The organism is Reyranella sp., assembly GCF_004296935.1.
In the GTDB taxonomy this organism is placed as follows: domain Bacteria; phylum Pseudomonadota; class Alphaproteobacteria; order Reyranellales; family Reyranellaceae; genus Reyranella.
The window spans coordinates 1-55,760 of record NZ_SCVH01000097.1; the positions used below are offsets into that span (position 1 = coordinate 1).

The 55,760-nt window shown below is 66.6% G+C and carries 56 protein-coding genes (1 of these 56 running past the window's edge); 33 read left to right on the top strand and 23 right to left on the bottom strand.

Annotation, left to right across the window (positions count from 1 at the left end):
- Nucleotides 1–70 precede the first annotated feature (70 nt).
- From EPO55_RS13280 to rpiB, 8 genes are all read left to right on the top strand, one after another.
- Entirely contained in the window at nt 71–1,147 is a 1,077-nt protein-coding gene (locus tag EPO55_RS13280) for an ABC transporter substrate-binding protein (RefSeq protein ID WP_296337354.1), read from the top strand.
- A gap of 7 nt (nt 1,148–1,154) precedes the next feature.
- Nucleotides 1,155–2,207: an ABC transporter ATP-binding protein gene (locus EPO55_RS13285; RefSeq protein ID WP_296337355.1), complete on the top strand. Its 1,053-nt coding sequence runs from the start codon at nt 1,155–1,157 to the stop codon at nt 2,205–2,207.
- Nucleotides 2,208–2,309: 102 nt separating this feature from the next.
- Complete coding sequence (locus EPO55_RS13290) at nt 2,310–3,116, top strand: ABC transporter permease (RefSeq protein WP_296337356.1); 807 nt, start codon at nt 2,310–2,312, stop codon at nt 3,114–3,116.
- Nucleotides 3,113–3,892, top strand: a complete 780-nt coding sequence (locus tag EPO55_RS13295; protein ID WP_296337357.1) for an ABC transporter permease — start codon at nt 3,113–3,115, stop codon at nt 3,890–3,892. The genes EPO55_RS13290 and EPO55_RS13295 overlap by 4 nt, the downstream gene beginning before the upstream one ends.
- Nucleotides 3,893–3,902: 10 nt before the next feature.
- Nucleotides 3,903–5,231: an FAD-dependent oxidoreductase gene (locus EPO55_RS13300; protein WP_296337358.1), complete on the top strand. Its 1,329-nt coding sequence runs from the start codon at nt 3,903–3,905 to the stop codon at nt 5,229–5,231.
- 63 nt (nt 5,232–5,294) lie between these two features.
- Entirely contained in the window at nt 5,295–5,870 is a 576-nt protein-coding gene (locus tag EPO55_RS13305; protein ID WP_296337359.1) for a cytochrome b, read from the top strand.
- Between the two features lie 38 nt (nt 5,871–5,908).
- On the top strand, nt 5,909–7,225 hold the full coding sequence (locus EPO55_RS13310) for a histidine-type phosphatase (RefSeq protein ID WP_296337360.1): 1,317 nt from the start codon (nt 5,909–5,911) through the stop codon (nt 7,223–7,225).
- A gap of 10 nt (nt 7,226–7,235) precedes the next feature.
- A complete protein-coding gene (gene rpiB / locus EPO55_RS13315) occupies nt 7,236–7,682 on the top strand; it encodes a ribose 5-phosphate isomerase B (protein WP_296337361.1) in 447 nt (148 codons plus the stop codon).
- Nucleotides 7,683–7,695: 13 nt separating this feature from the next.
- Here the strand turns inward: rpiB and EPO55_RS13320 are convergent, their stop codons facing one another.
- Nucleotides 7,696–8,421 carry a transporter substrate-binding domain-containing protein gene (locus EPO55_RS13320; RefSeq protein ID WP_296337362.1) on the bottom strand — a complete coding sequence of 242 codons (726 nt, stop codon included), beginning with the start codon at nt 8,419–8,421 and terminating at the stop codon, nt 7,696–7,698.
- 41 nt (nt 8,422–8,462) lie between these two features.
- On the opposite strand from EPO55_RS13320, the gene EPO55_RS13325 reads away from it, so the two are divergent.
- From EPO55_RS13325 to EPO55_RS13335, 3 genes are read left to right on the top strand one after another with little or no spacing between them, the layout of a single operon-like run.
- Nucleotides 8,463–9,998 carry a carboxylesterase/lipase family protein gene (locus EPO55_RS13325; RefSeq protein ID WP_296337363.1) on the top strand — a complete coding sequence of 512 codons (1,536 nt, stop codon included), beginning with the start codon at nt 8,463–8,465 and terminating at the stop codon, nt 9,996–9,998.
- A gap of 13 nt (nt 9,999–10,011) precedes the next feature.
- Complete coding sequence (locus EPO55_RS13330; protein ID WP_296337364.1) at nt 10,012–11,115, top strand: enolase C-terminal domain-like protein; 1,104 nt, start codon at nt 10,012–10,014, stop codon at nt 11,113–11,115.
- 12 nt (nt 11,116–11,127) lie between these two features.
- Nucleotides 11,128–12,231, top strand: a complete 1,104-nt coding sequence (locus EPO55_RS13335) for an amidohydrolase family protein (protein ID WP_296337365.1) — start codon at nt 11,128–11,130, stop codon at nt 12,229–12,231.
- Nucleotides 12,232–12,240: 9 nt separating this feature from the next.
- Here the strand turns inward: EPO55_RS13335 and EPO55_RS13340 are convergent, their stop codons facing one another.
- From EPO55_RS13340 to EPO55_RS13355, 4 genes are all read right to left on the bottom strand, one after another.
- Nucleotides 12,241–13,110 carry a sugar phosphate isomerase/epimerase family protein gene (locus tag EPO55_RS13340; protein WP_296337366.1) on the bottom strand — a complete coding sequence of 290 codons (870 nt, stop codon included), beginning with the start codon at nt 13,108–13,110 and terminating at the stop codon, nt 12,241–12,243.
- A 4-nt stretch (nt 13,111–13,114) separates the two neighbouring features.
- Entirely contained in the window at nt 13,115–14,284 is a 1,170-nt protein-coding gene (locus EPO55_RS13345) for a dihydrodipicolinate synthase family protein (RefSeq protein WP_296337367.1), read from the bottom strand.
- 10 nt (nt 14,285–14,294) lie between these two features.
- Complete coding sequence (locus EPO55_RS13350; RefSeq protein ID WP_296337368.1) at nt 14,295–15,446, bottom strand: Gfo/Idh/MocA family oxidoreductase; 1,152 nt, start codon at nt 15,444–15,446, stop codon at nt 14,295–14,297.
- Nucleotides 15,447–15,533: 87 nt separating this feature from the next.
- Nucleotides 15,534–16,205, bottom strand: coding sequence for a TetR family transcriptional regulator (locus EPO55_RS13355; protein WP_296337369.1), 672 nt, complete (start codon nt 16,203–16,205; stop codon nt 15,534–15,536).
- 36 nt (nt 16,206–16,241) lie between these two features.
- On the opposite strand from EPO55_RS13355, the gene EPO55_RS13360 reads away from it, so the two are divergent.
- Nucleotides 16,242–16,706, top strand: coding sequence for a YaiI/YqxD family protein (locus EPO55_RS13360; RefSeq protein WP_296337370.1), 465 nt, complete (start codon nt 16,242–16,244; stop codon nt 16,704–16,706).
- Nucleotides 16,707–16,716: 10 nt separating this feature from the next.
- On the opposite strand, the gene EPO55_RS13365 is transcribed toward EPO55_RS13360, so the two are convergent.
- Nucleotides 16,717–18,309 carry an ABC transporter substrate-binding protein gene (locus EPO55_RS13365; protein ID WP_296337371.1) on the bottom strand — a complete coding sequence of 531 codons (1,593 nt, stop codon included), beginning with the start codon at nt 18,307–18,309 and terminating at the stop codon, nt 16,717–16,719.
- Nucleotides 18,310–18,486: 177 nt separating this feature from the next.
- Nucleotides 18,487–19,566, bottom strand: coding sequence for an LLM class flavin-dependent oxidoreductase (locus EPO55_RS13370; RefSeq protein WP_296337372.1), 1,080 nt, complete (start codon nt 19,564–19,566; stop codon nt 18,487–18,489).
- A 147-nt stretch (nt 19,567–19,713) separates the two neighbouring features.
- Between EPO55_RS13370 and EPO55_RS13375 the strand changes: the two genes are divergently transcribed.
- Nucleotides 19,714–22,935 carry an AsmA family protein gene (locus EPO55_RS13375; RefSeq protein WP_296337373.1) on the top strand — a complete coding sequence of 1,074 codons (3,222 nt, stop codon included), beginning with the start codon at nt 19,714–19,716 and terminating at the stop codon, nt 22,933–22,935.
- A 65-nt stretch (nt 22,936–23,000) separates the two neighbouring features.
- Here EPO55_RS13375 and EPO55_RS13380 read toward each other — a convergent pair whose 3' ends face one another.
- The gene (locus tag EPO55_RS13380; protein WP_296337374.1) at nt 23,001–23,672 is read right to left on the bottom strand and encodes a DsbA family oxidoreductase; all 672 of its coding nucleotides are present in this window, start codon (nt 23,670–23,672) and stop codon (nt 23,001–23,003) included.
- A 69-nt stretch (nt 23,673–23,741) separates the two neighbouring features.
- On the opposite strand from EPO55_RS13380, the gene EPO55_RS13385 reads away from it, so the two are divergent.
- A complete protein-coding gene (locus tag EPO55_RS13385) occupies nt 23,742–24,443 on the top strand; it encodes an SDR family NAD(P)-dependent oxidoreductase (protein WP_296337375.1) in 702 nt (233 codons plus the stop codon).
- A gap of 44 nt (nt 24,444–24,487) precedes the next feature.
- On the opposite strand, the gene EPO55_RS13390 is transcribed toward EPO55_RS13385, so the two are convergent.
- A complete protein-coding gene (locus tag EPO55_RS13390; protein ID WP_296337376.1) occupies nt 24,488–25,150 on the bottom strand; it encodes an HAD family phosphatase in 663 nt (220 codons plus the stop codon).
- Nucleotides 25,151–25,199: 49 nt separating this feature from the next.
- Here EPO55_RS13390 and EPO55_RS13395 point away from each other — a divergent pair, with 49 nt between their 5' ends.
- From EPO55_RS13395 to EPO55_RS13405, 3 genes are all read left to right on the top strand, one after another.
- Nucleotides 25,200–25,550 (top strand): hypothetical protein, encoded by a 351-nt coding sequence (locus tag EPO55_RS13395; RefSeq protein WP_296337377.1) that lies wholly within the window; start codon nt 25,200–25,202, stop codon nt 25,548–25,550.
- A gap of 88 nt (nt 25,551–25,638) precedes the next feature.
- A complete protein-coding gene (locus EPO55_RS13400) occupies nt 25,639–26,931 on the top strand; it encodes an aminotransferase class III-fold pyridoxal phosphate-dependent enzyme (protein WP_296337378.1) in 1,293 nt (430 codons plus the stop codon).
- 30 nt (nt 26,932–26,961) lie between these two features.
- Nucleotides 26,962–27,465 (top strand): GFA family protein, encoded by a 504-nt coding sequence (locus EPO55_RS13405; RefSeq protein ID WP_296337379.1) that lies wholly within the window; start codon nt 26,962–26,964, stop codon nt 27,463–27,465.
- A gap of 291 nt (nt 27,466–27,756) precedes the next feature.
- Here EPO55_RS13405 and EPO55_RS13410 read toward each other — a convergent pair whose 3' ends face one another.
- Genes EPO55_RS13410 through EPO55_RS13445 form a run of 8 tightly spaced genes read right to left on the bottom strand, consistent with a single transcriptional unit; the run spans nt 27,757 to nt 36,928 of the window.
- Entirely contained in the window at nt 27,757–28,248 is a 492-nt protein-coding gene (locus EPO55_RS13410; protein ID WP_296337380.1) for a redoxin family protein, read from the bottom strand.
- A gap of 3 nt (nt 28,249–28,251) precedes the next feature.
- A complete protein-coding gene (locus EPO55_RS13415) occupies nt 28,252–28,998 on the bottom strand; it encodes a substrate-binding domain-containing protein (protein ID WP_296337381.1) in 747 nt (248 codons plus the stop codon).
- Between the two features lie 10 nt (nt 28,999–29,008).
- Nucleotides 29,009–29,932: a 2-dehydropantoate 2-reductase gene (locus tag EPO55_RS13420; protein WP_296337382.1), complete on the bottom strand. Its 924-nt coding sequence runs from the start codon at nt 29,930–29,932 to the stop codon at nt 29,009–29,011.
- A 21-nt stretch (nt 29,933–29,953) separates the two neighbouring features.
- Nucleotides 29,954–30,508 carry a HutD family protein gene (locus tag EPO55_RS13425; protein ID WP_296337383.1) on the bottom strand — a complete coding sequence of 185 codons (555 nt, stop codon included), beginning with the start codon at nt 30,506–30,508 and terminating at the stop codon, nt 29,954–29,956.
- Nucleotides 30,505–31,692 (bottom strand): CoA transferase, encoded by a 1,188-nt coding sequence (locus tag EPO55_RS13430; protein ID WP_296337384.1) that lies wholly within the window; start codon nt 31,690–31,692, stop codon nt 30,505–30,507. Before EPO55_RS13430 ends, EPO55_RS13425 begins: the two co-directional genes overlap by 4 nt.
- 45 nt (nt 31,693–31,737) lie before the next feature.
- Complete coding sequence (locus EPO55_RS13435) at nt 31,738–34,779, bottom strand: efflux RND transporter permease subunit (protein WP_296337385.1); 3,042 nt, start codon at nt 34,777–34,779, stop codon at nt 31,738–31,740.
- Entirely contained in the window at nt 34,776–35,876 is a 1,101-nt protein-coding gene (locus EPO55_RS13440; RefSeq protein ID WP_296337386.1) for an efflux RND transporter periplasmic adaptor subunit, read from the bottom strand. Before EPO55_RS13440 ends, EPO55_RS13435 begins: the two co-directional genes overlap by 4 nt.
- Nucleotides 35,873–36,928, bottom strand: a complete 1,056-nt coding sequence (locus EPO55_RS13445) for an efflux RND transporter periplasmic adaptor subunit (RefSeq protein ID WP_296337387.1) — start codon at nt 36,926–36,928, stop codon at nt 35,873–35,875. The genes EPO55_RS13440 and EPO55_RS13445 overlap by 4 nt, the downstream gene beginning before the upstream one ends.
- Nucleotides 36,929–37,054: 126 nt before the next feature.
- Here EPO55_RS13445 and EPO55_RS13450 point away from each other — a divergent pair, with 126 nt between their 5' ends.
- The 6 genes from EPO55_RS13450 to EPO55_RS13475 all read left to right on the top strand — a co-directional run bounded on the left by EPO55_RS13450 (nt 37,055) and on the right by EPO55_RS13475 (nt 42,497).
- Nucleotides 37,055–37,219, top strand: coding sequence for a hypothetical protein (locus EPO55_RS13450; RefSeq protein WP_296337388.1), 165 nt, complete (start codon nt 37,055–37,057; stop codon nt 37,217–37,219).
- A complete protein-coding gene (locus tag EPO55_RS13455) occupies nt 37,219–37,815 on the top strand; it encodes a YdeI/OmpD-associated family protein (protein WP_296337389.1) in 597 nt (198 codons plus the stop codon). The genes EPO55_RS13450 and EPO55_RS13455 overlap by 1 nt, the downstream gene beginning before the upstream one ends.
- 121 nt (nt 37,816–37,936) lie before the next feature.
- Complete coding sequence (gene aqpZ / locus EPO55_RS13460) at nt 37,937–38,623, top strand: aquaporin Z (protein WP_296337436.1); 687 nt, start codon at nt 37,937–37,939, stop codon at nt 38,621–38,623.
- Nucleotides 38,624–38,699: 76 nt separating this feature from the next.
- Nucleotides 38,700–39,065 (top strand): hypothetical protein, encoded by a 366-nt coding sequence (locus EPO55_RS13465; RefSeq protein ID WP_296337390.1) that lies wholly within the window; start codon nt 38,700–38,702, stop codon nt 39,063–39,065.
- 35 nt (nt 39,066–39,100) lie between these two features.
- Entirely contained in the window at nt 39,101–40,360 is a 1,260-nt protein-coding gene (locus tag EPO55_RS13470; RefSeq protein WP_296337391.1) for a patatin-like phospholipase family protein, read from the top strand.
- Nucleotides 40,361–40,397: 37 nt separating this feature from the next.
- The gene (locus EPO55_RS13475; protein WP_296337392.1) at nt 40,398–42,497 is read left to right on the top strand and encodes an adenylate/guanylate cyclase domain-containing protein; all 2,100 of its coding nucleotides are present in this window, start codon (nt 40,398–40,400) and stop codon (nt 42,495–42,497) included.
- 19 nt (nt 42,498–42,516) lie between these two features.
- On the opposite strand, the gene EPO55_RS13480 is transcribed toward EPO55_RS13475, so the two are convergent.
- A complete protein-coding gene (locus EPO55_RS13480; RefSeq protein WP_296337393.1) occupies nt 42,517–43,452 on the bottom strand; it encodes a histone deacetylase family protein in 936 nt (311 codons plus the stop codon).
- Between the two features lie 110 nt (nt 43,453–43,562).
- Between EPO55_RS13480 and EPO55_RS13485 the strand changes: the two genes are divergently transcribed.
- Nucleotides 43,563–43,922 carry a hypothetical protein gene (locus EPO55_RS13485; protein WP_296337394.1) on the top strand — a complete coding sequence of 120 codons (360 nt, stop codon included), beginning with the start codon at nt 43,563–43,565 and terminating at the stop codon, nt 43,920–43,922.
- Nucleotides 43,923–43,936: 14 nt separating this feature from the next.
- Here the strand turns inward: EPO55_RS13485 and EPO55_RS13490 are convergent, their stop codons facing one another.
- From EPO55_RS13490 to EPO55_RS13500, 3 genes are all read right to left on the bottom strand, one after another.
- Nucleotides 43,937–44,722: a response regulator gene (locus EPO55_RS13490; protein ID WP_296337395.1), complete on the bottom strand. Its 786-nt coding sequence runs from the start codon at nt 44,720–44,722 to the stop codon at nt 43,937–43,939.
- Nucleotides 44,723–44,771: 49 nt separating this feature from the next.
- The gene (locus tag EPO55_RS13495; protein ID WP_296337396.1) at nt 44,772–44,936 is read right to left on the bottom strand and encodes a DUF1328 domain-containing protein; all 165 of its coding nucleotides are present in this window, start codon (nt 44,934–44,936) and stop codon (nt 44,772–44,774) included.
- Between the two features lie 120 nt (nt 44,937–45,056).
- A complete protein-coding gene (locus tag EPO55_RS13500; RefSeq protein ID WP_296337397.1) occupies nt 45,057–45,686 on the bottom strand; it encodes a hypothetical protein in 630 nt (209 codons plus the stop codon).
- 144 nt (nt 45,687–45,830) lie between these two features.
- Between EPO55_RS13500 and EPO55_RS13505 the strand changes: the two genes are divergently transcribed.
- The 5 genes from EPO55_RS13505 to EPO55_RS13525 all read left to right on the top strand — a co-directional run bounded on the left by EPO55_RS13505 (nt 45,831) and on the right by EPO55_RS13525 (nt 49,014).
- Nucleotides 45,831–46,385 (top strand): sigma-70 family RNA polymerase sigma factor, encoded by a 555-nt coding sequence (locus EPO55_RS13505; protein WP_296337399.1) that lies wholly within the window; start codon nt 45,831–45,833, stop codon nt 46,383–46,385.
- A gap of 97 nt (nt 46,386–46,482) precedes the next feature.
- The gene (locus tag EPO55_RS13510) at nt 46,483–47,052 is read left to right on the top strand and encodes a sigma-70 family RNA polymerase sigma factor (RefSeq protein ID WP_296337401.1); all 570 of its coding nucleotides are present in this window, start codon (nt 46,483–46,485) and stop codon (nt 47,050–47,052) included.
- Between the two features lie 288 nt (nt 47,053–47,340).
- Nucleotides 47,341–47,556, top strand: coding sequence for a bacteriocin (locus EPO55_RS13515; protein ID WP_363719064.1), 216 nt, complete (start codon nt 47,341–47,343; stop codon nt 47,554–47,556).
- Nucleotides 47,557–47,794: 238 nt separating this feature from the next.
- Nucleotides 47,795–48,784 carry a histidine kinase dimerization/phosphoacceptor domain -containing protein gene (locus EPO55_RS13520; protein WP_296337402.1) on the top strand — a complete coding sequence of 330 codons (990 nt, stop codon included), beginning with the start codon at nt 47,795–47,797 and terminating at the stop codon, nt 48,782–48,784.
- 14 nt (nt 48,785–48,798) lie between these two features.
- Entirely contained in the window at nt 48,799–49,014 is a 216-nt protein-coding gene (locus EPO55_RS13525; RefSeq protein WP_296337403.1) for a DUF1488 domain-containing protein, read from the top strand.
- Nucleotides 49,015–49,075: 61 nt separating this feature from the next.
- On the opposite strand, the gene EPO55_RS13530 is transcribed toward EPO55_RS13525, so the two are convergent.
- Both EPO55_RS13530 and EPO55_RS13535 read right to left on the bottom strand, forming a co-directional pair.
- Nucleotides 49,076–50,167: a phospholipase gene (locus EPO55_RS13530; RefSeq protein WP_296337404.1), complete on the bottom strand. Its 1,092-nt coding sequence runs from the start codon at nt 50,165–50,167 to the stop codon at nt 49,076–49,078.
- Nucleotides 50,168–50,180: 13 nt separating this feature from the next.
- The gene (locus EPO55_RS13535; RefSeq protein ID WP_296337406.1) at nt 50,181–51,830 is read right to left on the bottom strand and encodes a GMC family oxidoreductase N-terminal domain-containing protein; all 1,650 of its coding nucleotides are present in this window, start codon (nt 51,828–51,830) and stop codon (nt 50,181–50,183) included.
- Between the two features lie 60 nt (nt 51,831–51,890).
- Here EPO55_RS13535 and EPO55_RS13540 point away from each other — a divergent pair, with 60 nt between their 5' ends.
- The 4 genes from EPO55_RS13540 to EPO55_RS13555 all read left to right on the top strand — a co-directional run.
- A complete protein-coding gene (locus EPO55_RS13540; protein WP_296337407.1) occupies nt 51,891–52,940 on the top strand; it encodes a D-2-hydroxyacid dehydrogenase in 1,050 nt (349 codons plus the stop codon).
- 131 nt (nt 52,941–53,071) lie between these two features.
- Complete coding sequence (gene gnd / locus EPO55_RS13545) at nt 53,072–54,055, top strand: phosphogluconate dehydrogenase (NAD(+)-dependent, decarboxylating) (RefSeq protein ID WP_296337408.1); 984 nt, start codon at nt 53,072–53,074, stop codon at nt 54,053–54,055.
- A gap of 8 nt (nt 54,056–54,063) precedes the next feature.
- Complete coding sequence (locus tag EPO55_RS13550; protein ID WP_296337409.1) at nt 54,064–54,909, top strand: LLM class F420-dependent oxidoreductase; 846 nt, start codon at nt 54,064–54,066, stop codon at nt 54,907–54,909.
- Nucleotides 54,906–55,760, top strand: partial view of an LLM class flavin-dependent oxidoreductase gene (locus tag EPO55_RS13555; protein WP_296337410.1) — the 5' portion only. The gene runs 78 nt beyond the window's last position; 855 of the gene's 933 nt are visible here — the first part of the coding sequence; it begins with the start codon at nt 54,906–54,908; its stop codon lies off the right edge, out of view. Before EPO55_RS13550 ends, EPO55_RS13555 begins: the two co-directional genes overlap by 4 nt.

The window sequence follows — 55,760 nt, forward strand, 5'->3', positions numbered from 1 at the left end:
AGGCCATCGTTGTTGCCCGCGTCAGGCGTCGCTCCTACAGTCAGTCGGGGATTCAAGAGGGGACCACGTCATGGACATGAAGAAATTGAACCGCCGCCAGGCGGTATCGCTGCTGGGCGGTGCTGCCGCCGTCGGCGCCGGCACCTCGTTGGCTGGGCCGGCTTTCGGCCAGGCCGAGCCGCCCAAGCCCGCCCAGATCGTGGTCAACCACTCCGGCGGCTCGATGGGCACGGCCATGCGCAAGGCCTTCTTCAACGGCTTCGAGAAGAAGTACGGCATCAAGGTCGTCGAGACGAGCCCGGTCGACATGGGCAAGCTCCGCGCCACCGTCCAGTCGGGCAACGTCGAATGGGACGTCACCGAGATCGGCGGTCAGGACGCCATCCGCGCCCAGAAGCTCGGGTTGCTGGAGAAGATCGACGACAAGATCGTCGACCGCTCGAAGTATCCGCCGACGGCGCAGAATCCCTACGTCTTCGCCTCGTCGGTCTACACCACCATCATCGGCTACCGCACCGACGTCTTCAAAGGCGGCACCCATCCCAAGAGCTGGGCCGACTGGTGGGACGTGAAGAAGTTCCCGGGCGCGCGCTCTATGCGCAACCATCCGACCGACAATCTCGAGTTCGCCCTGATCGCCGACGGCGTGCCGAAGGACAAGCTCTATCCCATCGATTTCGATCGCGCCTTCAAGAAGCTCGACCAGATCAAGCCGCACGTCACGGTGTGGTGGTCGACCGGCCAGCAGCCGGCGCAGCTCCTGCTCGACAAGGAGGTCGTGCTGGCCACGGGGTGGAACGGCCGCTTCTACGACATCATCAAGAAGGGCGCGCCGATCGAGATCGAATGGAACGAGGGCGCGCTGAAACAGGGCAGCTTCATCATCCCCAAGGGCGCCAAGAATTTGTACTGGGCGCAGAAGATGCTGGTCGAGCTCGCGATTCCGCAGCAGCAGGCGGTCTATGCCTCGGAGCTGGGCTATCCCGGCCTCAACCTCGAATCGCTGAACTACGTCGATGCCAAGGTGAAGCCCTACCTGCCGACCCAGTATCTCGACAAGCAGTTCTGGATCAGCGACGCGTGGTACGCCGACAACGGCGCCAAGGCGCAGGAACTGTGGAACGCCTGGATGCTGAAGAAGGCCTAAGCAGAGCGTGGCGTCGGGCGGCGTTGAAGGATCGGCCGAGCTCCGGATCGACGGGGCGGCCAAGCGGTTTGGCGAGGTGGCGGCGCTCGACGGCGTGTCATTGCAGGTGGCGCGCGGCGAGCTGCTGACCATTCTCGGCCCCAGCGGTTCGGGCAAGACGACGCTCCTGAAGGTCGTGGCCGGTTTCGAGAAGCCCGACGCCGGATCGGTGAAAATCGACGGCGTCGAGATCACCGCCCTGCCGCCGGCCCGGCGCGACATCGGCATGGTGTTCCAGAACTACGCGCTGTTCCCGCATCTCACGGTGGAGCGCAACGTGGCGTTTCCGCTGGAGATGAGGAACGTTACCAAGGCGGAGATCGCCCGCCGCGTCGCTGAGGCGCTGGCCCTGGTCGAACTGGCGGGCTACGAGCAGCGCCTGCCGCGCCAGCTCTCGGGCGGCCAGCAGCAGCGCGTTGCACTGGCCCGCGCCATCGTCTTCAACCCGCGGCTGCTACTGCTCGACGAGCCGTTCGGCGCGCTCGATCGCAAGCTGCGTGAGACCATGCAGCTCGAAGTCCGCCGCCTGCAGCGGCGGCTTGGCCTTACCACCATCTTCATCACCCACGACCAGGAGGAGGCGCTGGTGCTCTCCGACCGCATCGCGGTGATGAACAAGGGCACCATCCAGCAGATCGCCACGACGACGGAGATCTACGAGCGTCCGGCCAACGATTTCGTCGCCGACTTCGTGGGAGAGAGCAACATCTTCCACGGCACGATGAGTGGCACAGGCGTGGTCACGCTGGAGGGCGGGCGGCAGCTCAGGGTGAGCACCAGCGCGGTGCCGGGCAAGCGCGTCGGCGTGCTGATGCGGCCGGAGCGTTTTGCTTCCGGCGGCATCAATGCCTTCGCGGGCGAGGTCGTGGAATCGGTCTATCTCGGCACGTCGTTCAAGCTCCGCCTCGCCTGCGAAGACGGACTGGAACTGCTGGTGCGCCAGCCCGCCCGTGGCGAGCTGCCCGCGCCCGGCGCGCGCGCGACGTTCGGCATCGATCCGGACGCGATCCATGTGTTCTAGAACGCACGACCACCGCCATGAACCCCGGTGTCATTCTGAGCGAAGCGAAGGATCCTTCGCTTCGCTCAGAATGACACCGGGTGTGGGGTGGCAACTACTGTCATGAATAGATCCTTCTTCCCCGCGCTGCCGGCACTCGTGCTGCTGTTCTTCTTCTTCCTGTTCCCCGTCGTGCGCATGCTGGGTTTCAGCCTCGAAGGCGGCAGCCTCGACTGGTACGCCAAGGCGCTGGGCGAGGGGCTCTATCTCCGCGTCTTCTGGAACACCTTCGAGATCGCCCTGCTGGTCACGCTGTTTTGCCTGCTGCTGGGCTATCCGCTGGGCTTCCTGATGGCGACCACGACGCCCTTGTGGGCCACGGTCGGCTTCATCTTCGTGCTGCTGCCGCTGTGGACCTCGGTGCTGGTGCGCACCTATGCCTGGATGGTGCTGCTGGGGCGGAACGGTGTCTTCAACCGGACGCTGATCGACGCCGGCATCATCACCGACCCGATCCCGCTCCTGCACAATTTCACCGGCGTGCTGATTGGCATGGTGCACGTGCTGCTGCCCTACATGGTGCTGCCGGTCTATGGCGCCGTGCGCCGGCTCGATCCCGCCATCGTGGCGGCGGCCGAGGGGTTGGGCGCCTCGAACTGGCGGATCTTCTGGCGCATCTACCTGCCGCTGACGCTGAACGGTATCTTCGCCGGCGCCGTCATCGTCTTCGTGCTGTCGCTGGGCTTTTTCATCACGCCGGCGCTGCTGGGCGGCGGCCGGGTCATCATGATCGCGGTGCTGATCGAGCAGCAGGTGCGCGAGACGCTGAACTGGCCGTTTGCCGCCGCTCTCTCGGCCGTGCTGCTGGTCGCCACCTTCGCCGTCTATGCGCTGGCCCAGCGTTTCACGCGCACGGAGCCCGCGACATGAGCCGGCGTCTCCTCGTGCTCGCCTGCGCGCTGATCTACCTCTTCCTGATGTTGCCGCTGCTGGTGGTGTTCCCGATCTCGCTCAGCTCCGCGCCCTACATGCAGTTTCCGCCGCCGGGCTTTTCCTGGCAGTGGTACGAGCGCTACCTCGACGATCCGCAATGGATCGATGCCACCTGGCGCTCTCTATATATAGGTGTGTCGACCGCGATCCTGGCGTTGGCGCTGGGCGTGCCGCTGGCTTTCAGCCTGGTGCGGGCAAAATTCCTCGGCCGCGCCTTCGTCGAGCGCCTGGCGCTGGCGCCCATCATCGTGCCCACCATCATCCTGTCGGTCGCGATCTACGGCATCTTCGCCAAGCTGAAGCTGATCGGCGCCTGGTACGGGCTGGTGCTCGCCCACACCGTGCTGGCGCTGCCCTTCGTGGTGCTGGTGATGGTGGCGGGCCTGCGCGATTTCGACCGGGCGCTGGAGCAGGCGGCCGAGGGGCTGGGCGCCGGCCGCTGGCAGACGCTGCGGCGGATCACGCTACCGCTCTTGCGGCCAAGCCTGGTCTCGGCCGGCCTGCTCGCCTTCATCTCGTCGTTCGACGAGGTGGTGGTCGCGCTGTTCCTGGCTGGCGCCAACATGACTCTCCCCAAGAAGATGTTCGACAATATCCTGATGGAGATCGATCCGACGATTGCTGCGGTGTCGGTGATCCAGATCCTGCTGGTATCGGTGGTGCTGGTGCTGATCGGCCGCTTCGGCCGCGGCCTCAGCGGCAGCGCGCGTTAAGGAGGGCATCATGGCCGACAGCGTGTTCCACAAGGACTTCAAGTCGATGCCGTGGTGGTGGGAGTGGTGGCATCCCACGAACGAGCTGAGCCAGGACCCACCGCTCAAGACCGACGTGCTGGTGGTGGGCGCGGGCTACGGCGGCCTCTCGACCGGGCTCGAGCTGGCGCGCTCCGGGGTCGACGTCACCGTGCTGGAGCGCGGCGACTTCGGCGTCGGCGCCTCGACGCGGAACGGCGGTGGCGTGAGCGGCGGCACGACCATGGGCAAGGGCTTCTCGGGCAAGGGCGTCGGTGGCGATGCCGAGGCCTGGAAGAAGGTGATGGCGCGCATGCTGAGCGATGCCGCGGATTCTCTTGCGCAGGTCGAGACGGTGATCCAGCGCGAGGGCATCGAGTGCCACTGGCGCATGAACGGCCGCTTCTCCGGCGCCTACACGCCGCGCCACTACAGGGAGCAGGAAGCCAAGGTCGGCACCTACAACGAGAAGGCGCTCGGCACCTACATGATCCCGCGCGATCGTCAACGCGAGGAGATCGCCTCGGACTATTACTACGGCGGCATGGTGGTCGAGCGCACCGGCCAGCTTCATCCGGCGCTCTACTACGGCGGGCTGCTGAAGGCCGCGCACCGCGCCGGCGCGACGCTTTGCGCCAATTGCGACGCCGAGAAGATCGAGCGCAAGACCGGCGGATTTCGCGTCCTCACCAGCAAGGGGCCGATCGAGGCACGCGAGGTCGTGATCGCGACCAACGGCTACACCACCGATCTCACGCCGACCTTGAAGCGCAAGCTGGTGCCGGTGGCGAGCCACATCATTGCGACGGAAGAGCTGCCCGAGGACCTGGTGCAAAGCCTCATCCCCAAGAACCGCGTCGTCTCCGACACCAAGCGCGTGCTCTGCTACTACCGCCAATCGCCCGACAACAAGCGCGTGATCTTCGGTGGCCGCGCCCGCTTCACCCAGGTGGCGCCCGAGGTGAGCGCGCCGGTGCTGCACGGCTACATGCTGGAGCGCTGGCCGCAGCTCAAGGGCGTGAAGGTGACTCACGCCTGGACCGGCAATGTGGCCTTCGCCTTCGACTTCCTGCCACACATGGGCATGGAGCAGGGCATGCACTATCTGATGGCGTGCAACGGCTCGGGCGTGGCGATGATGAGCTATCTCGGCTACCAGACCGCACGCAAGATCGCCGGCGGCTCGAACGCAGCCGTCAACGCCTTCGACGGCCAGCCGTTTCCAACTGTGCCGTTCTACAACGGCAACCCCGAATGGGTGCTGCCCCTGGTCGGGGCCTGGTACCGCACCCGCGACTGGTGGGACCGCGCGACGGCTTGATCGAAGTCAACGACGGGTAGCCTGCCTGCGGTGTTGATAGCCCATTCACGTCGGGAGATCGGGATGGGTTGGCGCAACGATGCGCAGGGCTTCGGTTCGGTCGCCAAGGGGCTGCATTGGCTGGCGGCGGCCTCGGTACTGGCGGCGTGGCTGATCGGCATCGTGGGCGACGATCCGTTTCCCAAGTCGTGGAAGGGTGCGGTCCTGTTCACCCACATTTCCTTCGGCCTGGTCGTGCTGGCATTGCTGTTCGGCCGGCTGGGCTGGCGGCTGACCAGCCCTGCGCCGCCCGCGATCGCGACGCCGTTCGATCCCTGGGGGGCGTGGACGGCACTCGCCGCCCACGTCCTGCTCTACGGGCTGCTGCTGATAGTGCCGGTTACCGGCATCGTGCTGCAGTTCGCGCGTGGACAGTCGGTGCCGCTGTTTGGCCTCTACGAGATCGCCTCGCCCTGGGTGCGCGACCGCACCTTCGCGCGGTCGGTCAAGGAGGTGCACGAACTGCTGGCGCACCTGCTTGTGTTCCTGGCGATGCTTCATGCCGCCGCGGCGCTGGTCCATCACCATCTGCTGAAGGACGATACGCTCCGCCGGATGTTGCCGGGTGGCGGCCGGCGCTACCGTGGGCGCAATCCATGAGGTAGGCTGGCGGCGTGATCCTGTTCCGGAATGTTGCAATGAAATTTCGCCTGGCCGCCGCTGTCCTCCTCTCCACCCTGATGGCGGGTTTCGCGCCGGCCGGCGCCCAGGTCCCGCCGATCCCGCCGGGCTGGCAGACGGAACGGGTCGTGATGCTCTCCCGGCACAGCGTGCTGGCGCCGGTCGAGACGCCGGAGCAGCTCGCCAGGTTCGCCGCCTCGCCCTGGCCCGCCTGGCCGGTGGCGCCGGGCAACCTGACGCCGCGCGGCGCCGACCTCGGCCACCAGATGGGCCAGTTCTACCGGATCATCTACGGCGGCCGCGGGCTGATCGAGGAGAGCATCTGTCCCGCGCCGGGCACCGTCGTGCTGTGGGTCGACCTCGACAATCGCGCCGAATACGCCGCGCTCTCGACCCTGGGCGGCCTCTATATGCGCTGCATCACCCCGATCCTGAAACACCAGGCCGACCTCTCGAAACCTGATCCGCTGTTCCATCCGTCACCGTCGCCGTCCTGCCCGATGGACGCGGCGAGCAACCGCGCCGCGATCCTGGCGCGCATCGGCGGCGACTTCACTTCGGTGTTGCGGGAGTACGCGCCGCAGCTCTCCCTCCTGCAATCGACGCTCTGCCCGCCGGGCTCGGCCGCCGGCTGCGGTCTGGCGGCCGAGGCGCCGGCGATCGTGCCGGATCCGAAGGGCGGCGTGGCGATGAAGGGGCCGATCGCCATCGGCTCGATGGCAGGGGAAATCTTCCTGCAGGAAAGCGCCGAGGGCATGCCGGCCGACCAGGTCGCCTGGGGACGCCTGGGGGGCGGCCCGGCGGGCGACGACAAGCTCCGCGACGTGCTGAAGGTGCATCGTCTCCATCTCGACCTGATGGAGAAGACCAGGCCGATCGCCCAGCAGAAGGGATCGAACATGCTGGCGCTGGTCACGACGGCGCTGCAGAACGGTCACAAGTTTCCCGGCGCGCCGAACCTGGCCGAGCCGGTGCGCTTCGGCATGTTGATCGGCCACGACACCAACATCCTGAACGTCGCCGGGCTGCTCAACCTCGGCTGGCAGATCAAGGGCTACCAGGACAACGAAGTCCCGCCGGGCAGTGCGCTCGCCTTCGAGCTGCTGCGCGAGAGCCGGAGCGGCCAGCGCTACGTGCGGATGGCCTTCTACGCCCAGACGCCCGAACAGCTGCGCAACATGACGCCGCTCACGCTCGACAATCCGCCCGGCATGGTGGCGGTCGACCTGCCGGCCTGCAGCGCCTATGCCCGCGACAAGGCCTGCCCGCTGGAGCGCTTCGTCGAGATCGCCAACGCCGCGATCGACCCGGGCTGCGTAACGATAAAGCAGTAGAGACACCATCATGAAACTCGTCATCGGCTCCGATCACGCCGGCTTTCCGATGAAGGCCGAGCTGGTTGCCTTCGTGCGTGGGCTCGGCCATGAGGTCGAGGATGTCGGCTCCTACGATCCCGCGCCGGTCGACTTTCCCGACATCGCGCGCAAGGTCGCGGCCGCCATCACCTCGGGGCACGCCGAGCGCGGCCTGATGGTGTGCGGCACAGGGGTCGGCGCCTCGATCGGCGCCAACAAGATGAAGGGCATCCGCGCCGCGGTCTGCCACGACGTGCATTCCGCACACCAGTGTGTCGAGCACGACGACGTCAACGTGATGTGCATCGGCGCGCAGATCGTCGGGCCCTGGCTCGCCAAGGATCTGATCGCCGCCTACCTCGCTGCTAAATTCTCGACGGCCGAGGAGTTTCGCCGCCGCGTGGCAAAGCTCGCCGACATGGATGCGGGGCGCTAGCGCGAGGGACGATCTACGCCGCCGGAGCGACCGACAGGCCCTTGACCTTGTGGCGCTCGATCAGTTCGGCCACCAGGCCCGACTTCTTGGCCTTCTCGACGAAGGCGGCGAGGAAGGCCGCGCCCGCGAGGTTGGGCCTGGCCGTGCCTACCGCCTGCTGCACGGCGGTGAACTTGCCGTCGAGAATTTTCAGGCCTGGCGCCTTGGCCACGTCCTTCAGCAGCCCGGGACGGAGGCCCGCCAACACCTCGAGCTTGTCGGACATGAACTTCTCGTAGGCGGCATCGAGGCCGCTGACCTGCACTAGGGTGGCATTCTTGATGTTGTTGACCAGCCAGAGGTCGTAGGCGCTGCGCGCCGAGACGGCGATGCGCACGCCCTTCCTGTCGACGTCGGCGATGGATTTGATGGGCGAGCCCGCCGGCACCATGTAGGTCGCCTCGATCTCGACATAGGCGGCGCTGAAGGCGATCTTCTCGGCGCGCTGCGGTTCGGCCCCGATCAGGCCGATGTCCCAGATGTTCTTGCCGACCTGGTCGCCCAGCTCGCCCGGCGTCTTGAACGGCACGTATTTCACCGGCACGCCCAGCTCGGCCGCGATCGCGCGCGCCATGTCGGGCGCCACGCCGTCGGGATCGCCGGCGGCGCTGCGGCCGGTGACCAGCAGGAAATTGGAGAGGTTGATGCCGGCACGCAGAATGCCAGTCGGGGCCAGTTCGGCTTTTGCTTTGTCGCTCATCGTCCCAGCATATACTGAAGGAAAGGGAGAAAGAAACGCGCATGACAGCCGACATCGTCGTCGAGACCACGGCCGGGAAGGTGCGCGGCGCGATGGAGCGCGGCGTCAGCGTCTTCAAGGGTATTCCCTATGCTGCGCCGCCGTTGGGGCCGTTGCGCTTCCGGCCGCCGCAGCCTGTCGAGCCGTGGAGCGGTGTGCGCGACGCCGTGGCCTACGGCAACATGTCGGTGCAGAGCGAAAATGTATTCCGCCTGCCCGCGGATCTCCTGAAGATCTTCACCCTGGCGGGGCGCCAGAAGCTCGACGAGGACTGCCTTTACCTCAACGTCTGGTCGTCGGGCGTGACCGGCGGCAAGCGGCCGGTGCTGTTCTGGTGCCATGGTGGCGCCTTCATCACCGGCTCGGGTTCCTCGCCGTGGTCCGACGGCGCCAACCTCTGCCGCGCCGACGATGTCGTGGTTGTGTCCTTCAATCATCGCCTGGGCGCGCTGGGCTATCTCCATCTCGAAGACATCGCCCAGGATTTCGACGGCGCCGGCACGACCGGTGTGATGGATATCGTGGCGGCCCTCGAGTGGGTGCAGGACAACATCGCGGCGTTTGGCGGCGATCCCGGCAACGTCACCATCTTCGGCGAGTCGGGCGGTGGTGCCAAGGTGAGCGTGCTGATGGCGCTGCCCGGCGCCAAGGACCTGTTCCACAAGGCCATCATCCAGAGCGGGCCCGCCGTGCAGATGGCCGAGCGTGCCGACGGCACCAACACCGCGCGCCAGGTGCTGGCGCATCTCGGCCTGAAGCCCGAGCAGGCGGGGGAGCTCCGCAAGCTGCCGGCGGCGCGCCTGCTCGAAGCCCAGGGCGCGGTGCTGGCGGGCATCTCCCAAGCGAGCACCGCCGACCGGCGGCGGCTCGGGTTCAATCCCGTGATCGACGGCAAGGTTTTTCCCGGCGGGCCCTTTGCGCCCACGGCGCCCCAAGTGTCGGCCGACGTGCCGCTGATGATCGGCTCCAACAAGGACGAGCAGACGCTGTTCATCGGCCATCAGCCGTGGGTGGTGGACGCCACATTCGAAAACCTGCCCGAAGGTCTGAAGCCTTATCTCGGCGCGCGCACCGCCGAGGTGATCGCGGCCTACCGCAAGGCGCAGCCGCGGAAGCCCGCCGACGAGATCGCCGTCTCCATCGTGAGCGATCTCGGCATCCGCTCGCTGTCGCTGCAGATCGCCGAGCGCAAGCTCGCCCAGAAGGCGGCGCCGGTGTTCGTCTATCTCTTCGCCTGGGAGACGCCGGTACTGGGCGGCCGGCTGCGCTCCTGCCACACGCTGGAGATCCCCTTCGTGTTCGGCAATGTCGAGACCGCGGCGCTGACGGGCGACGATCCCGCGCGTCTGGTGCTGGCCGAAAGGATGAGCCGCGCGTGGCTGGCCTTTGCCCGTCACGGCCGGCCGGGTCATGCCGGATTGCCGGTGTGGCCGGGCTATTCGACGGCCGAGCGCGCCACGATGATCTTCGACACGACGTGCCGGGTCGAGAACGACCCTTATGGCGCCGAGCGACGGGTATGGGAGACGACACCATGAAGGGTATTGGGCCATGAAAATCACCGACGTCACGCTCACGCTCTTCGCCTGGGACGACATTCCGCCGACCACCTACGGTGCACACAGCCGCTTCTCCGGTTCGAGCGCCTTGGGGCTGCTGCGGATCATCACGGACGAGGGTGTCGAGGGGCATGCCTTCCTGGGCTCGGCCTCAAATTCGGCGGCGACCGACGGGCAGGGGCTCATCACCCACCTGAAGCCGATGCTGATGGGCCGCAATCCGCTTCATCGCGAAACCCTCGTCCAGGACCTGTGGAAGAAGCAGCGGGCCTGCGGCGTGCGCGCCATCGGCGCCGCCGATGTGGCGCTGTGGGATCTTTTGGGTAAATCGATGGGCCAGCCGATCCACCGGCTGCTCGGTACCTATCGCGAATCCGTGCCGGCCTATGCGAGTTCCGCCGTGATGTCGTCGCCGACGGAATATGCCGAGGAGGCGGTGCGTTTCAAGGAGAACGGGTGGGCTGCGTACAAGATCCATCCGCCGACGCAATGGAAGCAGGACATCAAGGTCTGCGAAGCGGTGCGCAACGCCGTGGGCGACTACACCATCATGCTCGATTCGACCTGGAGCTACGATTATCCGGCGGCGGTGCGCGTCGGCCGTGCCGTCGAGGAGATGGATTATTACTGGTACGAGGACCCGCTCGCCGACCAGGACATCTACAACTACGTCAAGCTGAAGCAGCAGCTCTCGATTCCGATCCTCGCCACCGAGTATCCCATCACCGGCCTCGATTCCTACCAGCCCTGGCTCATGCTGCAGGCGACCGATTACTTGCGTGGGGACGTTGCCGTCAAAGGCGGCATCACCACGCTGGTCAAGACCGCGCATCTCGCCGAGGCCTTCCGCATGAACTACGAGGTCCATCACGGCGGCAATTCTCTGAACAACATTGCCAACCTGCATGTCATCGCCTCTATGAAGAATACGTCCTTCTTCGAGGTGCTGTTGCCGGACGCGGCGCAGAAATACGGCCTGGAGCAGGACATCGTGGTCGGCCGCGACGGCATGGTGCATGTGCCCAACGGCCCCGGCCTGGGGGCGGCCATCGACTTCAAGCTGATCGAGCGCAAGAAGGTGACCGTGCTCTCATAGCCGGAGAGAAGCATGATCGTCGACTGCCACGCCCACATCTTCACCCACTGGATCGGTGCCTGCGGACATCCGACGCGCGAGGTCCACAAGCGCTACCTGCAGCGCGTCGTCACCCGGACGGTCGCACCGACCTTCCGACTCCGTGATGGCAAGCGCGCCGACACCAAGGCGCTGTTCCGGGCCGGCGACGAGGGATGGACCGGTCTCGCCGACGTCGATTTCCGCGTCGGCCGGTTCGGCCAGCTCGAGTTCACCCATGAGGGCGAGGATTACGGTGTCCAGTACATGCCCGTGGGCATGCAGGAGCAGGTGGCGCCGCCCGAGCTGATGCTGGCCCAGATGATGAACGCCGGCGTCGACCACTGCATCCTGCAGGCGGGCGGCGGCTACGGGGCGATGACCGAGATGAATGCCTTTGCAGGCCAGCAGTATCCCGGACGGATGACCGGGCTGATGCATGTCGACGAGGCGATGGCGGGCACGCCGGCCGAACTCGCCAAGGTCGACCGTGCGGTCGACGAGCTCGGCCTGCGCGGCCTCTACTTCGGCGTCGATGCAATGAGCCGCCACGGCTTCCCCTGGCCGCTCGATGCCGAGGAGATGGCGCCGTTCTGGGACAAGCTCGCGCGGCGGGGCATCCTGCTCTGCTTCGAGATCAGCTCCGGCCCGACCTACGATGTGGCGGGTTACATGGCGAACCTCACGGCGTTCGGCCGCGTGCTCGCGCGCCACCCGTCGCTCCGCGTGCACATGGCGATGAGCCCGCCGGTCGCCTTCTTCGCCCGGAACGGCCGCTACCAGTTCCCCGACGAGGCGCTCGCCGTCTGGCGCCACGAGCCGATGGTGCTCGAGGTGATGTTCCCGATCACTTATGGCGGCGTCTGGGACTATCCCTACCCCGAGGCGCAAACGCTGATCGAGGACATGAAGAACCAGCTGGGCGCACACCGGCTGATGTGGGGTTCCGACATGCCGAACGTGGAACGGTTCTGCACTTATAAGCAGTCGCTCGACTATGTGAGGCGGTACTGCCCGTTCCTGACCGCACGCGACAAGGATCTCATCCTTGGTGAGACCTGCGCGGCCTTTTACGGGATCTGCAGGCCGGGCGCCTGACTCGGCGGATCAGACGACGGTGCGGTGGCGCTCGATGCAGGTCGCCAGCACCGTGTCGATCGGCTGGCCCCACCAACGCTCAGAGAAGATTTCTGCCTCGGAAAAGCCGTTGAAGCCCGCATCCTCGACGGCCTGGCGGATGCGACGGAGTTCGATCACGCCGTCGCCCATCATGCCGCGGTCGTTCAAGAGATCGGTGGTCGGCACCAGCCAGTCGCAGACGTGATAGGCGAGCAGCCGCTGCTCGCGGCCGGCGCGGGTGATGCCGGCATAGAGATCCGGATCCCACCACGTGTGATAGACGTCGACGGCGACGCCCAGCGCGCCGCTGCGGCCGCCGGGATCGAGGCGGTCGGCGATGTCGAGCGCCTGTGCGAGCGTGTTCACCGCGGCGCGGTCGGCGGCGTACATCGGATGCAGCGGCTCGATCGCCAGCGGCAGCTTGGCCGTGCGGGCATAGGCCAGCAGCTCGGCGATGCCGTCCTCGATCATCGCGCGCGCCATTTCGAGGTCCTTCGACGGCGCGGAGCCGGGGCGCGCATATTGCGGCAGGCCGCCAGCCACCAGGATGAGGCAGGGCGCGCTCATCGCCGCGGCCTCGTCGACCGCGCGCCGGTTGTCGTCGCGCGCCGCGCCGCGATGCTCGCCGGAAGCGGGGAACAAGCCACCGCGGCAATAGCCGGAAAGTTTCAGGCCGGCGTCCTTGACCAGGCGAATGGCGCGGTCGAGTCCCACACTCGCCACCTGGTCGCGCCACGGGCTGATCGCCGGGATGCCGTGGCGGGCACAGGCCTCGACGATGGCCAAAAGATCACCCTGGCGCCGGACGGTCGCGGTGTTGACCGAGAGATGGCGCGGGCCGTCGCTGAAATCGCGCATCGGGTCAGGTCGCGATGCCGCGCACGGCGAGGACGGCCTTCATGCGTGCCGCTGCCTGCTCGGGATCGCGAAACAGCCCCGCCTTGTCGGCCAGCCGGAACAGTTCGGCGAGATGGAGCGTCGAGCGCGCGCTTTCCTGGCCGCCGACCATGGTGAAATGGTCCTGGTGGCCGTTGAGATAGGCCATGAACACCACGCCGGTCTTGTAGAACTGCGTGGGCTTGCGAAAAATATGCCGCGACAGCGGAACCGTCGGTGCGAAGATGGAGTGGAATTTCGCGAGGTCGTTACCGGCCAGCGCCGAGAGCGCGGCGGTGGCGGCAGGCGCGATGGCGTCGAAGATGCCGAGCAGGGCATGCGAATAGCCCTGGTCGTCGCCCGCGATCAGTTCGGCGTAGTTGAAGTCGTCACCGGTGTACATCTTCACGCGCTTGTCGAGCCGGCGGCGCATGGTGATTTCCTTGTCCTTGTCGAGGAGGGAGATTTTGACGCCGTCGATCTTCGCCGCTGACCGGTTGATGACATCCAGCGCCGTTTCCATCGCCGGAGCGAAGTCGGCCGCGCCCCAGTAGCCGGCCAGTGCGGGATCGAACATGTCGCCCAGCCAGTGAATGATCACCGGCTCGCGCACCTGGCCCAGCACGCGGTCGTAGACGCGGGCGTAGTCGTCAGGTGACTTCGCGACGCGGACGAGCGCCCGCGACGCCATCAGGATGATGCGGCCGCCGACCGCTTCTATGGCCGCGATCTGCTCCTCGTAGGCACGGATCACTTCGTCGACCGAGCGCACGGCATTGAGGTCGAGATGGTCGGTGCCGGCGCCGGAGAAGACGACGGCGCCGGTACGGCCGCGTGCTGCCGCGACCGAGCGCCTGATCAGCTCCAGCGCCATCTTCCAGTCGAGCCCCATGCCACGCTGGGCGGTGTCCATGGCTTCGGCGACGCCGAGGCCCAGGTCCCAGAGATATTCGCGGTAGGCGATGGTGCGGTCCCAGTCGGGCGCCGCCTGCAGCCAAGGATCGATGTCGGCATTTGGATCGGCCACCACGTGGGCGGCGGCCAGGGCTACGCGGTTGAGCGGCCGCGTCACGCGGTCGGGGAAATGCGCCGCCGTCGACAGCGTGTAGGGAGAGAGGTGGCCGCCCAGCGCGGGCAGGGGCAGGACGATCGACATGGCAATCTCCTCAGACGACGAGTGCCGGAACGTCGACCCAGCGCCGTTCCTTCCAGCTCTGATGCGCGCATTCGACGAGTTGCACGCCCTTGGCGCCCTCGACCAGCGTATGCGGGAAGGGTGCGTCCTCGACGACGTGGCGGATGAACATCTCCCACTCGGCCTTGAAGCCGTTGTCGTAGACGACGTTGTCCGGCACCTTCTGCCAGCTGTCGTAGAAGTCGATGGTCTGCTTCTGGTCGGGGTTCCACACCGGCCGCGGCGTCGCCGTGCGCGGCTGGATCATGCAGTCGCTCAAGCCCGCGACGGCGGAACCCAGGGTGCCGTCGACCTGGAAGGTGACGAGATCGTCGCGATAGACGCGCACCGCCCAGCTCATGTTGATGTGGGCGATCACGCCGCCCTCGAGCTGGAAGCTCGCGTAGGCCGCATCGTCGGCGGTCGCGGCATAGCGCTTGCCCGCCTCGTCGACCCGCTCGGGAATATGGGTTGCCGCGATGCAGGACACCGACTGGACCTTGCCGAAAAGATTGTCGAGCACGTAGCGCCAGTGACAGACCATATCGAGCACGATGCCGCCGCCGTCCTCGGTGCGGTAGTTCCACGACGGCCGCTGGGCCGCCTGCCAGTCGCCCTCGAACACCCAGTAGCCGAATTCGCCGCGCACCGAGAAGATGCGGCCGAAGAAGCCCGAATCGCGCAGCATCTTGATCTTCTGCAGGCCGGGCAGGAACAATTTGTCCTGCACCGTGCCGTTCTTGACGCCCTTCTGCTTGGCCAGCCGGCAGATCTTCAGCGCCTCGGCGAGATTGGTAGCGATCGGCTTCTCGCAATAGATGTGCTTGCCGGCGTTGATCGCCTTTTCCAGCAAGGTCGGGCGCATCTGCGTCGTCGCCGTGTCGAAGAAGATATGGTTCTTGGCGCTGGCGATCTCGGCATCGACGTCGGTGCTCCAGCGCAGGCCGCCGTGCTGCTCGGCCAGCGTCTTCACCTTGTCGGCGCTGCGGCTGACCAGCACCGGATCGAGCTGGACGCGCGAGCCGTCCGACATCAGCACGCCGCCCTGGGCGCGGATCGCCGCGACCGAGCGGATCAGGTGCTGGTTGACGCCCATGCGTCCGCTGACGCCGTTCATGATGAGCCCGAGAGTGCGTGTCGTCATGCGTGCATTTCCTCGATGGGGTCTTCGCGCCCCAAGTAACCAGACGGTTAATTGCTCCTATAGGCCGCTCGCCTTGTCAAGCCGCGCTCAGGATTTCCGCGCCGGGGCAGCGGCGATCGCCCGCAGAACCATGCCGACCACGTGTTCGATCCGCTCGTCGAGGGCCTTGCGCGCCTTGAGGTCGCGGGCGAACACGACCGTCAGCGTGTGGATGTTGGAGACGTAGAAAAAGCACAGCGAGGCGATCGAGATGTAGAGCTGCAGCGGATCGATTCCCGGGCGCGTGACGCCAAGTCTTGCGCCTTTCCTGAGGATCCGGCCGACCGTGGCCACGACGGCCGAGTTCATGTCGGGGATCTGCGGCGACTTCTTGAGGTGCCGGGCGCGGTGGAGGTTCTCGGTATTGAGCAGCGCCACGAAGCTCGGATTGGCGTTGAAATAGTCCCAGGTGAAGCGGACCAGCCGCTCGACCGCGGCCAGCGGCTCCAGTTCCTCGAGCCGGAGCTCGCGCTCGGCCGTCCTGATGTCGGCATAGGCGCGTTCGAGCGTGGCGAGGTAGAGCGCTTCCTTGTTGCCGATATAATAGTAGAGCAGCCGCTTGTTGGCCTGCGCCGTGCGGGCAATGCGGTCGACGCGGGCGCCCATGTAGCCATGGTCGGCGAACTCGATCCGCGCCGCCGCCAGGATACGGAGCTTGGTGGCGCCCGCATCGCGAACCGCGAGCTTCAGCCTGGATGTCTTGTCGTCCTGCCGTTTCATCTTGTTATCCCAACCGAAGCAGGGGACGCTCGCCCGGTGACAATCTCCCTCTACATCGACGCCGACGCCTGCCCGGTCAAGACGGAGATCTACCGCGTCGCCGAACGCTACGCCCTCAAGGTCTATGTCGTCAGCAACTCCTACATCAACGTGCCGCGCGATCCGCGCATCGAGCGAGTGGTGGTAAGCGACGGCTTCGACGCCGCCGACGACTGGATCGCCGAGCGTGTCGGGCCGCGGGACATCGTGATCACCTCGGACATTCCCCTGGCCGATCGCAGCCTGAAGAAGGGCGCGGCGGCGATCGGCTCGACGGGCGTGGCCTTCACCACCTCGTCGATCGGCATGGCGATGGCCAGCCGCGAGCTGATGTCCAACCTGCGCGCCATGGGCGAGATGACAGGCGGCCCAAAGCCGATGAGCCCGCGCGACCGCTCGCGCTTCCTGTCGACGCTCGACGAGACGATCCAGAAGCTGCGGCGGGCGTCAGGGGGCGGCTGAAGTTGCCGCTTCAGGGCTTGTCGAGCCAGATGTCCTCGAACCGGAAGCCGTTGTACGTGCTGTTGACGTGGGAGACGTAGCCCTTGACGTAGGGCTGCCAGCAGGTCGCGGCGCGGGTCCACATGAGCGGCGGTCGCGCGCCGTCAGCCAGAAGCCTCGAGTCGATGTCCCGGACCAGCTCGCGGCGCTTCTCGAAGTCGGACTCGGCCGACTGGATGTCGAACAGCCGTTCGATCTGGGGGTTGCAGTAGCCGCTGCCGTTGCGTTCCGACCGGCACGAGAAATTCTCGTAGAAGGCCTGGTCGGGATCGTCGACGCCGTTGCCGGTGGTGTTGACGGCGATCGAGTAGTCCTTGCGATTGAGCCGGGTGAACCAGTGCGACGTCTCGACGACGTCGAGCGTGGCGTTGATATGAATCTCCTTGAGCTGGTCGATCAGCACCTGCGACGGACTCTTGTAGAGCGCGATGCCGCGCGTCGCGACTTTCATCTCCAGGCGCCGATCGTGGCTGTAGCCCGCCTTGGCCATGAGCGCGCGCGCCTGCTCGCGGTTCTCCGCGACGTCGGGCCCGTAGCCGTCGATCGCCGCCAGCCGGTCGGGCGGGATCCCCCACAGGCCGTCACCCAGTGGCTGGAGGCTGCCGCCGATCTCGCCCTCGCCTTCGCTGAGGGCGGCAATGAAGGCTTTGCGGTCGAGCGCCAGAGTGAGCGCCCGGCGGATGTCCGGATTGTCGAAGGGCGCGGCGTCGCGATTGACCAGCAGGTTGGTGTTGCTGTTCATCGACGTGGTCTCGCATATCGCCTTCGACGAAGGCCGCCGCGCTTCACGGAGCTGCGGGACCGTCACCTCCCAGGGGAAAGTGATGTCGAAGCGGCCGGCGAGGAAGCTCAGCAGCGCCGTTCGGGAGCTGGTGACGATGGTGAACTCGATGCCGTCGAGATAGGGCCGACCCGGCTTCCAGTAGTCCGTATTGCGCACCAGCTTGACGCGCTCGAACTGCACGAACGAGTCGAACTTGAACGGTCCGGTGCCGACCGGCCGCGTCCGCATCTGGGCGGTCGGGACGTGGCAGGGGTAGATCGGCGAGAAGCCCGATGCGAGCAGCGAGAGAAGCGACGGTTGCGGCCGGTTGAGGTAGATCGTGACCTCGTGGTCGCTGCTGCTGTGAACGTAGTTGATGTTGCGGTACCACGCCGCGCGCGGATTGCGGCGCAGCTTGTCGCGGACGCGGCCGGTCAGCAGGCCGAAGGTGCATTCCACGTCGGCTGCCGTGAAGGGCATGCCATCGTGCCACCGCACGCCCTGCCGCAGCTTGAACGTGAGCTCGGTCCCGTCGTCGCTCCAGCTCCACGATTCGGCGAGGTCGGGAACGATCGTCTGCTCGCTGTTCTGGGCGGTGCCCTGATGGAACAGGACGAGGTTGTTGAACACCGGCATGAAGGGCACGACCGTCGCGATGGTGTGCTCCTCGTGGATCGACGTGCTCGGGGGATTGTCGCGCTGGAACATGCGGAGCACGCCGCCACTCTTCTGGCCGAGCGCCGTCCCGCTCGAGCACAGCATCGCGACCATCATGCCGCTGATCAGAATCCGCGAACGCATTTCGTTGTACCCACACGCTCGACATCCAGCGCAGGCTCGTGATGCCGTCAGCTAACAGTACAACGCTTCGCGGCTGCCGATAGTTCCATTCGTGCACACCCGATTCGCGCCAGCACCGTGGCGAAGGCGAACAGGCAACATCGTTAGTGAAGAAACAAACGATACAACACACACGGATCATGCAGCTTCTGTCCGCCGCATGGCCTGCGAGTAGCGCGGGCAGACTTCCTTGGCGAAGCGGATCATCATCTTCTGGCGCAACTCGATCGGCGTGCCGGGCGTCGCGCACGACACCATGAAGTAGTTGAAGCCAAGAGCCGCCAGTTGGTCGATCCGCCGGCAGATGGTCTCGGGGCTGCCGACGAGGTTGGAGTCCATGAAGGGGCCGAGCTCCGACGGATCGGTGAGCTTGCGCAGGTTGGCGAACATGCGGCTGAAATCCTGGTACTCCGGGATGTCGGCCCACGGGTTGGCATCGGACTCGTAGTGGGTGCATTGCAGGTCGAAGTAGGGCGGGTAGTGACGGCGGCCCAGCGCGCGCGCCTCCTCGTCGGTGTCGGCGATGAACAGCTTGACCGAGATCGGCAGGATCGCGTCCCGCGCCGCGCTGCCGACGCGTGCGCGCCAGCGCTCCAGGATCCTGGCCAGCAGCTTGTCGGGAAAGGTCGAGAGGCAGATCGGCGCCACGCCGAGATCGCCCATCACCTCGGCGCTCGCCGGGCTGCCGATGGCGCCGTAGAAGCGCACCTTCTTGGCTACCGGCTCGGGCCGGATGCGGACCGGCTGCGCGATCTTCCAGAATTGGCCGTCGTGGGTGAAGGGCTCGCCCGCCAGCCCCTTCTCGACGATGCGGTAGCATTCGGCGAAGCGCGCGCGCGCCTCGTTCATGTCGACGTTGTAGGCGTCGTACTCCATCTTGGCGGTGCCGCGGCCGATGCCGAGATGCAGCGTGCCGCGGGTCATGCTGTTCAGCATGGCGATTTCCTCGGCCAGCCGCAGCGGATGGTACCACGGCAGCACCAGCACCGAGGTGCCGAGCGAGAGGTCGGGAAAGGCCGCCGCGATATGCGCCATGAACAGGAGCGGGCTCGGCGTCGGATAGTAGTCGCTGAAATGGTGTTCGAGCAGCCAGGCGGCGTCGAACCCGAGTTTCTGGCCGAGGGCGCAGTCGTCCATGACCTCGCGATAGAGCGCCTGGTCCGACTTGTGGACGTCGCTGGCGGGTGCCGCCTGGAAACCAAATGCGATGTCGCCCATCTCCGTCCCCTCGTTGCCTTATTCGGCTGGCAGGATAGCAGCGATTGCCGGTTCAGGGTCGCCGCGCAAAAGTGGTAAATTTCGCGCAAGCAGGCAGCGGTTCCGGTGAACCCTGGGCGCCTTCGTGCGTTGATAGAGGCTATGTCCGTGCGTATTCGAAAATGGATGGTCTGGGCGGCCGCCGTCATTGGCGTGCCGGTGCTTGCCTGGAGCGCCGCGCCGTATCTGGTCGACATGGAGGTCTTCAAGCCGGCCATGGTGGAGGCCGTCCGCCAGGCCACGGGGCGCGAACTGGTGATCGACGGACCGATCGAGCTCTCCATGTATCCCGCGCCGGGCATTTCTGCTCGCCAGGTCCACTTTGCCAACGCCGTCGGCACCAAGGGCGCCCAGATGCTCGATGTGCGGCGCGTGGTGGTGCGGCCGTCGCTGCTGGCCCTGCTGCAGGGACGGATCGAAGTCGGCACCCTCGTCCTCGTGCGCCCCACCATCGTGCTCGAGACCGACGCCAACGGAAAGCCCAACTGGGAATTCACGCCGGGCGCCGGTGCCGCCCAGCCGGCCGGCGTGCCGGCCGCCGGCTTCCATCTAGCGATCGGCCGGCTCGCCATCATCCGCGGCAAGCTGAACTACACCGATCCGCGCACCGGCAGGACGACCGTGGCAGAGGATGTACGCGCGCAGGCGTCAGTGGGCTCGTTCGAGGGACCGTTCGCCATCGCCGGCACGGCGACCGTGAACGGAGTTCCCCTGAAGCTCGATCTCAAGGTCGGACAGCGTACCGACAAGGGCAGCGACGTCGCGGTCAAGTTGGAACTCGCCAGCGGCAAGCTGGACTTCGCCGGTCGCTGGTCCGGATTCGGCGCGGACGGGCGGATCGCCGGCCATCTTTCGGTCGCCACGGGTCTGTTGACCGATTTCATCTCTGCCCTCCTCACCGTTGCCGGGCAGGACAAGCCCGCCTTCGACTCCTCCGTCATCGGCCGGTTTGCCTTCGACGGCGGCGTCGAGGTATCGCCGGAGCGGGTCGCCATCACCGACTTCAAGATGGGAATTGGCGACGAGACCGCGACAGGCTCGCTCGCTCTCTCGAACAAGCCCGCGCTGCTGCTCGACGGCCACGTGGCGCTGGCCAAGGTCGATCTCGAGAAGTGGCTGGAGCTGCTCGAGAAGCCCGGCCTGCTGGCGATGCTGAAGCCGCCGGCGGAAACCGCCGCGGTCAAGGCGCCAGCCAAGCCACCCGCGACCGTCGCACGCTCGCCTTTCCCGCCTGAGCTCGGCGTGTCGGTATCGGTCGATGTCGCCGAACTGCTCTACCGCAAGGGCACGATCCGCGACCTGTCGGTGGCCGTCGACATCCGCAAGGGCGTCGTCGCTTTTCCCCGCGTGCAGGCCGTGCTGCCGGGCGAGATGGCCCTGCGGGCGGCCACGGTGGCAAACGGCGATGCCGCCAAGCCTGCCGCCAACGGCGAGTTCAGTCTGAGCGGACCGAAGCTGCGCGAGACGCTGAAGTGGCTCGCGATCGACACTTCGGGCGTGCCGTCGGCGCGCCTGCAGACGCTGAGCGCCCAGGGCAAGATAGCCTCGGCAGCCGACAAGGTGCAGGTGAGCGAGGCCACCTTCGCCCTCGACGGCGTGAGCGCGACCGGCAGCGGCAGCCTCACCCTGGCCGTGCCGATCGGCGTCGCGGTACAAGTCCAGATCGATCGCTTCGACCTCGATGGCTATCTGCCCGAACCGGCCCTGGCCGCGGTATTGCCCACGGCGGCGCCGGCCGCGGTGGCGGCGCCTGCGGCCACCAGCGTCCCGGCCGATCCGGCGGCGCCGAGCTTCGGGCTGAAAGCCAGGATCGCCAGCCTCGTCTACCGCGGCCAGCCCCTGAAGGGCGTCGAGGCGGACGTGGTCATGCAGGGCCGGCTTCTCAAGTTGAACGGCCTCAAGGTAGCCGATCTCCTGGGTGCCAAGTTCGACCTGCGCGGGCAGGTGAGCGATTTCGGCACGGCGCCGCGTTTCGACGTCACCTTCAACACCAACCTGCCGGATGCCGACCGGCTGCTCGACTATGCGGCGTTGCCGAAATTCCTGAACGGCAGGATCGGCGCGGCGTCGGCCAGTGGCGGCGTGGCGGGAACGGCCGATGCGCTGGCGCTGCGCAACGTCGCCGTCACCATGCTGGGCGTCACCGCCCACGCCACCGGCAACCTGGTGCTGGGCGAGAAATTCCGCTTCGACTTCGCCGCCTTCGACCTCAAGACGGCTGACGCGAGCCGGCTGGTGTCGGTCGCCACGGGCCGGAACCAGACCGGCGTCGGGGCGATCTCGGCTGCCGGCAGCTTCAAGGGCAATGCCGATCGCGCGACCTTCGAGGGCACTCTCCAGGCGTTGGCGACGTCGATGTCGGGCAAGATCGACGCGACGCTGGGCGCCCGGCCGAACATCACGGCCAATCTGAAAATCCCCGGCACGCTCGACTTCGACAAGTGGCTGGGCGTCTCGTCCGGCGGCGCGCCCCCGGGCGTGCCCGGCCCTGCGGCGCCGGCTGCGCCGCCGGGGTCGGGGCAGGCGCCGGTCGCCGTCCCGCGCGCGGCCACGGCCAAGGCCATCGACCTGTCGGCCTTGCGCGCCTTCGACGCCTCGCTGACGCTGTTCACCAGCGCCATCTCGGTCGGCTCGGTCCAGGTGACCTATGCCGACCTGTCGGCCACCCTCAGGAACGGCGTCTTCAGGATCGCCAAGCTCACCGGCCAGTTCTATGGCGGCGCCGTCGACTTCGCCGGCACGGTCGATGCGTCCAGGCAGACGATGACGGTGGATCTCGCCGGCAGCCTGCAGGGAATCTACCTGGGAGAGATGATGCGCGGCACGGCCGGCACCAACAGCTTCGGCAACGACAACCTGGGCGTGGCGGTCGACGGCAAGATCAGCATCATGAACATCGAGCTCAAGGGCAGCGGCGACTCGCCCCAGGCGATCCGCGATTCGCTCGTCGGGCGCGGGCAGGTGAGCGGCTATCTCTATCCTTCGGTCAACCGGGGCTCGCTCTCCTTTGCCTCCTTCGCCACCGGCGTCGGCAGCATCTTCAGCAGCGAGATGGGCTTCAACTCGGCGGTACTGGCGGGCTTCATCAACCACCAGAGCACCGTCACCGGCGAGCTTCGCCTCGGTGGTGGCACGCTCAGCCTGCAGAACCATACGGTGCAGGGCCAGAACACGGTGGCCCTCATCACCAGCCACAACAGCCTGACGGCGGCGACCACCGACACCACGATCGGCATCGACACCGGCCGGCGCGGTCCGGCGGATTACGTCATGACGGTGAAGGGGCCGCTGTCGTCGCCCACCATGAGCACGGGGCGCGGCGCGAACTGAGCGGCGGCGTCGATCACAGAGCGCGCTCCCAGCTATGAGCTGATTTAACTCAAGTGGAATCTGCCCTAGGCAGCGCGGTTCTTCAGGATTTCCCAGGCGCGGGTGAAAGACTGCGCCATCTCCTCGGCCGGCACGGCGCCGGAGAACAGGACATGGCCCTGCAGGGCGAAGCTCGGAACGCCCTGGATGCCGGCGTTGCGTGCCATCTGGTCGCCCGCCAGCACTTCCTTCCGGCCCTCGTCGCCGGCCAGCATCGCCAGCACCGCGTCGCGGTCGAGGCCGCCCTCGGCGCCGATGGTGGCCAGGACCTGCGTGTCGCCGATGTCGGCGCCGTTGCAGAAATAGCCCTCGAACAGCGCCTCGACGACGCCGTCCTGCACGCCCTTCTGGCCGGCCAGCCGGATCAACCGGTGCGCGTTCACGGTGTTGGGCGTGCGCGTGATGCGGTCGAGATGGAATTCGAGGCCGACGGTGGCCGCCGTCTCGGTGATGCGCTGGTCGAGCTGCTGCGAGCGCTCGAGGCTGCCGAACTTGGCGATCCGGTACTGCTTGCGCTCGACGCCTTCGGGCGGCATCTCGGGATTGAGCTGGAAGGGATGCCAGGCGACGGTGACGGCGCAGTGCTTGCTGGCCAGGAGATCGAGCGCGCGCTCGAGCTGGCGCTTGCCGATGTAGCACCAGGGACAGATCGCGTCCGAGATGACGTCGATGCGGCCGACAGGCTGTGCCTGGTCCATGGCGTTTTCCTTTCCCTATTGCCATCCAGCGTATACCTGCGTGGAATCCCGGGCAACGAGGGGACCCCCATGGAAAGACCGAAATACCGCTCTGCGCTGATCGTCGGGACCGGCCCGGGGCTCAGCGCCTCGCTGGCGCGCCTGTTTGCCGGCAACGGCCTCGCCGTCGCGCTGGCCGCGCGTCAGACCGACAAGCTGGCGGCACTGGCCAAGGAGACCGGCGCTTCCACCCATGCCTGCAATGCCGCCGATCCGAGGGAGGTTGCCGCCCTGTTCGAGGCGCTCGACGCCAAGGGCCGGACGCCCGACGTCGTCGTCTACAACGCCAGCAACCGGGTGAGGGGTCCGCTGGTCGACCTGTCGCCCGACGACGTCAAACGCGCCATCGAGATCAGCGCCTTCGGTGCCTTCCTGGTCTCGCAGCAGGCGGCGAAGCGGATGCTGCCGCATGGGCACGGGGCGATCCTGCTGTCGGGCGCCACGGCCGGGGTAAAAGGCTTCGCCCTCTCGGCCACCTTCGCCATGGGCAAGTTCGCGCTGCGCGGCCTGGCGCAATCGATGGCGCGCGAGCTTGCGCCCAAGGGCATCCATGTCGCGCACTTCGTGATCGACGGCGGCATCAGGAGTGCCGCGCGGCCGGTGCCGGCCGACAATCCCGACAGCCTGCTCGATCCCGACGCCATCGCCGAGACCTACTGGGCCACGTTGCAGCAGCACCGCAGCGCCTGGAGCTGGGAGGTCGAGGTCAGGCCGTGGGTCGAGAAGTTTTAGACTCTTCCGGACCGCGCGTCCCGCGCGCTCCCAGCGAAGAGGTTCTAGAGTTCGCCCCGCAGCAGCTTCAGTGCCTCGTGCAGGTCGCCCAGCACGCGCACGGCCTTGCTGCGGACCTCGGGGTGCGGCGCCACGATGTCGGGCACGAAGAAGGCCATGGTGCCGGCGGCGTGGGCGGCGGTGAGGCCGACATTGGAATCCTCGAAGGCGATGCAGCGCTCGGGCGCGACCCCCAGACGCCGGGCCGCCTCGAGATAGACGTCGGGTTCAGGCTTGGCGTGGGTGACATCGTCGCGCGTTGCCAGCGCCTGGAAGCGGCCGAGAAGCCCGGCGCGGGCGAGATGGTGCTCAGCGGTGGTGCGCCCGGCCGAGGTGGCGACCGCGCAGGGCACGCCGCGCGCTTCCAGGAAATCGAGCAGCTCGATCGCGCCGGCTTTCACCGGGATGCGCTCGTCGAGCAATTCCCGGATGTTGGTGGAGAAGTGGCCGCGGAAGGTCTCGATGCTGAAGCCCTCGCCGTAGAACGCCTGGATCATCAGGTTGCATTCGCGGCCGGGCACACCGACCATCGCGTGGCAGAGGGCGAGCGGCATGTCGAGATCGAGCCGCCGCGCCGCCGTCTGCATGGCCTGGATGTAGAGCGCTTCCGTGTCGAGCAGCAGACCGTCCATGTCGAAAAGGGCGGCCTCGATGGGTTTCCTGAGCATGCTTTCGTTCTAAGCTCTGGGCCGGAAACGTCCAGCGGGAGAAAAATTCATGCGCATCCATAACCTATATGTCGACGCAAAAGGCGAAACTCACTTCCGTGATATCGAAGTCGAATGGAAGAACGAAGGCCGCGGCGGCAAGACCTCGGCGACGCTGCCCGCGACCGGAATCATCTTCCGTGAGACGCCCGGCACCTACGACTACGAATGGCATCCGGCACCACGCCGGCAATACATCATCAATCTCGATGCCGGCGTCAGCATCCAGGCGAGCGACGGCGAAACCCGGATCATCGGCGCCGGCGAAGTCATCCTGGTCGAGGACACGCACGGCAAGGGCCACTGCTCGAAGGCCATCGAGGGCAAGCTCCGCCATTCCATCTTCGTGCCGATCGAGTAATCCGTGGAGCGCGCCACTCCAGTGGCGCTCATAGGGTCCACACCATGAGAAGAGCGCCACTGGAGTGGCGCGCTCCTATGAGGTTCCGATGAACATCCAGACTCCCGTCGATCCCACCAACGATCTCGTCGAAGCCGCCAGGCGCGTGCTGCCGGGCGGCAGCTTCGGCAACATGCCGGCCGAGGTGATCCTGAAAGAGGGCAAGGGCGGGCGGATCTGGGACGAGGCCGGCCGCGAATACGTCGACTTCCTGCTGGGCTCGGGGCCGATGTTCGTGGGCCATGCCCATCCCGACGTCACGGCGGCGGTGCAGGCGCAGGTGCCGTTCGGCACGACCTTCTTCGGCAACAACCGCCATGGCATCGCGCTCGCAGCGGCGATCGTCGACGCGGTGCCTTGTGCCGACCAGGTGCGCTTCGTCTGCTCTGGCACCGAGGCCGACCTCTACGCCATGCGGGCGGCGCGGGCCTTCCGCAAGCGCGACAAGATCCTGAAGTTCGAGGGCGGCTATCACGGCATGAGCGACTATGCGCTGGTCTCGCTCGCGCCCAAGAACCCCGGCAATTTTCCGCGCGGCTCCGTCGATTCGGCGGGCATTCCGAAATCCGTCGTGGACGAGATGGTGGTCGCGGCCTTCAACGACATCGACATGGTGAAGAGCCTGATCGAGGAACAGAAGGACGAGCTGGCGGGCGTCATCGTCGAGCCGTTCCAGCGCCTGATTCCGCCCAAGCCCGGCTTCCTGCAGGCGCTGCGGGAAGTGACCGCCGAGCACGGTATTCCGCTGATCTTCGACGAGGTCGTGACCGGCTTCCGCTTCGCCTATGGCGGCGCCCAGGAATATTACGGCGTGACGCCCGATCTCTGCACGCTCGGCAAGATCGTGGGCGGCGGTTTCGCCCTGGCGGCCATTGCCGGCCGCGCCGACATCATGGCTCATTTCGACCGCATCACCATGAACGATGAGGATTTCATCTTCCAGGTCGGCACGCTCTCGGGCAATCCTGTGGCTTCCGTCGCCGGTCTCGCGACGCTCGACGTGCTGAAGCAGCCCGGCACCTACGACAAGGTCTTCGCTACCGGTCGCGAGCTGATGGGCACGCTGCAGGAGCTCCTGAAGTCGGCCGGCTTCAGGGCGCAGGTGATCGGCGAGCCGCCGCTGTTCGACATCCTCTTCACCGACCAGCCGATCAAGGACTATCGCGACACGCTCAAGGCCGACACCGCGATCCTGAAGCGCTTCAACCAGCTTCTGCGCGCGCGCGGCATCATGAAGGGCGAGAGCAAGTACTATGTGAGCGTGGCCCACACCCGGGCCGACATCGACCACACGATCGGCGCCTGGACCGATGCGCTCAAGGAGCTGAAGGCCGGCCGCTAGAACAGGTGAAGTCCAACGGTGAGGTCCAACGTGCGCAAACCGACAATTGCGGCGAAACCCCGGCCGGATCCTGAAGCATCGGCCGTGGGCCAGTGTCTTTGCGGCGCGGTGGAAATCGAGATCGGGACTCCGGCGCGATGGGCTTGGCACGATCATTCCAGCGCGACGCGGCGGGCGCACGGTGCCGCCTATGCGACCTATGTCGGCAGCTGGCGCAAGCGCTTTCGCGTCACCAGAGGGGCGGACGAGATCACGCGCTTTGCCGACGAGACCACCGGGACGACGAGAAGCTTTTGCGCCCGCTGCGGCACGCCGCTCGCCTATGAGCGCGCCCGGTCGGCGCACATGGTCAATGTTCCGCGCGCGCTGTTCACGACCCGCACGGGCCGGGAGCCGCGCTACCACATTGCGATCGACCAGCTGCAGGACTGGACATATCTCGGCGAACCGCTGGTTCCCCTGAAAGGCTTTCCCGGGGTTGTGTGGGAACGGCCGAACCGGAAAAAGCGCGGTCCATTGCCCAAATATCGCTAACACGGATTTGCAGGTTCAGCAGGTTTGGCGTATATTTTCAGGTAGATTGGCGATGTTTCGCCAGCACTGCCAGCACCGCCCGAAGGCTTCGCCTCCGGGCGTTTTTTATGGTCCACGAATGGTCCATTTTCTGTAACCGCCGGGGGACACCGATGACGACGGGCAGTCATCGCCGGTGGCACAGTTCGTCGGGGCGAGATTGCTCTTTTAGACCATACCGTTGATTGCGGTTTTTGGCACAGGCAGCGGCACACCGCGTGGCACAACGAGGTGTGCCACGAAATGGTCCACTCAGGGTTCGTCCCGGACCTTCCGGTTGAGCAGGCTGCCCAACACCAGGCCGAGGACGAGGTCGTCCTCGGCGCCGAAGGTCAGGTGCACAATGCGCCCCGCGCGGTCGATGACGACGGTCGAGGGCGTCCCCTTGAAGCCGTAGGCAGCCATCGTGAGCGGAACGGGACCGTCCGGTGAGGGGCGGTCGACGGCGACCGGCATTTTCAGGCCATACTCGTGCAGGAAGGCTTCCAGTGAGACTGGCGTCATGGCCGCGTGATGCTCGAAGACGGTGTGGAGGCCCAGCACCACGAGATCGTCGAGACCCTTGGCGATCTCGTGCAGGCGCCGCGCCTGTGGGACGGCATGGGCGACGCAGCCGGGACAAAGCATCTGGAAGGCATGCAGCACCACGACCTTGCCGCGAAACATGTCGAGCGCCAGCGGCCTGTCGGTGTTGAACCAGCGCTCGGCCTCGATCGGCGGTGCCGGAATCGGTGCTTCGTTCATGGTCTAGGGCTCGGCCATGCCCTTCTTCTTGAGTACCGGCAGGTTGGAAGGATCGGCCAGCATCAGCAGCAGCGCGTCGGCGGCGGCGGGGTTGCGCGAGGCGGCGGAGACACCGCCCGAATAGGCGATGTAGTGCTGGACCTCGAGCGGGATGGGCCCCACCAGCGTCGTGCCCGGCACGGCCAGGAGCTCGCTCGTCGGCTGCAGGGCGATCTCGGCCTCGCCGGTCACGATCTTCTCGGCCGAGTACCCGCCCTTCACCAGGACAGTCTTGGGTTTCAACTCGGCGGCGATGCCCATCTTTTCGAACAGATGGGCAAGATAGGTGCCGGCCGTGCCGCCCGACGCCGGATCGGTGTAGGCGATGGCGCGGGCCGCCAGCAGCGTCTTCTTGAAGGCCTCGACGCTGGAAATGTCGGGCAGCGGCGCGCCCTGCTTGACGGCGACGCCGATGCCGACGCGTGCCAGCACCTTGGCGCTGCTCTCGACGATCTTGCTGCCGAGCAGCGGGCCCAACCGTGCGGGCGGCATGACGACCACGTCGAAGTATTCGCCGGCAGCGACGCGGCGCGCGAGCCCGCCCGCCGTGTCGTTCTCGACCGTGACCTTGTGGCCGGTGCGCTTCTCGAACTCGGGCACCAGCTCCAGCGCCACCGGCTTGTAGGCACCGGCGGTCAGCAGTTTCAGATCGGCCGCGGCGGCGCTGCCGAGGCCGGCGAGGAGGCAGAGGACGGCAAGGACGATACGCATGGTCGGAACCTCAGGTGGGCGTGCCCATGATGTAGGGTTTCAGCATGGCATACAGCAAGGCATGGGTGGGTGTCGGCACGCCATGTTTGCGGCCGAGCTCGATCACCTTGCCGCTGAGCCACGGCAGTTCGATGCGGTTGCCGCGCAAGAGATCGGCGCCCATCGAGGCCATGAGATGCGCCGGCGCGTTGCGGTTGAAGTTGAGCGTGCGGTCCACGGCGTCGGCCGGCAGCGCGATGCCGGAGGCGCGGCCGACGGCCACCACTTCCTCGTAGGCGGCGATGAAGTAGGGCGCGATGTCGGGGTCGTCGCGCAGATGGCCGATCGGCAGGCGGGCGAGCGCCATCATGCTGGCGTTGGAGGCGAGCAGGATGAACTTCATCCAGAGCTCGGTCAGGATCGCCTCGCTGAAGACGCCGTCGATGCCTGCCCTGGCGCAGGCGGTGGCCAGCGCCTGGCCACGCGCGCTCCTGGCGCCATCGAGTTCGCCGAACACCATGCGCATCACCGTGCCGGTCTGGCGGATCACGCCGGGCTCGGCGATGGTGGCGCTGATGTTGGCGACGCCTGGCATCACCGCCTGCTTGCCCAGGATCGGGATCAGCCGCTCGTGGGCGTCGATGCCGTTCTGCAGGGTGACCACGGCGGTGTCCTTGCCGACCATGGGCTTGATCTGCTGGCCGGCGCTGTCGACGTCCCACAGTTTGACGCAGAACAGCACGAAGTCGACCGGACCGACCGTCTTGGGATCGTCGGTGGCCTGCGCGGGAGACACATGGGTCTCGCCCCGGCCGCCTTCGACCCTGAGGCCCTTGCTCTTCATGGCGGCCAGGTGCGCGCCGCGCGCGATGAAGGTGACATCGGCGCCCGCCTTGGCGAGGGCTGCGCCATAGCCGCCGCCGATGCCGCCCGCGCCTACGATTGCAATACGCATGAAACGCTCCTCGAGTGGACTCTAGACGATGCTGGCGACCAGCAGGCAGCCGCCGTGGCCGGCGAGGACCGTGGCGTCGGTCGTCTCGAGGCGCAAGCCGTGATCGCCCGCCAGGACATGGCGTGTGCCACCGACGTCGAGCGCGCTCTCGCCCAATGGGTTGTAGACGATGTGCGTGCCCGGCCCGAGCCGGAGCGAGCGGTCCTCGTCGAGAACCCTGAGGTCGATCCGCACCTTGGCGCGATTGCCGATGAGGTTCACCACCTCGACTGGGCCCGCCTCGAGACGACTCGTGACCGGCGTCTCGCCGGCGAAGCGCACCGGCCGGAACGGCTGGCGGACATCGATCTCGCCGTCGGGCGTCTTCAGCACCAGGCCGCTGCCGGCCACCAGCACCTGCACGCGGTCGAAGCCGCGGTAGTCGGAGAAGGGACCGGGGGCCACGATGGGCGTGCGGCCGAAGCGCCAGACGTCGCCGTCCCTGTCGGTCGCGACGGCAATGTCGACGGTGGCGCCGCCGCCGTTCCGCCAGGGCGTGGTGACGTACTGAGTGGGGTCGAGCCGGCTGATCGTCATGAGGAAGCGGCGACTGCGCCATCGGCCAGGAGGGCCGCGATCTCGGGCGGCGTAAAACCGTGCTCGGCCAGGATCGCCTGGCTGTGCTGGCCCGGCAGCGGCGCCACGGCCCTGGGCGTGTCGGCGGCGGGCGGCAGCGTGCCGGGCAGCGCCGGCACGGGTACCGGCTGCGGCACGCCCGCCTGTTCGAGCCAGTGGATCAGGCCGGTCTCGCGCACGTGCGGCTGGGCGAGGAACTCGGCGTAGCTGTTCAGCCGCTCGTGCATGATGCGGCCATCGGTCAGGCGCCGGGCCCACTCGGCGCAGGGCCGGGCCGCGATCGCCGGGCGCACGATGGCATAGAGAGCGGCCTCGTTGGCGAGCCGCGCCGCCGGACCCGCGAAGCGCGGATCGGCTGCCAGCGCGGGCATGTCCATGGCGGCACAGAGGTTCTTCCAGTCGCGGTCGTTGATGGCCAGGATCGACATCCAGCCGTCGGCCGTCTGGAAGACGCCGCCGGGCACGCCGCCCGGCTTCATCGTGCCGCCCTCGAGATGGCAGGCCATGAGCCGGATCGCCTGCAGCGCGGTGACGCCCTGCATCAGGCTGACGTCGATGTAGCGGCCGTGCGTCTCGTCGCGTCGGGCGTAGAGCGCGGAGGCGAGCGCCTGGTAGGCATAGAGCGCCGTCGACATGTCGGCCACGATCACCGGCACGCGATGCGGGATGCCGTCGTCACCGCGGTTCTCCGACATCAGGCCGGTATAGGCCTGCAGCACCGGGTCCATGGCCGGCCGCTCGGCCAGCGGCCCGGTCTGGCCGAAGCCCGAGATTGAGAGATAGAGCAGACGCGGCACGCGGGCGGAAACGGCTTCATAGTCGAAACCCAGCCGGCGGATGACGCCGGGCCTGAAACCTTCGAGGAAGACGTCGGCGCCGTCGAACAGGCGCCACAGCACCTGCTTGCCGGCCTCGGTCTTGAGGTCGATGGCGATGCTGCGCTTGCCGAGATTGCCGATGATCGAGAAGGCCGTGTGGCTGCCGTAGCGGACGCCGAGCGCGCGGGCCCAGTCGCCCTCGCCGATGCTCTCGACCTTGATCACCTGGGCGCCGTGCTGCGCCAGCAGCATGGCGCAGTAGGGCCCGGCAATGCCCTGGCTGAGGTCGATCACCTTGAGGCCGGCGAAAGGCGCGTCGTAGCTCATGTCATGACCATAGCGCGGGATCGGCGCCTGCGGCCATGGTGCGCGTCAGGTCGGTTCCTTGAGGCGGTACCAGGCGGCGTAGAGCGCCGGCAGGAACAGGAGCGTGAGCAGGGTGGCGACGATGATGCCGCCGATCATGGCATAGGCCATCGGACCCCAGAACACCTCGCGGGCGATCGGGATCATGCCGAGGCTGGCGGCGGCTGCGGTCAGCAGGATCGGGCGCAGGCGATGGGTCGTCGCCTCGACCACGGCGTTCCACGGCGCCAGCCCCTCGGCCAGGAACTCGTCGATCTGCGCCACCAGGATCACCGAGTTGCGGATGATGATGCCGATCAGCGCCAGCACCCCCAGGATCGCCACGAAGCCCATGGGCTGGTCGGTCGCCAGCAGTGCGGCCACGACGCCGATCAGCCCGAGTGGCGCCACGCTCACGACCAGGAAGAGCTTCTGGAAGCTCTGGAGCTGTATCATCAGCACCGTTGCCATCAGGAACAGCATCAGCGGCACGACATCGGCGATCGGCTGCTCACCCTTGGCGCTCTCCTCGACCGTGCCGCCGATAGCGATGCTGTAGTCGGCCGGCAGTGCGGCCGCGAACTTAGCGACGGCGGGTTTCAGCTGGTCGACGATCGTCGCGGGTTGCAGGCCACCCAGCACACCTGCCTGCAGCGTGATGGTGGGCTGGCGGTCGCGCCGCCAGACGATCGGCTGTTCGAGCTCGAACCGTATGTCGGCAATGGCGAACAGCGGGATGGGCTGGCCGTTGCGGCCGGCGAGCTGCAGGCCCTGGAAGGTCTCCAGCGCCACGCGCTCGGCGCGCTCGGCCCGGCCTACGACGTTGATCAGGTAGATGCTGTCGTACATCTGCGTGATCGACGAGCCGCCGACCACGTTGTTCAGCATGGTGGCGATATCCTGCGAGCTGATGCCGAGCTGGCGGGCGCGATTCTGGTCGACGCGGATCTTCAGGACTTTCCCGGGCTCGTTCCAGTCGTAGACGATGCCGCCGACGTTCGGGTTGGCGGCGACCACGCTGGCGAACTCCTGCGTCAGGCGGCGCACGGTCTGGATGTCGGGTCCGCCGATTCTGTACTGGATCGGCCGGCCGACCGGCGGTCCGAGGTCGAGCGGATGGACGAAGCCGTCGATGCCGACGAAGTCCTCGCGCAGGAGCTTGCGCAGGCGCTCGGCCACCCGGTCGCGCGCCGCGACATCGGTGGTCACGATCACGACCTGGCCGAAGAAGGGATTGCCGAGTTGCTCGTCGAGCGGCAGGTAGAAGCGGACGGCGCCGCGGCCGACATAGGAACTCCAGCGCACGATGTCCTTGTCGCCGGGCAGCGCCTTTTCCAGACGGTCCATCTGCTTCTTGGTCTCGGCGATCGAACTGTCCTGCGGCAAGGTCATGTCGACCAGCAGCTCGGGCCGGTCGGCCGTCGGAAAGAACTGGTTCTGGACCAGGCCGAGGCCCACGACCGAGAGGGCGAACAGGACCGCCGTCACGCCGATGGTCAGCCACCGCCAGCGCATCGCCAGCACCAGCAGGCGCGAAAACCCCGCCTTCAGCCGTGACGGCTTCGCTTCGTCCTGCTTCGCGGCTGCGCGGGGCAGCAGGCTGACGCCGAGCAGCGGGGTGAACAGCACGGCCACTACCCAGGAGATCAGCAGGGCGGCCGCTATCACGGCGAACAGCGTAAAGGTGTATTCGCCGGCCGAGCTGCCGTTCAGCCCGATCGGCACGAAGCCCGCGACCGTCACCAGCGTGCCGGTCAGCATGGGGAAGGCGGTCGAGGTATAGGCGAAGGTCGCTGACTTCTCGAGCGAATCGCCCGCCTCGCGCCGTGCCACCATCATCTCGACCGAGATCATGGCGTCGTCAACCAGCAGGCCGAGCGCGATGATCAGCGCGCCGAGCGAGATGCGCTGCAGGGTGATGCCGGAATATTCCATGAAGACGAAAGTGCCGGCCAGGACCAACGGGATGGCGATGGCCACGACCAGCCCGGCGCGCAGGCCGAGGCTGAGGAAGCTGACCGCGAGCACGATGACCACGGCCTCGAACAGCGCCTGCGTGAAGCCGCCGACCGCCTCCTCGACCACGGCCGGCTGATTCGACACGAGGTGGACGCCGACGCCGATCGGCAGCTCCGACACGATCTGCCGCATGCGTGTCTTCAGGTCCTCGCCGAACTGGATGACGTTGCCGTTGGCCTTCATGCCGACGGCGATGCCGATCGCCGGCTGGCCGTTGAAGCGAAACATCGGCTGCGGCGGGTCGACATAGCCGCGCGTCACGGTGGCGACGTCGATGAGCCGGAAGAAGCGGTCGTTGACGCGGATGTTGACGGCGCGAAGGCTGTCCTCCGAGGTGAACTGGCCCGTCACCCGCAGGCTGACCGTCTCGGCGCCGGCCTGCACGGTGCCCGATGGCGCGATTGCGTTCTGCGCCTGCAGGCTCTGCAGGACGGCCTGCTGGTCGACTCCGAGACCCGCGATGTGCTGGGTCGAGAAGTTGAGATAGATGACCTCGTCCTGCACGCCCAGCAGCTCGACACGTCCGGCCCCGGGAATCTTCAGGACCTGGGTCCTCGCCTGCTCGGCATAGTCGCGGAGCTGGCGGAAGGAGAGACCGTCGGCTGTCAGGGCGTAGATGTTGCCGAACACGTCGCCGAACTGGTCGTTGAAGAACGGCCCCTGCACGTTGGTCGGCAGGTCGGAGCGGATGTCGTTGATCTTGGCGCGCACGTCGAGCCAGATCGCCTTGATGTCGCGGCCGGGCGTCGTGTCCTTGAGGTTGACGAAGACGGTCGTCTGTCCAGACGTGCTGTAGCTCTTCGTGAAGTCGAGCGTGTTCAGCTCCTGCAGTTTTCGCTCGATGCGGTCGGTGACCTGATTCGTCATCTCCTCGACCGTGGCGCCGGGCCAGCTTGCCTGCACGATCATCGTCTTGATGGCGAAGGAGGGATCTTCCTCGCGGCCGAGCCGCAGGTAGGAGAAGGCGCCCGCCGCGACGATCGCCAGCATCAGGTACCAGACGAACGAGCGGTGGCCGAGCGCCCACTCCGAGAGATTGAACCTGTTCACTTGAGGGCCTCGCTCGGGAGCTTCACGGCCTGTCCTAGTTTCAGGCTGTGGATGCCGGCAGTGACCACGCGCTCGCCAGCCGACAGGCCCGAGGCGACGGTGATCGTCTCGGCCGTGCGACTCGTGACGGTGACGTCGCGCAGAGAGACGGTGGCGTCCGCGCCGGAGGGCCTCTTCTCGACCACCCACACCCGGGTCTTCGCGTCCGTCTCCAGCAGCGCCGCGGCCGGCAGGTCGATCCGCGGCGATATCGGCTTCTGCAGGGTCACGTACACCGTGACGCCGAGGCGGAAGGCCGGTACGGGATCGTTCAAGGTCAGGTAGATGGTACGCGTGCGCGTGGTCGGGTCAGCCGCCGGATCGACGCCGCGCACGGCCGCCGCCTTCATCGCCGTCGCGGGATCGAGCCGCACCTGCATTTCGAAGTCGTTGCGGTTGGCCAGGATGTCAGCGAGGTCGCTGGTGACGGAGAACACGGCTTCCCGGATTTCCGGCCGGGCGATGGTGACGATCTTCTGGCCGGGATTGACCACTTGGCCGGGCTCGGCGTAGCGGCCGGTGACGACGCCGTCGAAGTCGGCATGGATCTGGGTGAAGGAAAGCACGTCCTGCGCCCGGCGCAGTGACGCCTTGGCACGTATGAGGTTGGCGGCGGCGGTATCGCGATTCTGCACGATCACGTCGAACTGCGCCTGCGGCGTGATGTTGCGTTCCACCAGCGGCCGCTGGCGCTTCTCCTCAGCCTCGGCGTTGGCATACTGCGCCTCGGCATTGGCCAGCACGGCTTCGGCGTTGCGCACCAGGATGAGTTGCACGGACGGATCGAGGGTGGCGATGTCGTCGCCCTTCTTGACGATGGCGCCGACATCAACGAACCGCGCCACCATGCGGCCGAAGACACGGAAGCCGACATCCGTGCTGTAGCGTGGCTGGATACTGCCGACGAACGGCCCCAAGATCTCGGTCTTGTTGATCTCCGCCTTGACCGAGAGGACGGGCCGGACGGGCGGGGCGGCCTCGGCTTGCCGGTCCTGCCGGCAGGCGCCAAGCAACGCGAGCAGGGCGATGCCCAGCAGGCCGGCACCCTGGCGTCTCATGGCTTGGTCTCCGCCGCGATCTCGACCTTCTGTCCCGGTCGCAGCAGCTGCACGCCGGCGGTGACCACGCGCTGGCCGTTCTCAAGTCCGTCCGTCACCGCGATGACGCCGCGGATGTAGCGGTCGACGGTGATCGGCTTCAGTGACACCGTGTTGTTGCTCGGGTCGACCAGCCATACCGCCGGCGCGCCGTCGATCTCGAACAGCGCGCCCCAGGGCAGCAGGAAGACCTTGCGCAGCTTCATGGCGCCGACGCCGTTGGCGATGGCGCCCAGGTTCATTCCCGGTGGCGTCTCGCGCAGTCCGATCTTGACCGTGATGGTCATCGTGCTGGGATTGATCGCCGGCGAGATCTCGCGCACGTCGCCGATGGTGGAGACGGCGGGATTGGACACCAAGGAAATTGGGAGGCCCTTGTCCGTGGCGAGATTCGCCAACGCCCATTCGTGAACGTTGAACACCGCGTCGCGGGCGCCGTTGCGTGCCACGGTAAAGATGGACTGCGCCTGTGCCACGACCTGGCCGGCCTCCGCGCTGCGGGCGGTGACGATGCCGTCGGCGTCGGCGCGCAGCACGGTGTAGGAGAGCTGGTCCTCGGCCGACGCGAGCTGGGCGCGGGCCTGGTCGAGCTGCGCCTGCGCCGACCGCAGGGCGGCCTCGGCCTGGTCGTGGTCGCGGCGGGTAGTGTTGCCGGTGGCGAGGAGGTTCTTCTGGCGGTCGAAGCTGGCGGTGGCCTGCTGGAGCTGGGCTTGCGCCGACTGCACGCCCGCCTTGGCCGAGTCGAGTTCGGCTTGCTGCTCGACAGGATCGAGGCGGGCCAGCACCTGGTCGCGGACGACAGGATCGCCGACATTCACCAGGCGTTCACTGATCTTGCCGCTGATTCTGAAGGAAAGCTCGGTCTCGACCTGGGCCGCGATGATGCCGGTGAGGGTGATGGCGGGTGCAAAATCGACGAGTTCGGCGGTGGTTGCCTTGACCCGCGTGAGCGGCCGCTGCGCAATCGCATCCTGCTTGCAGCCGGCAAGCAGTCCGAGGAAGGCGACGCACATGCACGGCAACGCCAACCAGCGCCAGCGATGAAGGAAGTGTGGCGGAATCTGCAGCCCCTTTTCTGGAATGATAACAGGTTCCACAATTGATGCCGAGTATGGGCGTCTACATAATGATGCGTGTCCTTGATCGAGCGTCTCACCTTCATCGGACTCGAACAGGCGTTCGAACCTGAGAAGGCCTTCGGCGGCCCCTTGGCGGCTCATGAGTATTTCCGCTTGCCGCCTGAAGGGGCGGGCTTCAGCGTCGAGTTCGATCCCGACATGGCCGCGCGCTACCGGGTGTGTTGATGGGGCCCGTCAAGGTCGATCCGGCCAAGGTCCGCGAGTTCGCCAACGCCGCGAGCTTCTACCGATGGCTCGGCAAGCATCGCGACAAGGCCGATGAGCTCTGGATCAAGATCCACAAGGTGGATTCGGGGCTGAAGTCGATCACACCAAAGGAAGCCATCGATGTCGTGCTCTGCTGGGGCTGGATCGACGGGCTGCGCAAGGGATTCGACGACAGGAGCTATCTGCAGCGCTACACGCCGCGCGGCCGCAAGAGTGTCTGGAGCCAGATCAATGTCGACAACGTTGCCAGGCTGATCAAGGAAGGCCGGATGACCGGGCACGGGCTGGCGCAGGTCGATGCGGCCAAGGCCGACGGGCGCTGGGCCCGCGCCTACAAGAGCAAGGACACGAAGATCCCGGGCGATCTCCAGGCCGCCATCGATGCCGAGCCCGAGGCCCGGGCGATGCTGGAAAAACTGAGCGCACAGAATCGCTTTGCGCTCGCCTTCCGCACCAGCAACATGAAGACCGAGGCGGGGCGGACGAAGAAGATCGCGACCTTCGTGGCGATGCTCAGGCGCGGCGAGACGATCTACCCGCAGCGCAAGAAGTGAGCGGCGGTTGACGATCCACCGATGTGCAAAAAAACGCATGCAGACCACCCCGCAGGGGCACAGCCAGCCGGGCCACGTCGGAGTAGACTCGGTTTAACTGCAAGGGGGAGCCGCCATGCCGATCGCCAATCGTCTCTATGCCGAGTTTCTCGGCACTGCGTGGCTCGTGCTGGGCGGCTGCGGCAGCGCGGTCCTTGCGGCCGCCTTTCCCCAGCTCGGTATTGGCTTCGCCGGCGTGGCGCTGGCCTTCGGCCTCACCGTGCTGACGATGATCTACGCCGTCGGGCCGGTCTCGGGCGGTCATTTCAATCCGGCGGTAACCGTTGGCCTCGCCGTCGCCGGCCGCTTTCCCAAAGGCGAAGTCCTGCACTATGTGGCGGCGCAGGTGCTGGGTGGCATCGCGGGGGCGGCAATCCTCTACGTCATCGCCACGGGCAAGGCGGGGGCCGATATCGGCGGCTTCGCGACCAACGGCTACGACGCGCAATCACCTGGCAAATATGGCCTGGTGTCGGCCCTCGTCATCGAAGTCGTCATGACCTTCGGCTTCGTCACCGTCATCCTGGGCGCCACCGACAAGCGGGCGCATCCGGCGGCTGCGGGCCTCGCCATCGGCCTCGCCCTCACCCTGATCCATCTGGTGAGCATTCCGGTCACCAACACGTCGGTGAACCCGGCGCGCAGCACGGCGCCGGCACTGTTCGTGGGCGGCGCGGCGCTCTCGCAGCTCTGGCTGTTCTGGGTGGCGCCGCTGCTGGGTGGCGCGATCGCCGGCCTCGCCTACGGGTTGTTGCGCCGCGACGACTGACGGCGCATCCCGGCCAATGTAAGGTGGCAGAGCGTCGACCGACTATCGGAAGGCCGGCTATCGGAAGGATCGCACAATGACCATCGCCAAGTATCTCGCTCTTGCCGCTTTTGCCGTGGCGCTGCCGGCCGCCGTCCTGGCCCAGGACGGCGAGGTCAAATTCTGGCTCAACGCAGCGCCCAACAACATCCAGGGCTGCATCGCGGCCGATCCGCAATTCACCCGCGAGCATACATTCACGCTGAAGAGTGGCCAGGCGGAGGTGAGCATGCCGGGCAACATCCACGTCAAGCTGAAGCTCGGCCAGCCAAACATCTATGCCGGCGATTTCGTTCTCGGGCGCCTGAATCTGCACATGATCGCCGATCTGGCGGCGACGCCCAAGACCTTGACGGTCACGGAAAAGAGCCTCGGCTGCAAGTGGTCCGCCATCAAGCAATAGACCGCAGGTCCATCCCTGTCGCGGACTGAAGCCGGATGCATCGTCGGTGCCTGTTGGGTGGGCTGGGCGCAGGGGCGGCCGCCGGGTTGCTCGGCGGCTGTGATGCGCCGGGCCGACTCGCGTCCTTGCCGGCGCGGCTGCACGGCCAGGCGTCGTTTCACGGCATGCCGGTGGGCACGCGGATCGTGCTCGACGGATCGGACGAGGTGCTGCTCGGTCGCGTGGCGTCGGAGGCACTTGATCGGGAGCTAGCCTGGGCCATGCGCGAGGGCAGGAGCGACGTCGGGCCGGCCAACTTCCTCGCCATCTCGGGTGGCGGTGCGAACGGCGCATACGGCGCCGGACTGCTCGTGGCGTGGAGCGAACGGGGCACGCGGCCGGAATTCAAGGTCGTCACTGGCGTCAGCACCGGAGCTCTGACCGCGCCCTTCGCCTTCCTGGGCGAGCAATACGACCGGCAACTCGAGCATTTCTATACCGGCATCAGCACGGCCGACATCATGGTGTCGCGCGGCCTTCTGATCGGTCTGACCAGTGACTCGTTCTACGATTCAACGCCGCTGCTGCAGACGATCCGCGGCGTGCTCACGCCGGAGTTCGTCGCGGCGATCGCACGCGAATACAGCGACAAGGGCCGCCTTCTGATCGTGGCAACGACCAATCTCGATATTCCGGCGGGCGTGCTGTGGAACATGGGCAGCATCGCTGCCAGCAGCCACCCGCGCCGCGCCGAACTGATGGCCAGGATCCTTCTGGCTTCGGCTTCGATTCCGGGTGTGTTTCCGCCGGTGATGATCGATCTCGAGGCGGGTGGCGAGCGTTTTCAGGAGATGAATGTCGACGGCGGGACGGTCGCCCAGGTGGTGCTCTATCCGCCGTCGATATCGCGCCCGGGTCGGCTTTCCGACATCCATCGCGACGCCCGCCGCAGGCAGGCGTTCCTAGATCGAAAGCGCAGCCTTTACGTGATCCGCAATTCGCGCCCCGGCGGAGACTTCGAGACAGTCGACCGCCGGACGCTCAAGATCGTCGAGCGGGCGGTGGCGACGCTGATCAGCACGCAAGGCCTCGGCGACCTCTACCAGCTTTACCTTCTCGCCCACCGCGATGGCATCGACTACAATGTCACTTACATTCCGCAAAGCTTTTCCAGGAAGCTGCGCGAGCCGTTCGACCAGGAGTACATGAAAAACCTCTTCCAGGTCGGGCGCGAAGCGATGCTGAAGGGCGCGCCTTGGCACAAGTATCCGCCCGGCTACGATCCGGTCCCGATCACCCGGCAAACGCCGGCATGATCATCCACTGGAGGTCTGTGGGCGGGATACGACCGACATGAAATCGCCCAGGCTGTCCGTTCCGTTCAGCATCACGATCCTGACGTTGATGGCGCTGGTCCTGGCGCCGCTCAGCACAGCGCTGTTGTGGCTCGGCTGGCAGGCGGTCGATGGGCTGGAGAAACGCAGCGCCGATCAGCGCGTGACCGTGCTCGAGACGGCGGTGGAGCGCTTCCTGACCGACGGGCTGCGCGCCGTGATCTCGGTCGGCCAGACGCTGTCCGTGGCGCCGAGTTTCAACGCCGAGGAAGGGTCGGCCGCCGACGATGAGCGCCACCGGCAGCTTATCGCCCTGCTCGACCGCCATCCTGCGGTAACCGCCGCCTTTGCCGGATATGCCGACGGCCATTTCGTCTATGCCGGTCGTCCGGACTCGCTGTCGATCGCCCAGCGCACCCAGTACGACCCACCGGACGGCGAGTCGCTTATCGTGCGCACCATCGACGGCACACCGCCGACGCGGCGCGAGACCTGGTGGTTCCAGACGCCTGATGGCAAGCGCAGCGGTGCGCAAACCCAGTCGAGCGACTACGACCCGCGCGCCAGGCCCTGGTATGTCGAAGCCTTGAACGTCGGTGGCCCGGTGCTCACGCCGCCTTACCGCTTTGCCATGTCGAACGAAGTGGGCATTTCTGCCGGCATGCCGTTACCGGGCGGCGCTGGCGCGATCGGCTTCGACTTCACGCTCGGCACGCTGTCGCAGCTGATTTCGGCCTACAAGATCACCGCCAACTCGATCATCATGATTGGCCAAGGCACGTCCGGCGTCGAGATCGAATCGGAGGCCTGCGCGCCGGCCGCTCCGACTTGCCTGCCCGGCGACGCCGCGGTGCGAGTGGAACTCAAAGAGGCGATCCGCGAGGCGGCCGACAATGATCGCCGGATCGATCGCCGTATCGAGGTGTCGGGGCATATATATCGGCTGATCGTGCGTCGGATGCCTCTGGCGATGGGCCAGCGTTTCGTAGTGGCCGCCGCCGTCCCCGTCTCGGAACTTGCCGCAGACTCGATCACGCTGTTGCAACACGCTGCCGTAGCGGCGGCGATTGCCGTGGGTTTGGCGATCCTGGGCACGCTCGCGGCGTCGCTGTTGTTGTCCCGGTCGCTGGCGCGTATCACCGCCAAGACCGAGCGCATCCGCGATCTCGACTTTTCCGACCGCGTGCCGGTGCGAAGCCGCATCAGGGAAGTCGTCCGGCTGTCCGATGCCGTCGAGCGAATGCGCGAGGGCCTCGAGGTGTTCGGCCGCTACGTCTCGAAGGATCTCGTCCACCAGATCATGCATTCGCCGGAGAGCAGCGGCGTCGGCGGCACGCGCCGCGAGGTCACGGTGATGTTCACCGACATCGAGGGCTTTTCGCTGCTGAGCGAGACGATGGAACCGGAACTGCTGACCAGCCGACTGTCGCGCTACTTCGAAGTACTGGGCACGGCCATCTCCGCCAACCACGGCATGATCGACAAGTACATCGGCGACAGCATCATGGCGTTCTGGAACGCTCCCGAACCGGATCCCGATCACATCGCCAATGCCTGCCGGGCGGCCCTGCAGGCCGCCGCCGCCGGCCGTCAGCTCGCGGAGAAGTGGCGGCAGCGCGGCCGGCCGGGCTTTCGCACCCGTTTCGGCCTGCATACCGGTCCGGCGGTGGTTGGCAATGTCGGCGCGCGCGAGCGCATCAACTACACGCTGGTCGGCGCCGTGGCGAACCAGGCGTCACGACTCGAAGGGCTGAACAAGGTCTACGGGACGGAACTGCTGGCGAGCGGCGAGGTGGCCGGCGCCACCGCCGATCGATTCGTCTGGCGTCATATCGACCGCATCGTGGCGGTGGGGACGACCGAGGTGCACGACATCCATGAGCCGCTGGGCGAGATCGACACTGCCGCCGATCATGCCGAGCTGCTCGCCCACTGGCAGGCCGGGCGCAAGGCCTATATCGAGGGCAACTTCGAGGCTGCGATCGTCTGCTTCAACGCTGTGGCGACCCTGCGGCCGGGCGACGGGCCGAGCCGCGTCTTCATCGAGCGTTGCACCGGGTTTCTCCAGGGCGGCACGCCCGCCGGCTGGGACGGCACCTGGCGTCTCGACAAGAAATAGCGGCGCCCGGCATGCGGAGTCAGGGGCCGCGCATCAGCGCCTGCACGTGGGCAACGACGGATTCGGCCAGCGCTTCCAGATCGTAGCCGCCCTCGAGGGCCGAGACGATGCGCCCTTCGGCGTGCCGATCGGCGATCGTCAGAAGTTCGTCCGTCAGCCACGCGAAATCCGCGGTCTCGACGTTCAACTGCGCCAGCGGATCGCGGCGGTGGGCATCGAAGCCTGCCGACACGATCAAGAGCTCCGGCGCGAAGACGTCGAGCGCGGGCAGGATGCGATCGCCCCAGGCGGCACGGAACTCCGCACTGCCGCTGCCGGCGGCGAGCGGCACGTTGATCACGTTTCCCGCCACTCCGCGTTCGCGCGCCGAGCCGGTGCCGGGGTAGAGCGGCGACTGGTGGGATGAGGCGTAGAACAATCGCGGATCGGCTTCGACGATGGCCTGGGTTCCTTGACCGTGATGGACGTCGAAGTCGACGATCGCCACGCGCTCCAGACCGTAGACGGCCTGGGCATGCAGGGCACCTACGGCGACGCTGTTGAACAGGCAGAAGCCGCCCGGAATGCTCGGCAGGGCATGGTGCCCGGGTGGACGGACCGCGGCGAAGACGGTTTGCGCGGCATCGCGCATCACCGCATCAACGCCGGCGACCACGGCGCCGGCGGCGTGACGCGCCGCTTCGGCGCTCTCGGTGCTCATGATGGTGTCGGCGTCGACCTGGACGAGTTCGCCGGCCGGCGGCCGGACACCGAGGATCGCCTCGACATACTCCTTCGGGTGCACGCGCACGAGCTGCTCGAGGGTGGCGGCGGGCGCTACAACGGAAACCAGATGGGCAATGGCCGCATCGTCGAGCGCGGCCAGCACCGCGCGGAGCCGGTCGGGTCGCTCCGGATGGTAATCGCCGGTGTCGTGGGCCAGGAATGACGGGTGGCTGATGAGGAACGACGTCATGTCCTTCCTCTAGCGCGGCGCGTGTCGCCGGGATAGGGCATGCGATCCTTCGCTTGAGCCGCCTTGCGATGGGGCGATAAGATGCCGGCTCATCCGGGGGACCCAAATTGATGTTGCGTTCGATTGTCGTTGCCGTGCTCTCGCTGTTCGCCGGCAGCGCGCTGGCCGTTGACACCACCTTTCTGCTGGTCAATTCGACGGCCTATCCGATCAGCGAGATGTCGATCTCGCAGACCCAGCTGAGCATGTGGAGCCCCAACCTTCTCCGTCCGCCCGTCATCAAGGCCGGCGAGTCCCGGCAGGTGGTGATCCCGGCGTCACAGCTGGTATGTCAGGTGGATATCAAGCTCGGCTTTGCCGATGGCGGCGCGCCAGCGATCTGGCAGTACCTGAACCTGTGCAATCTCAGGCGGCTCCAGGTCTTCTACGACCGCACCAGCGGCATCACGACCGCCAAGTACGACGAATGAGCCCCGCCCGCCGGTCACACCACCACTGAATTCAGGGCGTGGGCCATCGCCGTTTTCAGCATCTCGGGATTGAACGGCTTGGTGATGATGAAGGCGGGTTCGAGGCCGTGTCCGGTCAGGAGCCGCTCGGGGAATCCGGTCACGAAGATGACCGGCGCCGACACCGCCTTCAGGATCTCGTGAACGGCGGCGATGCCGCTGTCGCCATCCCGAAGCTGGATGTCGGCGAGCACCAGATGGGGAAGATGCTTCTTGGCGAGGTCGATGGCGGCCCGCTCGGTGGGAGCGATGCCCACAACCTGATGGCCGGCATTGCGCACGATCTTGGCGACGTCGAGCGCGATCACCGCCTCGTCCTCGATGACCAGCACGCGCACGGAGGCAATCCGTTCCAGTTCGCCGCGCGCCTGCTTGAGGTCGGCCTCTGCGTCATCGACGCGGATTCCCAGAATGCCTGCGACCTCGTCGATCGAAAAACCTTCGAGGACGGTGAGCAGGAGTACCTGGCGTTGCCGTTGCGGGATGTCCGTCAGGTGCATCTTGAGCCGCGCCGGCGCGTCGGTCGCTTCGGCCGGCTTCTTCGGGTCGAGAAGGCTGAACGGCAGCTGAAGTCTGTGGAAGACGGTGAAGATGTCGGCTGCCGTCGTGGCCTTGGAGCCCAGGAGTTCAGGCTGCTGCAGCAGGACCTCGACGCACATCCGGACCCATTGGTCGCCCTGCTGCTGGCTGCCCGTCAGCGCACGCGCGTAGCGGCGCAGGTACGGCAGGACGGCGGCCGCTTGTTTCTTCAATCCGTTCATTTTTGCGCTTTCGTCGACGCCCGGCCATCAACCATGGACGACCATGCTTCTATCGGCGCCGTAGGATGTGGGCGAGGGTGCTGACGATGAACAGCACGAGAAACACGAAAAAGCAGATTTGGGCGAAGCCTGCGGCCGTCGAGGCGATGCCGCCGAATCCGAACAGAGCGGCGAGCAGAGCAATGACAAGAAAAGCAAGCGCCCAATTCAACAAGTGGTTCTCCCCTGAAGAGTACGGCAATCGAAACGCTCCCGGAGACGAAAGGTTCCCTTGACCGGACGCAGAAAGGGCCCGCGCAGGCGGGCCCTTTTCGAGATCAGGCGGTTTGCGGCGTTACGGCGTTCTGGTCTGTGGGCTGATGATGTTGCCCCGGGCATCGATGCGATTGCCCTGGGTGTCGTAGCGGAAGCCGAATTCGTCGCGGAAGGCCACCTCGCCGGTGGTTGTCGGACGGGGCTCGACGTACGCCGGAGCATAGGCGACCGGATAGCTCGCCGCCGCGTAAACCGGCGGGGGCGAAATGCGATAGCCGCTGGCATCGACGCGATAGCCTTGGGCGTCGACCCGGTAGCCGTATTGATCGGTGCGATAGGGCGGGTAGGTCTGCACGCTCGCTTCCGAGCGATAGCGACGGGCATCGATCTCGCGGCCGACGCAACGGTCGAAGCGGTCGGTCCGTGGCTGCAGACCGTAGGAGTAGCAGGCATCCTGGGCGTCCCGGGTCAGGTTGACCTCGGCATAGTCGGCGCTCACCCGGCCGCTCGTGCGGGCGGCGCGTTCACGCGACACGCAGCTGTTGTAGCCGGCGGTCCCGGGGCTGAAGCCGTAATCGACGCAGGCTTGCTCGGAAGTCGCGTAGGTCGCGGGATAGCCGGCCGGTGTGGCATAGCGGGCCTGCTGCGGGCTCTGGCAGGCGGTTGCGAGCAGCCCGACCGAGACTGCCGTGGAAATTCGAAGGATCATGTGGGTCTCCCTGTCGTCGGTTACTGAAGGAACGCGGGCGGTCCCGGGAGGTTGCGCACCCGCGCGGGAACTCGCTGTCTTGCGTCGATTGGCTATGGAACCTGGCCGAATGATCGCCATGTCTAGGATCAGGAGTAACCTCGAATGGCAGCGCCTTCGCTTGCTGTAGCGCGCCCGCCGTTCAAGGATGGTCTGGTGGCCCTGCTACCCGACCTGCGTGCGTTCAGCCGTTTCCTTTGCCGTGAGCGCGCGGCGGCCGACGACTTGGTGCAGAACACCGCCGTCATAGCGCTTTCCAAGCAGGTCCAGTTCGAGCCCGGCACCAACCTCAAGGCTTGGCTGTTCACGATCGCCCGCTCGCAATTCTATTCGAGCCTGCGTTCGGCACGGCGGCGCACCGCCACGGTCGGATGGGGCGACTCAGAGAATGTCGCCGGGGTCGACCGCGCCGATCGCTCGTCCGACCTGATCGATCTGTCCAGGGCGCTGTGGTGCCTCAATCCGGAGTATCGCGAGGCGCTGATGCTGGTCGGGGCCTGCGGATTCTCCTACGAGGAGGCGGCGGCGGTGTGTACCTGTGGTCTCGGGACCATGAAGGCGCGGGTGTCGCGGGCCCGTCGACGGCTTGCCGAGGTCCTGGCCGATACCGGGCCATCCACCCTCCCGGCCAGGAAACATGTAGCGATTTCAGCGGGATAGGCAGTTTCTGCGGTTTGTTTGCCTCGACCGGCAACCAATGCAGCTCGGGCGGTGTTCCTCCAGTACAGACACCGATCAAGGCAACCCGGAGAGATGCATGGCCGCAGCCCAGACGATGACCGGCGACTTCCACACCGATCTGAAAGCCCTTCTGCCTCGCCTGCGAATCTATGCCCTGTCGTTGGCGCGCGATCGCGACCGTGCCGATGATCTGGTCCAGGAAACGATCGTGAAGGCGCTGGCCGGGCGAAATTCGTTCCGTACCGGCACCAATTTCGGAGCCTGGCTCTTTCGCATTCAGCGCAACGAGTTCATCTCGGGCTTGCGCCGCAGTCGGCCGACTGTCTGCCTGGACGATGTCGTCTCGAACACGCTATCGCATCCGCCGCGCCAGGAAAGCGGCCTGATCATGCGCGAGTTTCTCGGAGCCTTCCGCCAGCTCGCCCACGGGCAGCGCGAGGCGCTTCTGCTGGCGGTGCTCGAGGGCTACCCGTATGCCCGGATCGCCGAGCATTGCGGCGTCTCGATCGGCACGATCAAGAGCCGGATTTCGCGCGCCCGTTCGTTGCTCGAGACATTCCTTACCGGCGAGGAAGGCGTTGTCGGCGAGCCGATTGCCGCCCCCACCCGCCCGGCGTTGTCGACATCAATGACACTCGCGTCGTGATGGCCGAGAGCGGGATTCAGAGCGGCCCTGTCATGCAATCGGATCCCTGTACCTCTGTCGCGGCCATGGCACCCCGGCGAGCCGGGCAGCCATTCGACAACTGGCTGCACAAGCAGCTTCACGAAATGTACGACTCCATCACCAAGGAGCCGCTGCCCGACGATCTCTTGAGCTTGATCGACAAAGGCACCGTCCCTGACGTGAAATCGGACCAAATAGATCCCGGCTGCCGGGGAACCCGTCGAACTCCGCAGCGTTGATCCCACACGGTTCATTCGGGAGATTCTCATGTCGGCAATCAAGTTCATGGCACTAGCGGCCATTCTGTTCAGCGCAACGGCCTGCGGCGATACCTGGGGCCAGCGCGCGGTCACCGGCGGCGCGATCGGTGCCGGCGGCGGTGCGGTGGTTGGTGCGACAACGGGCTTGGGCGTTCTGCCCGGCGCGTTGATCGGCGGCGCGGTCGGTGCGGGTGTTGGCGCGGCGACCACGCCGGAACGCTAACGCGACTCGTTCGCTCCGACCGGAGTTCGAGAAGGCGCTGTCCGGCGGAAAAGTGGGCGGCGCCTTTTCCTTGTCCAATTACATGCTTCTGCCACGACCGATATCGTTGGACTTTGCTTGAGGCAGGGCGCACCAGAAGATGTGGTCCGACACTCCCTCCGGAAGGGCGGTGACTGCAATTCCAAGTACCAATCCCTTTGCGGGCATCCAGGACGGACACACGCTGGCCGAGGCCATCGTGGACACCATCCGTGAGCCCTTGCTGGTGCTCGACAAAAGCCTCCGCGTCGTCGCGGCGAGCCGCTCGTTCTATCGGACCTTCGGACTCGAGCCGCATGAGGTCGAGCATCGCCCGGTCTACGACCTGGGCGGCGGCCAGTGGAACATTCCGGAGCTGCGCGTGCTGCTGGAGACGATCCTGCCGCAGCAGACCGTGATGGAGGCCTATGAGGTCGAACGGGAATTTTCCGGCATCGGGCGCCGCTCGATGCTCCTGAATGGCCGCACGGTGTTCGACGCCGGTGGCGCCAGGCCCCTCATTTTGTTGGCGATCGAGGATGTCACCGAGCGGCGCGCGGTCGAGCGGAAGCTGGCCGAACTGGCGGAGGAGAAGGAAACGCTTCTGATGGAAGTGCCGCACCGCGTTTCGAACAGTCTTCAGATCATCGCCAGCATCCTTTCCCTCAAGGCGCAGACAGTGCAGTCGGAAGAGATTCGACAGCACCTTCAGGACGCCCATCGGCGCGTGCTGTCCGTTGCGACGGTGCAGCGGCAACTTCAGATTTCGAAGAATCTCGAACGGATCGAGATGGGTCCCTATCTGTCCCGTCTGTGCGAGGCCCTTGCGGCATCGATGATTGCCGAAGGTCGGCCGGTGACGCTCGAGGTCAAGGCCCAGGACGGCACTGTCTCGTCCAACGAAGCGGTCAGCATCGGTCTCATCGTCACCGAACTCGCGATCAACGCGCTCAAGCATGCCTTCGTCGATGGCCGCGCGGGCGGCATGATCGCGGTTGGCTACGAAGCGTCGCCGTCGGGCTGGCGGCTCGCGGTTTCCGACGACGGGGTCGGCTTGCCCGACAAGGTCAGCCCGGGCCTGGGCACGAGCATCGTCGAAGCTCTCGCGCGGCAGCTCGAAGCCCGCGTGGAGATCTCCGGGACATCGCACGGCACGACCGTATCGATCACCCACGGAACGATCGCGGCGGGGCTGCCCGCTGCTGCCTGAGGCACGGTGCATCCATGACAATCCAGTTTCCCAACGAAAGCCGTTATTATGACGCGGCCTTGCACGCCGTGCGCTTCCCGGGCCACGACGGCGCCATGGACGCGCCGTTCTTCGTCGATGAAGATGCGCTGAAGCAGATCCAGCCCGGAACAGGTAGCGATGAAGCGGGCCTGCTCGATGCCTTCGATCTCAGCCGCGAGAAGATTCACACGGCTGCCGCCAGGGTCTAAGACCGCGGTCGCCAGGGCTCGTACGACCTGCGGCCGGCCGACCTCCGAAAAGAGACCCTGCTCAAGCCAGGAACCAGTCGAGGATCGCCCCATTCTCGTCGCGCGGATAGGTATGCGAGAGATCGGCGATCTCGCGATAGACCGCAGCGGCACCAGCCTGCGCCAGGACACGTTCGGCGTTCCGTGCCATCTCGGGCGGGAACATCCAGTCCTGGGCGCCATGCACGATATGGATCGGCAATCCGCGCACGCGATCCGGGCTGGCGAAGGTCATCATCATCGGATGGAAGGCGGCGGCCAGCGGCGCCAGATGCGTGAAGCGACAGTCGTCGCGCAGGCCCAGAACATAGGTGAAGGTGCCGCCATCGCTCATCCCGGTGAGAAGCCGCCGGGTGGCATCGACACTCCACTGGCCCGCGACCTCCTCGACCATGCGATCGATGTTGGGCCCGTCGACTTCGGGTTCCATCAGCGACCAGGTCGAGCCGATCGCCGTCGGCGCGATCACGATCAGGCCTCTGGTGCGGGCCTCCCGCACCCAGCTCCACAGAAAGCCGCCGCCGTTGCCGCTGCCGCCGTGCATCGCGACGACGAGGGGCAGGGGGCGTCCGTGATCGTAGGTTTCCGGCACGTAGAGCGAGAAGGCGCCGCGCGTTCCCGATGGACCGCCGACATGCATCACCCCGACCCCGTCGCGCGTCGTGTCGGCGGTGGCCAGCCGCCGCAGCAGGGCCGCGTCGTCGCGCATGGCGGGTTCGAGGAAGAACTGGCTGACCGACTTCAGGTGCGCCGCCATCGGGTAGAGCGCCTCGGTGCCGCGGGCATAGCCGCGCAGCGCCCGGTAGGCCGCGACGATCGGCTGCGGCGCCTCTCCGGCGGCAAGGAGCCCGCCGATCCCTTCGCCCGCCGCCCCGGCCGCGCGCTCCAGGCAATCGCGCACCGGCTGAAAGCGCTCCGGCCACTCGGTCGCGCGCGAGGCCGCCAGTGCGGCATCGAGGTCGTCGTTGCGGCTGGCAACGGCCTCGATCAGCCGAGGCAGGGTGGCGGGCGAGAGATGGCGGCCGGCGAATTCCAGCGCGTAGAGCGCCCGCAAGGTCGCTGGCACCAGGCTGGCGATGGCGTCGATGGCCGGTTCGTTCGCAGCGTCCGCCATCGGCCTGTCTCCCTCAGTCCTTGAGCGCAACCGCTTCCAGCGCCGGCCGGCCGCGGATCATGTCGGCGGCTTTCTCGGCGATCATCAGCACCGAGGCGTTGAGGTTGGCCGACGGCATGGTCGGCATGATCGAGGCATCGACCACGCGCAGGCCTTTTAGGCCACGCACTCGAAGTTCATCGTCGACCACCGCCGTCGGATCCGTATCGGGCGCCATGCGGCAGGAGCCCATGAGATGGAAAGTCGTGGTGCCACGCTGCTTGGCGGCCGTCAGCAGATCGTCGTCGGACTGCTTCTCGACGCCGGGGAACTCCTCGCGGTCGTAGTATTTGCTGAGCGGTTGCGAGCCCAGCAGGCGGCGGGCGAGCTTCATGCCCGCCAGCAGCACGCGCCGGTCGCTTTCGGCAGCGAGGTAATTCGGCTGGATGATCGGCGCCTCGAAAGGATCGGCCGAGCGGGCGCGGACATAGCCGGTGCTGTCGGGCCGCTGCTGCCAGGAGGCGATCGTCATGCCGGGAAAGTCGTCGAGCGTCGATTGCACGCCTTCCTTGTAGCTGGCCGGGGTGAAGGTGAGCTGCAGGTCGTAATTGTCGACGCGCTCGTCGGACTTCCAGAAGACGTAGATCAGGGTCGGGTTGAGAGCCAGGATGCCTTTGCGCGACACGGCATATTTCAGCACCTCGCCCACCAGCCTGAGCCCGTGCGAGCGCTCGTTGATGCTCATGGCGTTTTTTACACGGGCGACGAAGCGTGGTGCGTAGTGGTCGCGCAGGTTCTCGCCGACGCCCGGCAGAGCATGCTTTATCGCAATGCCCAGCGATTGAAGCAGCGGTGCCGGCCCGATGCCCGACACTTGCAGCAGTTGCGGCGAGTTCACCGTGCCGCCGCACAGGATCACTTCCTTGTTGGCACGCACTTCCAGGGGCGTGCCGTTGCGGCCGCCCTTGCGGTAGCGCACGCCCGTCGCGCGCTTGCCCTCGAGCACGATCTCCGTTGCCTGGGCATGAGTCCGCACCGTGAGGTTCGGCCGCTTCATCGCCGGATGCAGGAAGGCGCGCGCCGCACTCACGCGGCGGCCGTTGCGGATCACGCGCTGCACGTAGCTCACTCCGGCCTGCATGGTGCCGTTGTAGTCGCGGTTGCGCGGAATCCCCATCTGCACCGCGCCCTCGATGAAGGCCTCGCACAGGGGATCGCGCCAATCGAGGTCGGTGATGGGCAGCTTGCCCTCATGGCCGCGAAAAGTCTCGTCGACCGCATCGGGCACATCGGCGATGCGCTGCTCGGTGCGGCGAAAGTAGGGGAGCACGTCGGCATAGCCCCAGCCGCGGTTGCCGCGCTGTGCCCAGCCGTCGAAGTCGAGGCGCTGGCCGCGGTTATAGATGTGGCCGTTGATCGAGCTCGAGCCGCCCAGCGTCTTGCCGCGTGGCGCTGCGATCCGCCGGCCACCGGTCCATTCGCTGGGTTCAGACGTGTAGAGCCAGTTCACCCTGGGATTGACCAGCGTGTACATGAAGCCGGCGGGGATATGGATGAAGGGATGCCAGTCCGATGGCCCGGCTTCTAGAACACAGACCGTGACGTTCGGGTCCTCGCTCAGCCGGTTGGCGAGCACGCTGCCGGCCGAGCCGGCACCCACGATCACATAGTCGAAACTATCCATTGCCGATCTTCTCCCAAATATGGCTTAGCCCGGGCTGTGGTGGCTCGGCAATTGCCTGATATGGACGGTTACGCTGCAACGCTGCATCGTCAGGCGACCATGACCACACCACCGCTCAAGCTGCTGCTTTCCCAACATGCGCTCCGCACCTGGAGGCCGCGCATCGAGGCTGCCATTCCGTCAGGCGGCCTTGCCTTCGTGACGGCGGAGGAGGCGGTCGCGGGCGACGGTCCCTGCGACGCCGATTTCGCCTTCATGACCCGCGAGGTGACGGGGAAGTCGAGCAAGAACAACCAGACGCCGGAACTGCGCGACTTCGAGATCGTGTTGCGCCGGTCGCCGAAGCTGCGCTGGCTGCAAATCCACCCAGCCGGGGCGGAACGGCCGATCTATCGCGAGCTGCGCGACCGCGGCGTCAAGGTCACGACCGCGTCGGGGGCAACGGCGGTGACCGTCTCCCATAGCGCGCTGGGCGCCGTGATTGCCCTCAACCGGCGCTTTCCGTTGCTGGCCGACGCGCAGCGGCGTCATGCCTGGGAGCCCCGACTCGGCGAGCGGGCGCCGCGCGATCTCGCGGGCCAATGCGCCGTGATCGTGGGTCTTGGCCCGATCGGCCGCAATATCGCGGCGCTGCTGAAGATGCTGGGCATGAAGGTGATTGGCGCCCGGCGCAGCCCCGAGCCGGTCGAGCCGTGCGACCGGACCGTCGCCTACGATCACCTGGCTGAGGTGCTGCCCGAGGCGGACTGGCTGATCCTGTGCTGCCCGGCCTCGCCGCTCACGCGCGGGATCGCCAATGCGGCGGCCTTCGCGGCGATGCCCGCCGGGGGCCACTTCGTCAATGTCGCGCGCGGCGAGATCGCCGTGGAGCGCGACGTCATCGCAGCTCTTGCGAGCGGCCATCTCGCCGGCGCCTACCTCGACGTGTTCGAACACGAGCCGCTCGATCCAGCGTCGCCGCTGTGGGACATGCCCAACGTCATCGTCTCGCCGCACACCGCCAGCCATTCGCTGGGACAGAACGAGGCGATCTTCGAGATCTTCCTCGACAATCTCGCGCGTTGGCGGAACGGCGAGAAACTGCGCAACGATGTCGACGAGCTTGGCTGATACTGGGCTGATGGCCGGGCTGACTGGTCGAACGACATGCCGCCGCTCAGCGGCACCGGTCAGGTGCCCGCAGGTTGACGCATTGGAGCCACGCCGCCAACCTAGCCGCATAGAGGGGAAACGGACAGAACATGCAGATCGGCGTCATCGGCCTCGGACGAATGGGCGGCAATATCGTGCGACGGCTGACCAGGGCGGGGCATTCCTGTGCGATCTTCGACGCCAATCCCGCGGCGGGCGCCGCATTGGCGGGCAATGGCGTCACCGTCGCGGGCTCGGTGCCGGCGCTGGTCGAGGCATTGGGATCCGGTTCGCGCACGGTGTGGGTGATGCTGCCGGCGGGAAAGATCACCGAGGACACCATCGCCGAACTCGGCGCCTTGATGAAGAGTGGCGATGTCATCATCGACGGCGGCAACACCAACTTCAAAGACGATGTCCGCCGCGCGCGTGAGCTCGCACCCAAGGGCATAAAATATCTCGATATCGGTACGTCGGGCGGTGTCTGGGGCCTGGCGCGCGGCTATTGCCTGATGATCGGCGGCGACGCCGAGACGGTGACCCGTCTCGATCCGATCTTTGCCGCCCTTGCACCTGGCCTTGGCGACATCGAACGCACGGAAGGCCGCGAGAAACTCGATCCGCGCGCCGAGCGCGGCTACATCCATGCCGGGCCGGTGGGGGCGGGGCATTTCGTAAAAATGATCCATAACGGCATCGAGTACGGCATGATGCAGGCCTTCGCCGAGGGCTTCGACATCATGCGCCACCGCGCCGACGACAAGCTGCCGGCCGACGAGCGCTACGACCTCAACCTGGGCGACATTGCCGAAGTGTGGCGGCGCGGCAGCGTCGTGACTTCGTGGCTGCTCGACCTCACGGCCAGCGCGCTTGCCAAGGACGCGCACCTGGAAAGCTTCTCCGGCCACGTCGAGGACAGCGGCGAGGGCCGCTGGACGATCGAGGCGGCCATCGAGGAGGCGGTACCGGCGGACGTGCTGGCTGCGTCCCTGTTCGTGCGCTTCCGCTCGCGCCAGCAGCACACGTTTGCGGAAAAAGTTCTGTCGGCGATGCGGCTGGGCTTCGGTGGCCACGTCGAAGCCCCCAAGAAATAGGAGTTTTCATGCGCGTAGGTGTCTTCTACTTCCCGACCGACTACGGCATCGACATCGCCGAACTCGCGCGTGCCCTCGAGGAGCGTGGCTTCGACTCGCTGTTCGTGCCCGAGCACACGCACATCCCCCTCAGCCGCAAGACACCCTTTCCAACGGGCGGCGAACTGCCCAAGCGCTATTCGCACACCCACGATCCGTTTGTCGGCCTCGCCTTCGCGGCGGCGGCAACCAGGAAGCTCAAGATCGGCACCGGCATCCTGTTGGTGCCCCAGCACGAGCCGATTGCCACGGCCAAGGCCATCGCCTCGCTCGACCAGCTCTCGGGCGGCCGCTTTGTCTTCGGCATCGGGGCTGGCTGGAACCAGGACGAGATGGAGAACCACGGCGTCGGCTACGCCACGCGCTACAAGCAGATGCGCGAACATGTGCTGGCGATGAAAGCGCTGTGGACCGAGGAGGCGGGGTCCTTCCACGGCGAGTTCGTGAACTTCGATCCGGCATGGTCGTGGCCCAAGCCCGCGCAGCGGCCGCATCCGCCGATCCTGCTGGGTGGAGAAACCGACCATACGCTGAAGCGCGTCGTCGACTATTGCGACGGCTGGTTCCCGCGCCCGCGCTCCGGCTTCGAGGCATCCACCGCCGTCGATCGTTTGAAGCGTATGGCGGAGTCGGTGAAGCGCGATCCCGCGACACTCACGGTCACCGTATTCGGCGCACCGCCGGAAGCTGCTGCCCTGGCTGCTTACGAAAAAGCCGGGATTCCAAACGCCCTGTTGGCGATCCCCGACCTCGGCCGTGACGAGATCCTGCGCCATCTCGATACGATCGCGCCGCTGGCGAAAGCCCACGCATGAAGGTCGCCGTCGGCCTCGGTCTGATGGAGTTTCCGTTTGCCGGGGCGGGCGACTACTGGCGCTGGGTCGATCTCTGCGAGGCGGGCGGTGTCGATTCCTTGTGGCAGACCGATCGGCTGGTCAGCCGCCAGCCGATCCTGGAATGCATGACGGCGGTGGCGGCCCTGGCCGGCCGCACGCGTCGGATGCGCTTCGGCATGAACGTGGTGTCGCTGGCGCTGCGCGATCCGGTGCTGCTGGCCAAGCAGTGCGCCACCGTCGATGTTCTCTCCGAGGGCCGTCTGCTGCCGGCCTTCGGTATCGGCAGCCCGCTCGGGCCGGAATGGCAGGCGCTCGACATCGATACAAAGACGCGTGGCCGCCGCACCGACGAAAGCTTGGAAATCATCGCGCGGCTGTGGCGCGAGGAGAGCGTCGACTTCGCCGGCAAGTACTATCGCCTCTCGGGCGCGTCGATCTCGCCCCGGCCAGTACAGCCTGACCTCCCGATGTGGATCGGTGGTGCGTCGGATGCGGCGATCCGGCGAACGGCGCGTTACGGCACGGGCTGGCAGGGCGGCCCCGAGGGGCCGGCTGAAGCAGGCCGGGTCGTGGCCGCCATAAAGCTGGCCGCCGCCGAGGCCGGCCGTTCGATCGACGAGGATCATTACGGCGCGGCCTTTCCATTCTATTTCGGCAGTGCCTCCGACAGCGTCGTTTCAGGCGCCATGGCGGCCTATGCCAAGCGCACCAACCGCGATCCGGCGCGCTATTTCGCGATCGGCGACGAGACGGCGATCCTCGACAGGGTTGCCGAGTATGTCGAGGTCGGCGTCCAGAAGTTCATCCTGCGGCCGGTGGGCGATGGCGCC

Coding starts and splice junctions, on each gene's coding strand:
- EPO55_RS13280 (WP_296337354.1), top strand. CDS start 71: ATGGACATGAAGAAATTGAACCGCCGCCAGGCGGTATCGCTGCTGGGC.
- EPO55_RS13290 (WP_296337356.1), top strand. CDS start 2,310: ATGAATAGATCCTTCTTCCCCGCGCTGCCGGCACTCGTGCTGCTGTTC.
- EPO55_RS13295 (WP_296337357.1), top strand. CDS start 3,113: ATGAGCCGGCGTCTCCTCGTGCTCGCCTGCGCGCTGATCTACCTCTTC.
- EPO55_RS13300 (WP_296337358.1), top strand. CDS start 3,903: ATGGCCGACAGCGTGTTCCACAAGGACTTCAAGTCGATGCCGTGGTGG.
- EPO55_RS13305 (WP_296337359.1), top strand. CDS start 5,295: ATGGGTTGGCGCAACGATGCGCAGGGCTTCGGTTCGGTCGCCAAGGGG.
- EPO55_RS13310 (WP_296337360.1), top strand. CDS start 5,909: ATGAAATTTCGCCTGGCCGCCGCTGTCCTCCTCTCCACCCTGATGGCG.
- rpiB (WP_296337361.1), top strand. CDS start 7,236: ATGAAACTCGTCATCGGCTCCGATCACGCCGGCTTTCCGATGAAGGCC.
- EPO55_RS13320 (WP_296337362.1), bottom strand. CDS start 8,421: ATGAGCGACAAAGCAAAAGCCGAACTGGCCCCGACTGGCATTCTGCGT.
- EPO55_RS13325 (WP_296337363.1), top strand. CDS start 8,463: ATGACAGCCGACATCGTCGTCGAGACCACGGCCGGGAAGGTGCGCGGC.
- EPO55_RS13330 (WP_296337364.1), top strand. CDS start 10,012: ATGAAAATCACCGACGTCACGCTCACGCTCTTCGCCTGGGACGACATT.
- EPO55_RS13335 (WP_296337365.1), top strand. CDS start 11,128: ATGATCGTCGACTGCCACGCCCACATCTTCACCCACTGGATCGGTGCC.
- EPO55_RS13340 (WP_296337366.1), bottom strand. CDS start 13,110: ATGCGCGATTTCAGCGACGGCCCGCGCCATCTCTCGGTCAACACCGCG.
- EPO55_RS13345 (WP_296337367.1), bottom strand. CDS start 14,284: ATGTCGATCGTCCTGCCCCTGCCCGCGCTGGGCGGCCACCTCTCTCCC.
- EPO55_RS13350 (WP_296337368.1), bottom strand. CDS start 15,446: ATGACGACACGCACTCTCGGGCTCATCATGAACGGCGTCAGCGGACGC.
- EPO55_RS13355 (WP_296337369.1), bottom strand. CDS start 16,205: ATGAAACGGCAGGACGACAAGACATCCAGGCTGAAGCTCGCGGTTCGC.
- EPO55_RS13365 (WP_296337371.1), bottom strand. CDS start 18,309: ATGCGTTCGCGGATTCTGATCAGCGGCATGATGGTCGCGATGCTGTGC.
- EPO55_RS13370 (WP_296337372.1), bottom strand. CDS start 19,566: ATGGGCGACATCGCATTTGGTTTCCAGGCGGCACCCGCCAGCGACGTC.
- EPO55_RS13380 (WP_296337374.1), bottom strand. CDS start 23,672: ATGGACCAGGCACAGCCTGTCGGCCGCATCGACGTCATCTCGGACGCG.
- EPO55_RS13385 (WP_296337375.1), top strand. CDS start 23,742: ATGGAAAGACCGAAATACCGCTCTGCGCTGATCGTCGGGACCGGCCCG.
- EPO55_RS13390 (WP_296337376.1), bottom strand. CDS start 25,150: ATGCTCAGGAAACCCATCGAGGCCGCCCTTTTCGACATGGACGGTCTG.
- EPO55_RS13395 (WP_296337377.1), top strand. CDS start 25,200: ATGCGCATCCATAACCTATATGTCGACGCAAAAGGCGAAACTCACTTC.
- EPO55_RS13400 (WP_296337378.1), top strand. CDS start 25,639: ATGAACATCCAGACTCCCGTCGATCCCACCAACGATCTCGTCGAAGCC.
- EPO55_RS13410 (WP_296337380.1), bottom strand. CDS start 28,248: ATGAACGAAGCACCGATTCCGGCACCGCCGATCGAGGCCGAGCGCTGG.
- EPO55_RS13415 (WP_296337381.1), bottom strand. CDS start 28,998: ATGCGTATCGTCCTTGCCGTCCTCTGCCTCCTCGCCGGCCTCGGCAGC.
- EPO55_RS13420 (WP_296337382.1), bottom strand. CDS start 29,932: ATGCGTATTGCAATCGTAGGCGCGGGCGGCATCGGCGGCGGCTATGGC.
- EPO55_RS13425 (WP_296337383.1), bottom strand. CDS start 30,508: ATGACGATCAGCCGGCTCGACCCCACTCAGTACGTCACCACGCCCTGG.
- EPO55_RS13430 (WP_296337384.1), bottom strand. CDS start 31,692: ATGAGCTACGACGCGCCTTTCGCCGGCCTCAAGGTGATCGACCTCAGC.
- EPO55_RS13440 (WP_296337386.1), bottom strand. CDS start 35,876: ATGAGACGCCAGGGTGCCGGCCTGCTGGGCATCGCCCTGCTCGCGTTG.
- EPO55_RS13445 (WP_296337387.1), bottom strand. CDS start 36,928: ATGTGCGTCGCCTTCCTCGGACTGCTTGCCGGCTGCAAGCAGGATGCG.
- EPO55_RS13455 (WP_296337389.1), top strand. CDS start 37,219: ATGGGGCCCGTCAAGGTCGATCCGGCCAAGGTCCGCGAGTTCGCCAAC.
- EPO55_RS13465 (WP_296337390.1), top strand. CDS start 38,700: ATGACCATCGCCAAGTATCTCGCTCTTGCCGCTTTTGCCGTGGCGCTG.
- EPO55_RS13470 (WP_296337391.1), top strand. CDS start 39,101: ATGCATCGTCGGTGCCTGTTGGGTGGGCTGGGCGCAGGGGCGGCCGCC.
- EPO55_RS13475 (WP_296337392.1), top strand. CDS start 40,398: ATGAAATCGCCCAGGCTGTCCGTTCCGTTCAGCATCACGATCCTGACG.
- EPO55_RS13480 (WP_296337393.1), bottom strand. CDS start 43,452: ATGACGTCGTTCCTCATCAGCCACCCGTCATTCCTGGCCCACGACACC.
- EPO55_RS13485 (WP_296337394.1), top strand. CDS start 43,563: ATGTTGCGTTCGATTGTCGTTGCCGTGCTCTCGCTGTTCGCCGGCAGC.
- EPO55_RS13490 (WP_296337395.1), bottom strand. CDS start 44,722: ATGAACGGATTGAAGAAACAAGCGGCCGCCGTCCTGCCGTACCTGCGC.
- EPO55_RS13500 (WP_296337397.1), bottom strand. CDS start 45,686: ATGATCCTTCGAATTTCCACGGCAGTCTCGGTCGGGCTGCTCGCAACC.
- EPO55_RS13505 (WP_296337399.1), top strand. CDS start 45,831: ATGGCAGCGCCTTCGCTTGCTGTAGCGCGCCCGCCGTTCAAGGATGGT.
- EPO55_RS13510 (WP_296337401.1), top strand. CDS start 46,483: ATGGCCGCAGCCCAGACGATGACCGGCGACTTCCACACCGATCTGAAA.
- EPO55_RS13515 (WP_363719064.1), top strand. CDS start 47,341: ATGTCGGCAATCAAGTTCATGGCACTAGCGGCCATTCTGTTCAGCGCA.
- EPO55_RS13525 (WP_296337403.1), top strand. CDS start 48,799: ATGACAATCCAGTTTCCCAACGAAAGCCGTTATTATGACGCGGCCTTG.
- EPO55_RS13530 (WP_296337404.1), bottom strand. CDS start 50,167: ATGGCGGACGCTGCGAACGAACCGGCCATCGACGCCATCGCCAGCCTG.
- EPO55_RS13535 (WP_296337406.1), bottom strand. CDS start 51,830: ATGGATAGTTTCGACTATGTGATCGTGGGTGCCGGCTCGGCCGGCAGC.
- EPO55_RS13540 (WP_296337407.1), top strand. CDS start 51,891: ATGGACGGTTACGCTGCAACGCTGCATCGTCAGGCGACCATGACCACA.
- gnd (WP_296337408.1), top strand. CDS start 53,072: ATGCAGATCGGCGTCATCGGCCTCGGACGAATGGGCGGCAATATCGTG.
- EPO55_RS13550 (WP_296337409.1), top strand. CDS start 54,064: ATGCGCGTAGGTGTCTTCTACTTCCCGACCGACTACGGCATCGACATC.